Source organism: Dactylosporangium sp. CA-139066 (assembly GCF_050936175.1).
Classification (GTDB): domain Bacteria; phylum Actinomycetota; class Actinomycetes; order Mycobacteriales; family Micromonosporaceae; genus Dactylosporangium.
The window spans coordinates 2,954,591-3,010,630 of record NZ_JBNJNH010000001.1 but is presented as its reverse complement, the minus strand read 5'-3'; the positions used below and the strand labels follow the sequence as shown (position 1 = coordinate 3,010,630).

The 56,040-nt window shown below is 71.3% G+C and carries 52 protein-coding genes (2 of these 52 only partly in view); 21 read left to right on the top strand and 31 right to left on the bottom strand.

The window, feature by feature from the left end:
• The 5 genes from ACQEVU_RS13775 to ACQEVU_RS13755 form a co-directional block, all read left to right on the top strand.
• On the top strand, window positions 1-524 hold the 3' portion of the coding sequence (locus tag ACQEVU_RS13775; RefSeq protein ID WP_433323327.1) for a TetR/AcrR family transcriptional regulator. 19 nt of this gene lie to the left of the window's left edge; the window shows 524 of its 543 coding nt (coding positions 20-543); the start codon falls outside the window, past its left edge; the stop codon is at window positions 522-524.
• 10 nt (window positions 525-534) lie between these two features.
• Entirely contained in the window at window positions 535-912 is a 378-nt protein-coding gene (locus ACQEVU_RS13770; RefSeq protein WP_433323325.1) for a DUF427 domain-containing protein, read from the top strand.
• Between the two features lie 142 nt (window positions 913-1,054).
• Window positions 1,055-2,293: an Ig-like domain-containing protein gene (locus ACQEVU_RS13765; protein ID WP_433323323.1), complete on the top strand. Its 1,239-nt coding sequence runs from the start codon at window positions 1,055-1,057 to the stop codon at window positions 2,291-2,293.
• A gap of 34 nt (window positions 2,294-2,327) precedes the next feature.
• A complete protein-coding gene (locus ACQEVU_RS13760; RefSeq protein WP_433323321.1) occupies window positions 2,328-3,236 on the top strand; it encodes an ROK family protein in 909 nt (302 codons plus the stop codon).
• Window positions 3,237-3,239: 3 nt separating this feature from the next.
• Window positions 3,240-5,318 carry an alpha-galactosidase gene (locus ACQEVU_RS13755; RefSeq protein ID WP_433323319.1) on the top strand — a complete coding sequence of 693 codons (2,079 nt, stop codon included), beginning with the start codon at window positions 3,240-3,242 and terminating at the stop codon, window positions 5,316-5,318.
• Here the strand turns inward: ACQEVU_RS13755 and ACQEVU_RS13750 are convergent.
• From ACQEVU_RS13750 to ACQEVU_RS13740, 3 genes are all read right to left on the bottom strand, one after another.
• Complete coding sequence (locus ACQEVU_RS13750; protein ID WP_433323317.1) at window positions 5,315-6,709, bottom strand: cation:dicarboxylate symporter family transporter; 1,395 nt, start codon at window positions 6,707-6,709, stop codon at window positions 5,315-5,317. The genes ACQEVU_RS13755 and ACQEVU_RS13750 overlap by 4 nt on opposite strands.
• A gap of 97 nt (window positions 6,710-6,806) precedes the next feature.
• Window positions 6,807-8,186 carry an IS607 family element RNA-guided endonuclease TnpB gene (tnpB, locus tag ACQEVU_RS13745; RefSeq protein WP_433323315.1) on the bottom strand — a complete coding sequence of 460 codons (1,380 nt, stop codon included), beginning with the start codon at window positions 8,184-8,186 and terminating at the stop codon, window positions 6,807-6,809.
• Window positions 8,187-8,192: 6 nt separating this feature from the next.
• Window positions 8,193-8,762, bottom strand: coding sequence for an IS607 family transposase (locus ACQEVU_RS13740; RefSeq protein WP_433323313.1), 570 nt, complete (start codon window positions 8,760-8,762; stop codon window positions 8,193-8,195).
• 73 nt (window positions 8,763-8,835) lie between these two features.
• Between ACQEVU_RS13740 and ACQEVU_RS13735 the strand changes: the two genes are divergently transcribed.
• Window positions 8,836-9,006 carry a hypothetical protein gene (locus tag ACQEVU_RS13735; RefSeq protein WP_433323311.1) on the top strand — a complete coding sequence of 57 codons (171 nt, stop codon included), beginning with the start codon at window positions 8,836-8,838 and terminating at the stop codon, window positions 9,004-9,006.
• Window positions 9,007-9,060: 54 nt separating this feature from the next.
• Here the strand turns inward: ACQEVU_RS13735 and ACQEVU_RS13730 are convergent, their stop codons facing one another.
• From ACQEVU_RS13730 to ACQEVU_RS13705, 6 genes are read right to left on the bottom strand one after another with little or no spacing between them, the layout of a single operon-like run.
• A complete protein-coding gene (locus tag ACQEVU_RS13730; protein ID WP_433323309.1) occupies window positions 9,061-9,732 on the bottom strand; it encodes an alpha/beta hydrolase in 672 nt (223 codons plus the stop codon).
• Window positions 9,733-9,772: 40 nt separating this feature from the next.
• Window positions 9,773-10,612, bottom strand: a complete 840-nt coding sequence (locus tag ACQEVU_RS13725; protein ID WP_433323307.1) for a sugar phosphate isomerase/epimerase family protein — start codon at window positions 10,610-10,612, stop codon at window positions 9,773-9,775.
• A gap of 5 nt (window positions 10,613-10,617) precedes the next feature.
• Complete coding sequence (locus ACQEVU_RS13720; RefSeq protein ID WP_433323305.1) at window positions 10,618-11,730, bottom strand: Gfo/Idh/MocA family protein; 1,113 nt, start codon at window positions 11,728-11,730, stop codon at window positions 10,618-10,620.
• The gene (locus ACQEVU_RS13715; protein WP_433323303.1) at window positions 11,727-12,584 is read right to left on the bottom strand and encodes a carbohydrate ABC transporter permease; all 858 of its coding nucleotides are present in this window, start codon (window positions 12,582-12,584) and stop codon (window positions 11,727-11,729) included. Before ACQEVU_RS13715 ends, ACQEVU_RS13720 begins: the two co-directional genes overlap by 4 nt.
• Complete coding sequence (locus tag ACQEVU_RS13710; RefSeq protein WP_433323300.1) at window positions 12,574-13,458, bottom strand: carbohydrate ABC transporter permease; 885 nt, start codon at window positions 13,456-13,458, stop codon at window positions 12,574-12,576. Before ACQEVU_RS13710 ends, ACQEVU_RS13715 begins: the two co-directional genes overlap by 11 nt.
• Window positions 13,455-14,795 carry an ABC transporter substrate-binding protein gene (locus tag ACQEVU_RS13705; protein WP_433323298.1) on the bottom strand — a complete coding sequence of 447 codons (1,341 nt, stop codon included), beginning with the start codon at window positions 14,793-14,795 and terminating at the stop codon, window positions 13,455-13,457. The genes ACQEVU_RS13710 and ACQEVU_RS13705 overlap by 4 nt, the downstream gene beginning before the upstream one ends.
• 162 nt (window positions 14,796-14,957) lie before the next feature.
• Between ACQEVU_RS13705 and ACQEVU_RS13700 the strand changes: the two genes are divergently transcribed.
• A complete protein-coding gene (locus ACQEVU_RS13700) occupies window positions 14,958-15,980 on the top strand; it encodes a LacI family DNA-binding transcriptional regulator (protein ID WP_433323296.1) in 1,023 nt (340 codons plus the stop codon).
• A gap of 7 nt (window positions 15,981-15,987) precedes the next feature.
• Here ACQEVU_RS13700 and ACQEVU_RS13695 read toward each other — a convergent pair whose 3' ends face one another.
• Genes ACQEVU_RS13695 through ACQEVU_RS13675 form a run of 5 tightly spaced genes read right to left on the bottom strand, consistent with a single transcriptional unit; the run spans window position 15,988 to window position 21,049 of the window.
• Entirely contained in the window at window positions 15,988-16,800 is an 813-nt protein-coding gene (locus ACQEVU_RS13695; protein ID WP_433323294.1) for a glycosyltransferase family 8 protein, read from the bottom strand.
• A gap of 32 nt (window positions 16,801-16,832) precedes the next feature.
• The gene (locus tag ACQEVU_RS13690; RefSeq protein ID WP_433323292.1) at window positions 16,833-18,197 is read right to left on the bottom strand and encodes a GH1 family beta-glucosidase; all 1,365 of its coding nucleotides are present in this window, start codon (window positions 18,195-18,197) and stop codon (window positions 16,833-16,835) included.
• Window positions 18,194-18,922, bottom strand: coding sequence for a DUF6071 family protein (locus ACQEVU_RS13685; protein ID WP_433323290.1), 729 nt, complete (start codon window positions 18,920-18,922; stop codon window positions 18,194-18,196). The genes ACQEVU_RS13690 and ACQEVU_RS13685 overlap by 4 nt, the downstream gene beginning before the upstream one ends.
• A 1-nt stretch (window position 18,923) precedes the next feature.
• Window positions 18,924-19,640, bottom strand: a complete 717-nt coding sequence (locus tag ACQEVU_RS13680; RefSeq protein ID WP_433323288.1) for a DUF6071 family protein — start codon at window positions 19,638-19,640, stop codon at window positions 18,924-18,926.
• Window positions 19,641-19,645: 5 nt separating this feature from the next.
• On the bottom strand, window positions 19,646-21,049 hold the full coding sequence (locus tag ACQEVU_RS13675) for a carbamoyltransferase C-terminal domain-containing protein (RefSeq protein ID WP_433323286.1): 1,404 nt from the start codon (window positions 21,047-21,049) through the stop codon (window positions 19,646-19,648).
• A 422-nt stretch (window positions 21,050-21,471) separates the two neighbouring features.
• On the opposite strand from ACQEVU_RS13675, the gene ACQEVU_RS13670 reads away from it, so the two are divergent.
• The 4 genes from ACQEVU_RS13670 to ACQEVU_RS13655 are packed head-to-tail and all read left to right on the top strand — an operon-like array spanning window position 21,472 to window position 24,658.
• Complete coding sequence (locus ACQEVU_RS13670) at window positions 21,472-22,296, top strand: thioesterase II family protein (protein WP_433323284.1); 825 nt, start codon at window positions 21,472-21,474, stop codon at window positions 22,294-22,296.
• Entirely contained in the window at window positions 22,293-23,267 is a 975-nt protein-coding gene (locus ACQEVU_RS13665) for an aldo/keto reductase (RefSeq protein ID WP_433323282.1), read from the top strand. The genes ACQEVU_RS13670 and ACQEVU_RS13665 overlap by 4 nt, the downstream gene beginning before the upstream one ends.
• Before the next feature lie 43 nt (window positions 23,268-23,310).
• The gene (locus tag ACQEVU_RS13660; protein WP_433323280.1) at window positions 23,311-23,583 is read left to right on the top strand and encodes a phosphopantetheine-binding protein; all 273 of its coding nucleotides are present in this window, start codon (window positions 23,311-23,313) and stop codon (window positions 23,581-23,583) included.
• A gap of 28 nt (window positions 23,584-23,611) precedes the next feature.
• Window positions 23,612-24,658, top strand: a complete 1,047-nt coding sequence (locus ACQEVU_RS13655; protein ID WP_433323278.1) for a MupA/Atu3671 family FMN-dependent luciferase-like monooxygenase — start codon at window positions 23,612-23,614, stop codon at window positions 24,656-24,658.
• Window positions 24,659-24,678: 20 nt separating this feature from the next.
• Here the strand turns inward: ACQEVU_RS13655 and ACQEVU_RS13650 are convergent, their stop codons facing one another.
• The 5 genes from ACQEVU_RS13650 to ACQEVU_RS13630 are packed head-to-tail and all read right to left on the bottom strand — an operon-like array spanning window position 24,679 to window position 29,761.
• Window positions 24,679-26,448: a condensation domain-containing protein gene (locus ACQEVU_RS13650; RefSeq protein ID WP_433323276.1), complete on the bottom strand. Its 1,770-nt coding sequence runs from the start codon at window positions 26,446-26,448 to the stop codon at window positions 24,679-24,681.
• A gap of 5 nt (window positions 26,449-26,453) precedes the next feature.
• On the bottom strand, window positions 26,454-26,804 hold the full coding sequence (locus tag ACQEVU_RS13645; RefSeq protein WP_433323274.1) for an acyl carrier protein: 351 nt from the start codon (window positions 26,802-26,804) through the stop codon (window positions 26,454-26,456).
• A gap of 34 nt (window positions 26,805-26,838) precedes the next feature.
• Complete coding sequence (locus tag ACQEVU_RS13640) at window positions 26,839-27,555, bottom strand: SDR family oxidoreductase (protein WP_433323272.1); 717 nt, start codon at window positions 27,553-27,555, stop codon at window positions 26,839-26,841.
• An 8-nt stretch (window positions 27,556-27,563) separates the two neighbouring features.
• Complete coding sequence (locus ACQEVU_RS13635) at window positions 27,564-28,883, bottom strand: condensation domain-containing protein (RefSeq protein WP_433323270.1); 1,320 nt, start codon at window positions 28,881-28,883, stop codon at window positions 27,564-27,566.
• On the bottom strand, window positions 28,880-29,761 hold the full coding sequence (locus ACQEVU_RS13630) for a thioesterase II family protein (RefSeq protein WP_433323268.1): 882 nt from the start codon (window positions 29,759-29,761) through the stop codon (window positions 28,880-28,882). Before ACQEVU_RS13630 ends, ACQEVU_RS13635 begins: the two co-directional genes overlap by 4 nt.
• A 132-nt stretch (window positions 29,762-29,893) precedes the next feature.
• Here ACQEVU_RS13630 and ACQEVU_RS13625 point away from each other — a divergent pair, with 132 nt between their 5' ends.
• Genes ACQEVU_RS13625 through ACQEVU_RS13615 form a run of 3 tightly spaced genes read left to right on the top strand, consistent with a single transcriptional unit; the run spans window position 29,894 to window position 34,481 of the window.
• A complete protein-coding gene (locus ACQEVU_RS13625) occupies window positions 29,894-31,705 on the top strand; it encodes an ABC transporter ATP-binding protein (RefSeq protein ID WP_433323266.1) in 1,812 nt (603 codons plus the stop codon).
• The gene (locus tag ACQEVU_RS13620; RefSeq protein ID WP_433323264.1) at window positions 31,702-33,558 is read left to right on the top strand and encodes an ABC transporter ATP-binding protein; all 1,857 of its coding nucleotides are present in this window, start codon (window positions 31,702-31,704) and stop codon (window positions 33,556-33,558) included. The genes ACQEVU_RS13625 and ACQEVU_RS13620 overlap by 4 nt, the downstream gene beginning before the upstream one ends.
• On the top strand, window positions 33,555-34,481 hold the full coding sequence (locus ACQEVU_RS13615; RefSeq protein WP_433323262.1) for an aldo/keto reductase: 927 nt from the start codon (window positions 33,555-33,557) through the stop codon (window positions 34,479-34,481). The genes ACQEVU_RS13620 and ACQEVU_RS13615 overlap by 4 nt, the downstream gene beginning before the upstream one ends.
• Before the next feature lie 9 nt (window positions 34,482-34,490).
• On the opposite strand, the gene ACQEVU_RS13610 is transcribed toward ACQEVU_RS13615, so the two are convergent.
• From ACQEVU_RS13610 to ACQEVU_RS13600, 3 genes are all read right to left on the bottom strand, one after another.
• Window positions 34,491-35,543: a hypothetical protein gene (locus tag ACQEVU_RS13610; protein WP_433323260.1), complete on the bottom strand. Its 1,053-nt coding sequence runs from the start codon at window positions 35,541-35,543 to the stop codon at window positions 34,491-34,493.
• Between the two features lie 76 nt (window positions 35,544-35,619).
• A complete protein-coding gene (locus ACQEVU_RS13605; protein ID WP_433323258.1) occupies window positions 35,620-36,780 on the bottom strand; it encodes an acyl-CoA dehydrogenase family protein in 1,161 nt (386 codons plus the stop codon).
• Window positions 36,777-38,285, bottom strand: a complete 1,509-nt coding sequence (locus ACQEVU_RS13600; RefSeq protein ID WP_433323256.1) for a class I adenylate-forming enzyme family protein — start codon at window positions 38,283-38,285, stop codon at window positions 36,777-36,779. Before ACQEVU_RS13600 ends, ACQEVU_RS13605 begins: the two co-directional genes overlap by 4 nt.
• 331 nt (window positions 38,286-38,616) lie before the next feature.
• Here ACQEVU_RS13600 and ACQEVU_RS13595 point away from each other — a divergent pair, with 331 nt between their 5' ends.
• Together ACQEVU_RS13595 and ACQEVU_RS13590 are read left to right on the top strand one after the other, a co-directional pair.
• A complete protein-coding gene (locus tag ACQEVU_RS13595) occupies window positions 38,617-39,720 on the top strand; it encodes a DegT/DnrJ/EryC1/StrS family aminotransferase (RefSeq protein ID WP_433323254.1) in 1,104 nt (367 codons plus the stop codon).
• A 59-nt stretch (window positions 39,721-39,779) separates the two neighbouring features.
• On the top strand, window positions 39,780-40,676 hold the full coding sequence (locus tag ACQEVU_RS13590; protein WP_433323252.1) for a phytanoyl-CoA dioxygenase family protein: 897 nt from the start codon (window positions 39,780-39,782) through the stop codon (window positions 40,674-40,676).
• Here ACQEVU_RS13590 and ACQEVU_RS13585 read toward each other — a convergent pair.
• Both ACQEVU_RS13585 and ACQEVU_RS13580 read right to left on the bottom strand, forming a co-directional pair.
• On the bottom strand, window positions 40,662-41,618 hold the full coding sequence (locus ACQEVU_RS13585) for a phosphotransferase enzyme family protein (RefSeq protein WP_433323250.1): 957 nt from the start codon (window positions 41,616-41,618) through the stop codon (window positions 40,662-40,664). The two genes, ACQEVU_RS13590 and ACQEVU_RS13585, sit on opposite strands and share 15 nt — an antisense overlap.
• Before the next feature lie 15 nt (window positions 41,619-41,633).
• On the bottom strand, window positions 41,634-43,433 hold the full coding sequence (locus ACQEVU_RS13580) for a TylF/MycF/NovP-related O-methyltransferase (protein WP_433323248.1): 1,800 nt from the start codon (window positions 43,431-43,433) through the stop codon (window positions 41,634-41,636).
• Window positions 43,434-43,631: 198 nt separating this feature from the next.
• Here ACQEVU_RS13580 and ACQEVU_RS13575 point away from each other — a divergent pair, with 198 nt between their 5' ends.
• Window positions 43,632-43,955: a LuxR C-terminal-related transcriptional regulator gene (locus tag ACQEVU_RS13575; protein ID WP_433323246.1), complete on the top strand. Its 324-nt coding sequence runs from the start codon at window positions 43,632-43,634 to the stop codon at window positions 43,953-43,955.
• The gene (locus ACQEVU_RS13570; RefSeq protein ID WP_433323244.1) at window positions 43,952-44,941 is read left to right on the top strand and encodes a hypothetical protein; all 990 of its coding nucleotides are present in this window, start codon (window positions 43,952-43,954) and stop codon (window positions 44,939-44,941) included. Before ACQEVU_RS13575 ends, ACQEVU_RS13570 begins: the two co-directional genes overlap by 4 nt.
• A 2-nt stretch (window positions 44,942-44,943) precedes the next feature.
• Here ACQEVU_RS13570 and ACQEVU_RS13565 read toward each other — a convergent pair whose 3' ends face one another.
• The 7 genes from ACQEVU_RS13565 to ACQEVU_RS13535 are packed head-to-tail and all read right to left on the bottom strand — an operon-like array spanning window position 44,944 to window position 53,142.
• Window positions 44,944-46,095, bottom strand: coding sequence for a nucleotidyltransferase family protein (locus ACQEVU_RS13565; RefSeq protein ID WP_433323242.1), 1,152 nt, complete (start codon window positions 46,093-46,095; stop codon window positions 44,944-44,946).
• Window positions 46,095-47,714, bottom strand: a complete 1,620-nt coding sequence (locus tag ACQEVU_RS13560; protein WP_433323240.1) for a sulfatase-like hydrolase/transferase — start codon at window positions 47,712-47,714, stop codon at window positions 46,095-46,097. The genes ACQEVU_RS13565 and ACQEVU_RS13560 overlap by 1 nt, the downstream gene beginning before the upstream one ends.
• A gap of 5 nt (window positions 47,715-47,719) precedes the next feature.
• Entirely contained in the window at window positions 47,720-48,454 is a 735-nt protein-coding gene (locus ACQEVU_RS13555; protein WP_433323238.1) for an NTP transferase domain-containing protein, read from the bottom strand.
• On the bottom strand, window positions 48,451-49,065 hold the full coding sequence (locus tag ACQEVU_RS13550; protein ID WP_433323236.1) for a gamma-glutamyl-gamma-aminobutyrate hydrolase family protein: 615 nt from the start codon (window positions 49,063-49,065) through the stop codon (window positions 48,451-48,453). Before ACQEVU_RS13550 ends, ACQEVU_RS13555 begins: the two co-directional genes overlap by 4 nt.
• Window positions 49,062-51,407: a PEP-utilizing enzyme gene (locus ACQEVU_RS13545; RefSeq protein WP_433323234.1), complete on the bottom strand. Its 2,346-nt coding sequence runs from the start codon at window positions 51,405-51,407 to the stop codon at window positions 49,062-49,064. Before ACQEVU_RS13545 ends, ACQEVU_RS13550 begins: the two co-directional genes overlap by 4 nt.
• Complete coding sequence (locus ACQEVU_RS13540) at window positions 51,404-51,955, bottom strand: adenylyl-sulfate kinase (protein WP_433323232.1); 552 nt, start codon at window positions 51,953-51,955, stop codon at window positions 51,404-51,406. The genes ACQEVU_RS13545 and ACQEVU_RS13540 overlap by 4 nt, the downstream gene beginning before the upstream one ends.
• The gene (locus ACQEVU_RS13535; RefSeq protein WP_433323230.1) at window positions 51,952-53,142 is read right to left on the bottom strand and encodes a hypothetical protein; all 1,191 of its coding nucleotides are present in this window, start codon (window positions 53,140-53,142) and stop codon (window positions 51,952-51,954) included. The genes ACQEVU_RS13540 and ACQEVU_RS13535 overlap by 4 nt, the downstream gene beginning before the upstream one ends.
• Window positions 53,143-53,164: 22 nt before the next feature.
• Here ACQEVU_RS13535 and ACQEVU_RS13530 point away from each other — a divergent pair, with 22 nt between their 5' ends.
• The 3 genes in view from ACQEVU_RS13530 to ACQEVU_RS13520 are tightly spaced (each overlapping or abutting the next) and all read left to right on the top strand, a layout consistent with a single transcriptional unit that may run on beyond the window.
• Window positions 53,165-54,244, top strand: a complete 1,080-nt coding sequence (locus tag ACQEVU_RS13530; RefSeq protein WP_433323228.1) for a glycosyltransferase family 9 protein — start codon at window positions 53,165-53,167, stop codon at window positions 54,242-54,244.
• Complete coding sequence (locus ACQEVU_RS13525) at window positions 54,241-55,254, top strand: hypothetical protein (protein WP_433323226.1); 1,014 nt, start codon at window positions 54,241-54,243, stop codon at window positions 55,252-55,254. The genes ACQEVU_RS13530 and ACQEVU_RS13525 overlap by 4 nt, the downstream gene beginning before the upstream one ends.
• Window positions 55,251-56,040, top strand: partial view of a sugar phosphate nucleotidyltransferase gene (locus ACQEVU_RS13520; protein ID WP_433323224.1) — the 5' portion only. The gene runs 344 nt beyond the window's last position; only the first 790 of its 1,134 coding nucleotides appear in the window; the start codon lies at window positions 55,251-55,253; the stop codon falls past the right edge of the window. The genes ACQEVU_RS13525 and ACQEVU_RS13520 overlap by 4 nt, the downstream gene beginning before the upstream one ends.

Here is a 56,040-nt window from a genome sequence, read left to right as displayed (position 1 = left end):
GCACCGGCGGGCGCAGCGCCGCCGTGCTGTCGGCGATCCGTCACGCCGTGGAGGACCTCGTGCGCGAGCGCGGGGCGGAGAAGGTGACGATTCCGATGGTCGCCGAGCGGGCCGGGGTGAACCCGACGAGCGTCTACCGCCGCTGGGGCGACGCCTCGACGCTGCTCAACGACATCGCCACGTACCGGCTCGACCCGCAGCGGCCGCTGCCGCAGACCGGCGACCTGCGCGCCGACCTCATCACCTGGGCGACCGAGATCGTCGAGCACTACCGCAAGCCGCTCAACGCGGCGATCCTGCGCGGCGGGTCGGCGACCGCCGGCGAGCAGGAGACCGACTGCCTGCGCAACCGCCGCGCCGAGGCCCTGGACATCGTCGCGCGGTGCGGGCCGGACTCGCCGCTGAGCGCCGACGACATCATCGACGGGCTCATCGGGCCGATCATCTACCGGGTCATCTTCCTGCCGTGGACGCTCGGCGCGGATCTGCCGGTCCGCCTGGTCGACCGCCTGCTGCCGAAATAGCGTGGGGATCATGTCTCGCCCACAGCTGACCCCAGGCCCCGACCACCCGATCACCGTCGCGCCCGCGGACGTGCGGGTCGTGGTGCGCGCCGGCGAACGCGTCGTCGCCGACACCACTGACGCGCTCGCGCTGCAGGAGTCGACCTACCCGGTGGTGTACTACGTCCCGCTCGACGACGTCGACCAGAGCCTGCTGCGCCGCACCGAGCACAGCACGTACTGCCCGTACAAGGGCGACGCCTCCTACTACTCCGTCGTCACGCCGGAGGCCACGCTGGACAACGCGGTGTGGAGCTACGAGGAGCCCTACGCGGCCGTCTCCCCGATCGCCAAGCGCGTCGCGTTCTACACCGACCGCCTCGAGGTGACGGTCGTCTCCGGCTCCTGACGTGTAAACGCCCCGGGCCCGTCTGTACGTCTCAGTGATGTCAGGCGGGCCCACCCTCTTCGGACATACGCCGCAATACCGGCCGGGGGTTTTGCACATCGGCCCGGGGTGGGTACCGTTCGCGAACGGGGAGGGCACAGACATGTTGAGTCGTCGCAGAATGCTGGCCGCGGGCGCCGGAGTCGCCGCGGCGACCGCGCTCGCCGCGTGTGACAACGGCAACAAGGCCAAGGGCACCTGGAGCGGCGGCGGGGCGTCGGCCGGGCCCGGCGGCGGTGACGGGGGCGGCGCGGCAGCTCCGGCGAAGGTCACCATCACCCCGGCCGCCGACACCAAGGACGTCAAGCCGGGCAGCCCGGTCACCGTCGCGATCGAGAACGGCACCCTCAGTACCGTCACCGTCTCCGCCAACGGCAAGAACCTCGACGGCAAGCTCGACGACGCCAAGCACACGTGGACGTCGACCGGTTCCCTGTCATACGGGCTGACGTACACCGTCACCGTCGCCGGGCAGGACGCCGGCGGCAAGGACGTGAGCCAGAGCAGCAGCTTCACCACCCTGAAGCCGGCCTCGGTCGCGTCGATCACGTTCCAGGCCAACCCGATGCTGGCGCTGAAGAACGGCGCGACGTACGGCGTCGGCCAGCCCGTCATCGTGTTCTTCAACAAGGCCGTGAAGAACCAGGACGCGGCCGAGCAGGCGATGGAGGTCACCACCTCGCCGCAGGTCGAGGGCAAGTGGCACTGGGTGACCAACCAGAGCGCGCACTGGCGGCCGGAGAAGTACTGGGTGAAGGGCACGACCGTCAAGGTCAGCGTCAACCTCCTCGGCGTCGACCTCGGCGGCGGCGTCTACGGCGGCGGCAACTCCACCGCCAACTTCTCCATCGGCCCGTCCCGCATCGCCATCGCCGACGCCAACACCCACCAGATGGAGTGCTGGATCGACGGGCAGATGGTGAAGAAGATCCCGGTCAGCATGGGCAAGGGTGGTACCACGACGGGCTCCAAGGGCGAGGAGATCGACTTCTTCACCCGCTCCGGCGTGCACGTGCTCATGACCAAGGAGCCGGTCGTCACGATGGGCTCGGCCAGCTACGGCATCACCGACAAGAACAACCCGAACTACTACGAGGAGAAGGTCAAGCTGGCCTGCCGGATCTCACTCGCCGGCGAGTACGTGCACCTGGCCGACTGGAACATCCCCTCGCAGGGCAAGGCCAATACCTCCCATGGCTGCATCAACGTGGCCCCGGCCAACGCCCAGTGGTTCTACGACACGTTCGACACCGGTGACATCGTCGAGGTCCGCAACACGCCCAAGCAGCTGCCGCTGACCGACGGCATCGGCGACTGGAACGTCGCCTGGAACCAGTGGTGACCCGCCGCGGGTGATCGGATGACCGCGGGATCCGGTGCGATACCGTTACCGCGTGCAGGCCACCGTTTCCCCATCCAACCCCGTGCGGGTTCTCGAGATCGGTGGCAGTCACGTGACCGCCGGTAGCGTCGAGGTTGCAAGCCACCAGATCCTCGACCGGCAGCGGCATCCGCTGGACCCGTCGCGGGACGCGCACACCATCGTCGGGGTGCTCGCCGACGCGGCGAAGCGGCTGCTGCCCAACCCGGGCGACCGCTGGGCGGTGGCCATGCCCGGCCCGTTCGACTACACCGCCGGAGTGTCGCTGCACGAGGGCGTCGGCAAGTTCGATCAGCTGCGCGGCGTCGACCTGCGCGCGGCCCTCGCCGCCGCCATTCCCGCCGACCCGTCGGCGTTCACGTTCGTCAACGACGCCGACGCGTTCCTGCTCGGCGAGTGGGTCGCCGGCGCCGCCACCGGCACCAGCCGCAGCGTCGCCATCACCCTGGGCACCGGCATCGGCTCGTCCTGGCTGGCCGACGGCGCGGTCGTCTCCACCGGCCCCGACGTCCCGCCCGACGGCGAGATCCACTTCTGCGACGTCGACGGCGTCAACATCGAGGACCTGGTCTCCGACCGCGCGCTCGTGCGCGGCTACCTGGCCCGCACCGGCACCACCGTCGACGGCATGCGCGGCCTGGCCGACCTGGCCCGGGCCGGCGACGAGCCGGCCCGCGAGGTCGTCGCCGCCGCGTTCGGCATCCTCGGCCGCCTGCTCACCGAGTGGCTGGACCGCTTCGGCGCCGAGATGGTCGTCGTCGGCGGCTCGATGACCGGCGCCTGGGACCTCATCGAGCCCGCCCTCGGCCTGCCCGTCCCGGCCCGGCCGGTCAGCGACACGGAGCGCTCGGCCCTGCTCGGCGCCGCCTACGCCGGCGATCGCGTCCGCCTCGTCGCGGACTAAAGGATGACCCTCGTCAGCGAGCCGGCCCCCGGCGTCTGGGTCCTGCGCACCCCGCACAGCGCCTACGTGCTCACCGCCGGCGAGGACGGGCCGCTGTGCCGGCACTGGGGCGGCCCGGTCGACGACGAGTCCGCGCTCGCCCTGGCCGCGGTGCCGCTGGACGTGGCCCGCGGCAGCTGGGAGAGCCCGGTCGACGGCCGCGAGGAGTACCCCTCCGACGCCGGCCTGCGCTTCGCCGAGCCCGCCCTGGCGCTGCGCTTCCCCGACGGGACGAGGACCGTGCGCTGGGTCCTCGACGCCGCTGAGGTTTCCGAGGGGCATTTGCGGCTGCGGTACACCGAACAGACGCGCCCCCTGCGCCTCACCCTGCACTACCGGGTCACCGCCGGCCACGACCCGATCGAGCGCTGGGTCTCGTTGGACACCGACGTCCCCGTCGAGGTGCTGCGCGCCGACAGCGCCGTGTGGTGCCCGCCGCCGCTGGAGCGCTACCGGCTCAGCTCGCTGCACGGCCGGTGGGGCGCCGACAGCCGTCTCGAGCGGGCCGAGCTGCCCGCCGGCACGGTCCGCCTCGGCAGCCGCCGCACCACGACCAGCCCGATGCACAACCCGTGGATCGCCCTGGACGACGGCACCGCAACGGAAACGGCGGGCGAGGTGTGGACCGCCGCCCTGGCCTGGTCCGGCACGTGGCACATCGACGTGCAGCGCCTACCGGTGGGCCGGGTCGCGGTCAACGCCGGCGCCGCCCACGAGGAGCCAGTAGCGTCCCTGTCACCCGGCACGTCGTACGTCACCCCGGTCTCGTACGGCCTGTACAGCGCGGGCGGTTTCGGCGCCGCCAGCCGCGCCTGGCACGAGCACGTCCGCACCCGGGTTCTGCCGCACGGCGACGAGCTGCGCCCGGTGCTGTACAACTCGTGGGAGGCCACCGGTTTCCTGCTCGACGAGGCCAACCAGATGGCCCTGGCCGAGCGCGCCGCGGCGCTGGGCTGCGAGCTGTTCGTGATGGACGACGGCTGGTTCGGCGCCCGCGTCGCCGACAACGCCGGCCTGGGCGACTGGACGCCCAACCCGGCCCGCTTCCCCAACGGCCTCGGCCCGCTCATCGCGCGCGTCGGCGAGCTCGGCATGCGCTTCGGCATCTGGGTCGAGCCGGAGGCGGTCAACCCGGACAGCGACCTGTACCGCGCCCACCCCGACTGGGTGTACCACTCCCCCGGCTATCCCCGCCACGAGCTGCGCCATCAGCTGGCCCTGAACCTGGGCCGCCCGGAGGTCGCCGACTGGGTCCACGGCTGGCTCGACGCGCTGCTGACCGCCCACGACATCGCGTTCGTGAAGTGGGACATGAACCGCCCGGTCACCGACCCGGGCCCGCGCGGCGACCTGCTGTGGTCCACGGCCCATGCCCGCAACCTGTACGCGATCCTCGACCGCCTGCGCCGCGCCCATCCCACGGTCCGCTTCGAGTCGTGCGCCTCGGGCGGCGGCCGCGTCGACCTCGGCATCCTGGCCCGCACGGACCAGGTGTGGCCCAGCGACAACACCGACGCCGCCGACCGGCTGCTCATCCAGGAGGGTTTCGGCCAGCTGTACCCAGCCCGCGCCATGACGGCCTGGGTCACCGACGCCCCGAACTTCCTGACGGGCAACCGCCTGCCGCTGCGCTTCCGCTTCCACGTGGCGATGGCCGGCGTGCTCGGCATCGGCGGCGACCTGCCGGCCTGGTCGCTGTCCGACCAGGCCGAGGCGGCCGCGCTGATCGGGCAGTACAAGCGCATCCGCCCGATCGTCCAGCACGGCGCCCTGTACCGGCTGCGCTCGCCGGGCTCGTCCGCGGCCCCGGCGCTGGCCTACCTGTCGGCGGCCGGCGACGAGGCCGCGGTGTTCCAGTTCCTGTCCGGCCACCACTACGGCGAGCCGGCCCCGCCGGCCCGGCTGCCGTTCCTGCCGCCGGGCACGTGGGAGGACGCCGACACCGGCGCCCGCTACCCGCAGGCGTTCCTGGCCACGCACGGCCTGGACGCGGGCCTGTTCCGCAACCACGACAGCGCGGTCACCCACCTGCGCCGGGTCTAGCGCTGGGTCGGGGGTGCGGCGGCGGGCACCAGCCGGTCGTCGGCCGGGGGCTCGGACGGCGAACGGTCGGCGGGGGCGGCGTGGCCGTGGTCGAGCATCGTCTGTTCGTCGAACGGGGCGCGGCCCGACAGGACCTCGGCGCACCGCTCGCCGTCGAACTCGCCGGTCCACCGGCCGACCACGACCGTGGCGACCGCGTTGCCGGCGAAGTTCGTCAGGGCGCGGGCCTCGGACATGAACCGGTCGATGCCGACGATCAGGCCGACGCCGTCGACGAGTTCGGGGCGGTGCGCCTGCAGGCCGCCGGCGAGCGTGGACAGGCCGGCGCCGGTGACCCCGGCGGCGCCCTTCGAGGCGACGATCATGAAGAGCAGCAGCGAGATCTGCTGGGCCAGGCTCAGGGGGCTGCCCAGGGCGTCGGCGATGAACAGCGACGCCATCGTCAGGTAGATCGCGGTGCCGTCGAGGTTGAAGGAGTACCCGGCCGGGACCGTCAGGCCCACGACGGTGCGGGACACGCCGAGGTGCTCCATCTTCGCGACCAGGCGCGGCAACGCCGACTCCGACGACGAGGTGCCCAGGATCAGCAGGAACTCCCTGGCGAGGTACCGCAGCAGCAGGAAGATGTTGACCCCGGCCACGGTGCGCAGCACCGCACCGAGCACCACGAACACGAACACGGCGCAGGTGAGGTAGAAGCCGACCATGATCTGCAGCAGGCTCTCCAGGGCCTTCCAGCCGCCGGCGCCGACGACCGCGGCGATGGCGCCGAACGCGCCGATCGGGGCCAGCCACATGATCATCGCGAGGATGCGGAACACGAGGCGCTGCAGGTGTTCCACGCCCCGCAGGATCGCCTGGCCGGAGGGGCCGATGGCGTGCAGGGCAAACCCGACGAGCAGCGCGACCAGCAGCGTCTGCAGCACGGCGCCGGCCGTCAGCGACGAGAACAGGCTGGTCGGGATGATGCCGAGGAGGAAGTCGACGGTGGAGGCGGGCGCGCTCGCGGCCTGCTTGGCGCCGGCGGCCTTGGCGGCGTCGGTGAGGTGCAGGCCGGCGCCGGGGTGCAGGAGGTTGCCGATGACCAGGCCGATCACCAGCGCCACGGTGGACATGACCAGGAAGTAGCCGAGGGCGAGGCCGCCGACCTTGCCGACGCGGGCGGCCTTGCGCACCGAGCCGACGCCGAGCACGAGCGTGCAGAAGATGATCGGGCTGATCATCATCTTGATCAGGTTGACGAAGCCGGTGCCGAGCGGCTTGGCCTCCAGGGCGGCCTTGGGAGCGATCAGGCCGAAGGCCGCGCCGGCGACGACCGCCAGCACGACGGCGAGGTACAGGTAGGCGGTGCGATCGCGCCGCGGTGCGGGCGCGGTGGCGGCGGTTGACATGGACCGAGCATGGGAGTCGATGTGACCCCGGTCACGATTGCGTTCATTGCGTACACGTGACGACCCTGTCATCGACGTGTCAGCATCCCGTTACCTCTCAGTGCGCTTTTGCGGGCGCACGATCGGTAGTCCCGCCTTGCGGTGGGACGGTCCCGGGCTGACCCGCGGGGGCGGTGCCGGGTTCACGCTTCACGGCCACCTGCCCGCGTACGCGGGTCTTACAGTCAGCTCCACGTGCTGCCACCGGACCACTCCCGGCGGTTTCGAACTCGGCCGCGATGGCGGCGAGGTTGAGCGCGGCGTTGCGGTCGCGGTCGATGACCAGGCCACATGCCGCACAAGCGTAGGTGCGCTCGGACAGGGCTAGCTTGGTTTTCACCGCGCCGCAGCCCGAGCAGGTTTTCGATGACGGATACCAGCGGTCGGCGACGACCAGCCGACCACCGTTCCAACTGGTCTTGTACGCCAGTTGGCGGCGGATTTCGGCGAATCCGGCATCGGCGATATGCCGTGCCAGCCGACGGTTGCCGAGCATGCCGGCGACGTTGAGATCTTCCACGACAACCGTGCCGTGTTCGCGGGCCAGTCGGGTCGTGAGTTTGTGCAGGCCGTCACGACGCAGATTACCCACGCCGGCGTGGGCGCGGCCGAGCCGGGCAGCTGCGCGTTCCCACCGTTTCGACGGGCGGCGGCCGATATGCCGGTCCGGGCCGGTCTTACGCGACAGCGCCCGGCCCAGCGCACGCAGCCTGCCCCGCGCAGCGGCCAAGTGACGCGGGTTCGGTACGAGTTCGCCGGTGGACAGCACAGCGAGGCGTGTGATCCCGATGTCGACCCCCACCGTCGAGTCCGGCCGGGCCGCACGGCGCTCGCCTCGTTCGATCTCGACGGTGAACGCGACGTGCCACCGGCAGCCATCACGGCGCACCGTCGCCGACATTATCCGCGCCGTGCCCGCTTCCACTCGCCGTGCAAGTTTCCGTGCCGACTCATGCAGCTTCAACCGGCCCAGCCGGGGCAGCACCACATGCTTACGGTCCGGCTCCACCCGGATCGCGCCGGTGGTGAACCGAACGGATGGCGTCGACCGGCGGCGGGACTTGAACCGGGGGAACCCGACCGGACGGCCAGCCCGCATACCCGAGCGGGAGTCGCCCCAATTCTTCAACGCGCGGGCAAGCGCGTCCAGGCCGGTGTTGAACGCCTCCTTGGAACACTCGCGCCACCACGGGGCAACCTGCGACTTAGCGGCGTTCCACACCTTCCGTAGCGCGGGCAGCGACCACGAGACTGCCGGGGTGAGGTGTTCGTCCGGCACGCCGTAGGTGCGCTCAGCCGCCCGCTGGTCCATAACCGCCTTGACCCACGCCAGCGCCCAGTTATGTGCGACGCGGGCCGCCCCGGCGTGGGCGAGTAGCGCTCGCTGCTGCGCCGGGGTGAGGTCGAGGGCGAACCGGTACGCCTGAATCGTCTTCACACCGTGCTATCCCCGGTGGCGGGCAACTGCACGGCGGACACGGTTCACAGCGGCCCGACGGCCGTACAGGCGGACGCACGGCGACGTCAGGATCTCCGTCACGTCACGCACAAAGTCGTCGTCGACCTCGGCCGGATCGACCACCAGCAGCCTGCGGCTCTGCGCAGTTAACGCAGCCTCGACATACTCGGCCCCGAAGCGGACGAACCGGTCGCGGTGCTCGACTACGATCGTCGTCGCCGCCGGGTCGCGCAGCAGCGCGAGGAACTTCTTCCGGTGGCCGTCCAACGCCGATCCCACCTCGGTTACCACCCGGTCCACGGCCAGACGCTGTCCAGTGGCCCACACAGTGACCCGGGCGACCTGCCGGTCCAGGTCCGCCTTCTGGTCAACCGACGAGACGCGCGCGTACACCACGACCAGCCCAGCATCAGACCGCGCAGGCGTCAACGGTTCACCGACCACGATGAGCCGCCCAAGCCGATACGTCGGAACAGGCAGCGTCCCCGACTCGTACCGCCGCCGCGCGGTCGCATACGAGATACCGGTTGTCGCCGCCCACTCCTTCAACTTCACACTGCAATTACAGCCTGCTCCTGAGCGCTGTTGACTATCACACTGTGCCAACAGCTGCCAACCCCGCTTGCTGATGCCGCGGCACTGGAGCCTCGCCCGCCGGCTGCTCGCGCTGCAACTCACCATCATCACGGTGGTCGTGTCGGGCAGCCTGCTCGGCGCCTACGCGCAGGCCGACCGGGCGACGCTCAACGCCGCCTCGGTATCGCCGGCTATGGCGTGGCCCTCATCGCCATCACCGTGACCCGGTAGCACAACGCCAGCTCCGGGAAGCCGAAGGCGACGATCCGCCGGTTGCTCACCGGACATGCCTCCAGCCGTCGATGGCGACTGTCTCCGGCAGGAGCATGGCGACCAGGTCCCCGGTGGGCATCGGGTGCTCGCCGCCGAACAGCACGTCCGTGGGGCGGTTGGTGACGACGGAGGCGCCGCTCTGGGTCATGTCCGTCCACGGGGAGATCGGCACCAGGGCGGCGGCCTGGGGCACGGACTCGGCGCGGGCGCGCAGCATCAGCGACACCGCGAGGCCGCCGCCGGCCGAGTCGCCCACCACGGCGATGTGCCCGGGGCGGACGCCGTCGGCGAGCAGGGCCCGGTAGACGTCGGTGATCTCGTCGAGCTGGGTCGGGTACTGCCGCTCGGGGGTCAGCGAGTAGGCGGGCAGGACGGCGCGGGCGCCGGTGGCCTTGGCCAGGTGGGCGTAGAGCTTGCGGTGGGTGTAAACGGAGCCGCCGACGTACCCGCCGCCGTGCAGGCACAGCAGCACCCGGTCGCCGGCGGCTCCGGCCGGTGCGGCCCACAGCACCGGCACGCCGCCCAGTTCCCGTTCCAGGTAGTCGACGCCGCCGGGCTCGGCGGTGACGTCGCCCCAGTGGGCGTCGAGGTCGCGGCGCTGCTCCAGGGTGAGCTCGAGCCGGGACTGGGCGTTGGCGCGGCGGTAGTGGGCCTCGAGCGTGAAGATGTCGTCCATGCCCGTGTAGACCGGGCCGGGACGCGAAAGGAATCGGCGCTCAGGCCAGGTGGGACTTCACGTAGGCGAGGTTGTCGCGGGTGCGCTCCTCCAGCGGCAGCTTCGTCGAGAAGTCCTCGAGGGTGACCCAGCCGTCGTAGCCGTGCTCGCGCAGCGCGTGCAGGTAGGCGGCGACGTCGGCCTGGCCCTCGCGCAGCGTGGCCCAGTCGGGGCGCCAGGTCACGGTGCCGTCCGGCGCCGTCGACGACGGGTGCCAGGCGACGTTCTTGATGTGGACGTGCTGCAGGTACGGGCCGAGCAGCTGGAACGCCGCCCGGTGGTCCTCGTGGCCCTCGTAGATGAGGTTGCCGAGGTCGTGGATGACGCCGATCGTCGCCGGGTCCAGGCCGTCGATCAGGCGCAGGGCGGCCGACGCCGACGAGGTGATCGTCTCGTGGTGCAGCTCGACGAGGATCGACACGCCGAGGCGGGCGGCCTCGGCGGTGGCCCACTCGAGGTCCTTGCGGGCGCCGGCGAACAGGTCGCGGTAGTCGCCGGTCTTCAGCAGGGGCATCGTGACGCGGACGCGGCCGGCGCCGAGGGTGGCGGTGGCCGACAGCAGGCGGGCGACGTCGTCGCGTTCGAAGCTGCGGGCGTAGCCGCCGAGGCCGGAGTACGCCAGGCCGGCGCCGCGGGTGACGCGGTCGATCTCCGGGAGGCTGTCCTCGAGGCCGGTCAGCGGCCAGGTGGCGCGGTTGCCGGCCCAGAAGCCGGGCGGGTCGGCCGGGTCCTGGTCGGTGATGCGCCACTCGATGCCGTCCCAGCCCTGCGCGGCGAGGGTGGCCGCGGCCTCCTGCGGGGTCCAGTCGGGGGTCGAGGCGGTGAAGACGGAGAACTGCACGTGGCTCACTCCTGGGTGAAGACGGTGACGTTGTCGAATGCGCCGTCGAGGACCTGGCCGAAGTCGACCGGGCGGTGCAGCGACGCGGAGACGTAGACGGCGCGCACGAGCGCCAGGGCGAGCAGGCCGTCCTCGACGCGGACGCCGGGGCGGCGGCCGGTGTCGATCGCCTCGACGATGTCCTGGTACTGCCGCAGGTGCCCCAGCACGAACCCGTCGGGGGCCTTCGCCGAGCCGTACAGCTCCTCCTGCGGTACGACATCCGGGGCCTTGACCTCCGGCGTGGCCGCGCAGTGGAAGTATTCGAGCTGGTCGTCGTGCAGGACCGCGGAGCCCTCGGTGCCGTAGACGCCGAGGCGGACCGGCAGGCCGGGGCGGGCGCCGGTGGTGGCGTGCAGGACGGCGAGGGCGCCGCCGGCGAACCCGATGGTGGCCACGGCGAGGTCCTCGACCTCGATGCCCTCGTGGCAGACCAGGGCGGTGCGGGCGTAGACCTCCTCGGGCCGGCCGAGCAGCGCCAGCATCTGGTCGACGAGGTGGATGCCCTGGTTGGCCACGGCGCCGCCGCCGTCGAACGCCCACGTGCCGCGCCAGTCGGCGGAGTCGTAGTACGCCTGGTCGCGCCACCACGGCATCGACACCACGGCGGAGGTGATCCGCCCGAGGCGGCCCTCGCGGACGGCCGCCTGGACCGCGACCATCGCCGGGTCGAAGCGGTGCTGGGAGACGACGGCGCAGACCAGGCCGCGGGACTCGGCCTCGGCGGCGACCTTCGCGAACGCGCGGGCCTTCGCCAGGTCGGTGTCGAGAGGCTTCTCGACGAGCAGGTGCGCGCCGGCCCGCAGCGTCTGTTCGGCCGCCTCGACGTGCAGGCCACTCGGTGTACAGATGGCGACCAGGTCGATCTGGGCCCCGTCGATATGCCCTGCCGCGAGGGCCTCGCCCAGGGTGAGATGCACGGACGGATGCGGGTCGAGCTTCGCGGCGAGCGCCTCGGCGGCTTCGATCCGGGCGTCCACCAGCGCGGCCACGCGCAGCCGCGGGTGCCGGACGATCGCCTCGGCGTGGTTGGCGCCGATGATGCCGCTGCCGACGATCGCCACGTTGAGCTGGTTCATTTTACTCCTCCGGCCGTCAGGCCACCGACCAGGAACCGCTGGAATACGAGGTACAAGACCACCACCGGCAGCGCGCAGACCAGCGCGGAGGCCATCAGCTGCCCGTAGAGCGGGATGGCGCCGCCCTCCTGCGTCGCCCCGAACACCTGCAGCGCCACCGCGGCGGTGCGGGTGTCGGCGTTGGTGATGACGGAGGCGAACAGCACGTCGTTCCAGCCGAGCAGGAACGCGAAGATGCCGGAGACGATGAGGCCGGGCCAGCTGAGCGGGATCACGATCGAGCGCAGGATCCGCCACGACGACGCCCCGTCCAGCCGCGCCGCCTCGTCGAGCTCGTGCGGCAGGCCCCGCAGGTAGGTGACCATCACCCACGACGAGAACGGCAGCGCGAACGTCAGGTACGTGATGAACAGCGCCCACCGGGTGCCGATGACGTCGATGCCGAGCACCCGGGCCAGGTTGGCGAACAGCACGAACACCGGCAGCAGCATCAGGGTGCCGGGGATGCTCTGCAGCGCCAGCAGGGCCCGCAGGATCAGGCCGCGGCCGAAGAAGGAGAACCGGACCAGCACGTACGCCGTGGCCACCGACACCAGCGCCGAGACCACCGCGACGCTGCCGGCGACGACGACGCTGTTGAGCAGGCCGTCGCCGAGCTCCACGGTGTCCCAGATCCGCAGGTAGTTGCCGGGGTTGAAGCCGCTGGGGAAGAACTCGCCGCCGGCGACGCCGAGGTCGTCGTTGACGGACGCGAACAGCATGTACAGCACCGGGGTGAGCGCGAACACCAGCAGCACGGCGACGACCACGGCCTGCAGCCAGCGCGGCAGCAGCCGCTGCACGTCAGTCTTCATTGCGGTTCAGCCTCACCGCTCGCAGGTACACCGACAGCGGGATCGCGACCAGCACCAGCGACAGCACCGCCATCGCCGCGCTCAGCCCGAACTTGAAGTTCTGGAAACTCTCCACATACGTCAGCACCGGCAGCACCTCGACGTCGTGCGGGGCCGGGATGCCGAACAGCACGTACGGCAGGGTGAAGCTGTTGAGCGTGTGCAGGAACTCGATGATCATGCCCAGCCCGAGCGCGCCGCGCAGGTGCGGCAGGATGATGTGCCGCAGCTTCGACCACCAGCCCGCGCCGTCCAGCGCCGCGGCCTCGTGCACGTCGTCGGGGACGCCCTGCAGCCCGGACAGCGCCAGCAGGTACAGCAGCGGCCACGACGTCCACAGCTGCACCAGCACCAGGGCCCAGTAGCTGCGCGGCCCGTTGAGCCACAGGTACTGCTCGCCGAGCAGCCGGTTGGCGGGCCCGTCGACCTGCAGGATCGTGCGCCACACCGTCGCAACCACGAAGGCCGGCAGCACGTACGGCACCAGGAACACCGAGCGCACCAGCGCCCGGCCGGCGAAGCGCTGCTGGGTGGCCAGGGCGGCGGCCAGCCCCAGCGGCACCGCGGCGACCGTCACGATCACCGAGTAGCCGATGGTGACCCAGATCGCGTGCGGCAGCGCCGTCTCCTGCCACGCCTTCACGTAGTTGTCGAGGCCGACGTTCGGCGCGTCGGTCCACTGCCGCAGCGTGTACTGGTTGAGCTCCAGCGTCGAGACCAGCAGCGCGACGGCCAGCGGCAGGACGATGACGACGAGCAGCAGGACGCCACCCGGCGTCAGCATCCACAGTGGACGCTGACGCCGGCTGACGGTCCGGCGGGCCAGAGTTGTCACTTCGCCTCGTCGACGGCGGCCTGGGCGTCCTTCTGCGCCGCGGCCACCAGGGACTTGAGCTTGCCGTCGTCGACCTTGCCGGCCTTGAGGTCCGGCACCGACTGCACGACGACGTTGACCAGGGCCAGCTGCACCTTGCTCCAGCCGCCGTTGAACGGGGTGCCGGCCGAACGGCCCGCCGAGTCGACGATCGCCGCCAGCGCCGGGTCCGCCTGCAGCTCCTTGGCCGCGGCCGCGTTCGTCGGCAGGTCGCCGAACGTCTTGTAGTACGACTTCTGCTGCTCGGCGCTCGTGATGAGCTTGATGAACGCCAGGGCGAGGTCCTTGTTCTTGGTGTACTTCGCCACGACCAGGTTGTCGCCCGACAGGATGCTCGTCGCCGCGACGCCGCCCGAGGGCTTGCTGGTCTGCCCCGGCGGGATCGTCGGCATGACGGCGTACGCGTACTTGCCCGCCACCTGCGACTTGTCCAGCGTCACCTTGGAGGAGGCCGACACCATCGGCAGGAACGCCGCCTTGCCGGCGCCGAACTCCGCGATCGCCTGCGCGTTCTTCCAGCCCACCGCGGCCGGGTCGACGACCTTGTCGGACGCCAGCCAGCCAAGGTAGGTCTGGTAGGCCTTCAGCGTCACCGGGTCGTCCAGCGACGCCTTCTTGCCCGCCACGAGCGGGTTGCCGGCCTGCACGCTCATCGCCCAGATGAACTTCCACGGGTCGAACCCGTCGGCGTAGGCGACCGCCATGCCGTAGTTGCCGCCGGTGGTCAGCTTCTTCGCCTGCTCGCGCAGCCCGTCCCAGCTGTCCGCCGGCTTGTCGATCCCGGCCGCCTTGAGCAGCTCGGTGTTGTACGCCATGACGAACGGCCGGCTGGCGAACGGGATGCCGACCTGGTGCTGCGCGTCCGGGCCGGAGATGCCGAACGTCGCCGGCAGGAACTGGTCCTTGCCGCCGACCTTCTGCCAGTCCGCGTCCTGCAGCTCCACGAACGCGCCGGTCGCGTACGCGGTCGGGGTGAACGTGGTGCCCAGCGCGTAGATGTCCGGGCCCTGCCCCGACACGACCGACGTCTGGATCTTGGTGAGCTCGTCGTTGGCCGACGCGAACGTCTCGAACTTCACCTCGGCGCCGGTCTGCGCCTTGAACGCGTTGCTGATGTCGGTGAACCACTGCTTCTGCTGCTGCGGGTAGATCGTGTTCGCACCCATCAGCACGTTGAGCGTCTTGCCGGCGCCGTTGAGCCCGCCGCCGTCGCTGCTGCTGTCCTTCTTGTCGCCGCCGCAGCCGGCGAGCACGAGCGCCGCGGCCGCGCCGACGGCGATGATCTTCAATCGATTCATAGGGGTGTCCACTCCTCAGTGAGCGATGCGCCGCCCGGCTGTTTGGGGGTGTGGCGGGCGCATCGTTGCTGCTTGACCAGCGGATCGAGCGGACGCTATCAGCGCGGCAAAAGCCGTGGCAACCGTTTGCCATCTTTTGCCAAATCTGCTTGGCTGTCGACCATGCCCCGCGGTACCGCCGGAAAACGCCCGGTCACGATCAACGACATCGCCGCGGCCACCGGCGTCGCCGCCTCCACCGTCTCGCGCGCCCTCAACAACCCCGGGCGCGTCAACGCCGCCACCCGCGAACGCATCGAGGCCGCCGCTCGCGAGCTGCGCTACGTCCCCAGCAGCCCCGCCCGCGCCCTGTCCTCCGGCCGCACCCGCGCCATCGCCGTGCTCGTCTCCGACGTCACCAACCCGTTCTACTTCGGCGTCATCCGCGGCACCCAGATGCAGCTCAAGGCGGCCGGCTACGCCCAGCTGCTCATCGACACCGAAGACACCGGCGAGCTCGAGATCGAGATGCTGCACAAGATGCGCCGCTCCCTCGACGGCGCCATCCTCGCCGCCTCCCGCCTGCCCGACCGCGACCTCGCCGCCCTCGCCGGCGACATCCCGCTCGTCACCATCAACCGCAACGTCCGCGGCGTCCCCAGCGCCATCATCGACACCCCCGCCGGCATCGGCCAGGCCGCCGAGCACCTGCTCTCACTCGGCCACCGCAACATCGCCTACGTCTCCGGCCCCCAGCGCTCCTGGCCCAACGAGGCCCGCTGGCACGCCATGCGCGCCGTCGCCGCCCGCCACCGCCTCACGTTCACCCGCGTCGGCCCGTTCCCGTCCGGCCGCGGCTCCGGCCCCGCCGCCGCCGACGCCGTGCTCAACACCGGCGCCACCGCCTGCATCGTCTTCAACGACCTGCTCGCCATCGGCATCCTGCAACGGCTGCGCGAACGCCACATCCGCGTCCCCGAGGACATCAGCGTCGTCGGCTGCGACGACATCTTCGGCGCCGACTTCTGCCACCCGCCGCTGACCACGCTCACCGCGCCGATCGAGCAGGCCGGGCGGGTCGCCGTGTCCATGCTGCTGTCCCGCCTCGACCGCACCGCCGCGCCCGCCCCCACCACCCGCGAACAGGTGATGCTCCCGGTCCACCTCACCGTCCGCGGCTCGACCGGCCCGGTCCCGGCGCGCTGAACCGAGTTCAATCCGGGATGCGAGCGGCGAGCCGTCGATAGCGGCTCCGGTACGGTTCGTACGGGAAGTCGTCGTGCCACGGCTTACGAGGGCCGATGAAGTGGGTGATCCGGACGCGCTCCGGTTCCAGCAGCCGCTGCAGGGCCGGGTCTTGCCACCAGATGAAGGTGTCGTTCCAGATCGAGGGCAACGGTCGCCAGCGGCCGTACAGGACGAAGTTGAGCGCATCCTGGTCGGGATGGCGCAGGTGCTCGCGATGTTCGTGCACGTGCCCGAGGACCTGCCCGGTGACGTCCATGCCGCGCCAGACGGCCGGCTGCATAAGCAGGACACCGCTGTTGAAGTACGGCGCCCTCGCGTCCATCGCGGGCGTCAGGCCGGGGACGCCGCCCCGGTCACCGATCGAACGGGTGAACCCGTCGCGCACGGCCGCCACGGGGGCCGGCCCGAGGGGGACGGACCACAGTGGGGTGAGGTCGCCGTCGACCAGGACATCGCAGTCGAGATAGAGCACCCGCTCAAGCGCGTCCGGCAACAGGTGCGGCAGATACAGTCGCAGGTACATGCCTGCGCTCAGCCGGCCGCCGTCCCGCTCGGCCAGCGGCAGGGAGCGGAAGTCGTCGCCGCACGTGAGCAGTCGCAGCCCGGCTCGGTCGGCGACCTGCCGCCGCAGCGGCTCGGCGCGTCGCTGCGCCACCGTTGCCGTTGTCAAGATCCAGAAGGTCAGGTCGTCGCGGCCGGAGTGGCATCGTAGAACGGACTCCACGACTACCCGCGCGTGGGCGGCGTAACCGTCGTCGAACGCCAGCGCAATGTCCATGGTGTCCCCGATCGATGGTTCGGCCGCCGCGGCTAGACGGTCCGGCTCCGGATCACGGCCGCGTACCACGCCGCGCTCGCCTTCGGCACGCGGCGACGCCCATCGGCATGGTCGACGTAGACGAGCCCGAAGCGGCGCCGGTATCCCCACGCCCACTCGAAGTTGTCAAGAAACGACCAGGCGAAGTATCCCCGCAGCGGAATCTGTTCCCGGACCGCCGCTGAGCACGCTCGCAGGTGCGCCCGGAGGTAGGCGATGCGGTCCCGGTCCTGCACGGACCCGTCCGGCCCCGGCTCGTCGTTGAAGGCGGCGCCGTTCTCCGTGATGTACAACGGAACGTGCCCGTACTGCCCGACGAGCCGGCGCAACACCGTCAGCAGGCCGGACGGGTCGATCTCCCAGCCCATCGCCGTGCGCGGAAGTCCACGATCGGCGAAGCGCACGTGCTCACTTCCCGGCCACGGGCTACCGGGCCGGGTCACGGGCCGGCGCGGTCCCGCGTGCACGACGTGACCGGTGTAGTAGTTGACGCCGAGGAAGTCGACCGGGCCGGCGATGCGGGACAGGTCACTCGCGCGGACGAATCCGAAGTCTGTCGTGGCCCGCAGGTCTTCGATCACGTCGCCGGGGTACCGGCCCAGCAGCACGGGGTCGAGGAAGAGACGGTTGGCGAGGCCGTCGATCCGCCGGGCCGCATCGGCGTCGGCCGCCGATGCGGACAGCGCGTGCACGGGATGCAGATCGAGAGCCAGGCCCACCCGGGCACCACGCGCGCGCAGTGCCCCCGCCGCGAGCCCGTGCCCGAGCAGCAGATGGTGGGCGGCGGCCAGCGCCGAGGCCGGTTCGAGCCGGCCGGGCGCGTGCTCGCCGGCCGCGTAGCCGAGCATGGCGGCGCACCAGGGCTCGTTGACCGTGATCCACGAGCGGACCCGGTCCCCGAGCGCATCGTGGACCATCAGTGCATAGTCGGCAAATCGAGCAGCCGTGTCGCGGACCGGCCAGCCTCCGTGGTCCTCCAGCTCCTGGGGCAGGTCCCAGTGATACAGCGTCAGCCAGGGCTCGATGCCTCGTTCGAGCAGTGCGTCGACCAGCCGGTGATAGAAGCCGACGCCTTCCGGGCTGACCGGCCCGCGGCCGCCCGGCTGGACCCGGGACCAGCTGACCGATGTCCGGAACGCCCCGATGCCCAGTTCGGCCATCAGGGTCGCGTCCTGCCGGTACAGCTCATAGTGCTCGCAGGCGATCTCGGTCGTGTCCGCGCCCAGGATGTGGCCCGGCCGACGGCTGAACGTGTCCCAGATCGAGGCGGTGCGTCCGCCACGGTACAACGCGCCCTCGGTCTGGGCGGCGGACGAGGCGACACCCAGAACGAAGTCGCCGGGCAGCGGCTCGTTCATGTGTCGGCGCACCAGTCCGCCAAGAGACCCGCGAAGTGGGCGTGCGCGGGGGCCAAGGGGTGCCGTCCGGGCCCGAACGAGAATTCGCCGGCGCGGCTGATCGAATAGAACGACGTGTCGGAGCTGAGGACCTCCCGGCCGTACACCGCGGATCGGTCGACGAGATCGGCCAGCTCCCGCAGCGGCGGCGCGACCGGCCGCGGGAGGCTGTCGAGCACGTCCCAGCCGTAGACGTACCGGGCCGTCGCACCACGCGCGCGAAGGTATCCGTCGAGCAGGAGCCAGTCGAGAACGAAATTCATGGTGCCGCCCTCCTCCGACCACAGGTGCCGGTAGTACGCCTCGCTACCGGCGTCGGTCGCCAGCCGCCAGGTGGCGGTGCGGAACCACGATGCCTCGTACGGCAGCCGGGGTCGGACGTCGCGGCGATTGCCGGGATCTGAGTCGGCGGGCGACGTCCTGAGATATTCCGACCTGTCCAGCCCCGTCCACATGCCGACGAACAGGGCGTCTTCGGTCGCGACCCCGGCGTCGCGGCAGGCCCGCTCGAAGGTGGCCACGCTGGTGCGCACCACCCGTCGGTTCGACCCGCCGTCGCAACCCAGGTTCACGACCGTGATGCCGAGGCGATCGCCGAGGACGGCGGGCCACGCCTCCCGCTCGGGATGCGCGAGCTCGGCCCCGCGGGTCAGGCTGCAGCCGTTGGCGACCAGCAGCCGCGCCACCCTAGGCCACCGTCCCGGCCGGGCCCGCACGGAGCGGGCCGGCCAGCATTTCCGCCAGATGCCGGTGCGCCTGGCGCAGCGGATGGCCGCCCGGTCCGACCGCCCACCCGTTCGCCCGGCTGATCCCGACGAAGGAATCGCCGACGACGCCGGCCAACCCGTGCGAGTGCAGGAGGCTCGCCAGTTCGGCCGCCGGTCCGGCCTGCGCCGGCACGACGGGCGGCTCGTGGCCGCACACATACCGAGCGGTCACGCCGCGGGTGGCCAGGAAGCCATCCAGCCCCATCCAGTCGAGCAGCCAGTTCGTCACGGCGCCCGCCTCGCTGAACAGGTGCCGGTAGAAGGCGCCGGCCGCGGGCTCCGCCCCGGCGTGGCGCGGGTCCATCTGGAGCCAGGTCTCCTCATCCGGAGACTCCGAGGCCGATGGCCCGGCGTGCCGGGCCGTCCTTCGCCGGTAGCGTTCGGAGCGGTCCACCCGCGTCCACATGCACACCACGAGCGTCTCCTCCGGCGTGGCGCCGGCGTCGTGGCAGATCCGATCGAGGTTGGCCACGGTGGTGCGCACGATGCGCCGATTCGAACCGCCGTCGGCGGCGAGGTTCACCACCGGGGCGGCCAGCATCCGCCCCAGGACGGCCGGCCACGCCTCGCGCTGCGGGTCGGCGAGCTCGGCACCGCGGGTGAGACCGCAGCCGTTGGCAATCAGCAGACTGAACACGCCGGTCACAGCACCGTGACGGCTTCGCGGCGGCCGAACGTCAGGGCATCGTCCCAGGTGTTGACCAGCGGCTCGCCGCGCGAGTTGAGGCTGGTGTTGAGCAGCATCGGGCAGCCGGTCTCCGCCCGCCAGGCCCGGAGGATCTCGTACAGCACCGGATGCTGTTCTGCGGTGACCGTCTGGACCCGGCTGGTGCCGTCGACGTGCACGACGGCCGCGTGCCGCTCCGGTTCGCGGCACCTGGCCGTGAACTGCATGTAGGGAGAGGCCGGCACGGGCAGATCGAACTCCGCGTGGGCAAGCTCCAGCGGGATCACGGGCGCGAAGGGGCGGAACCGTTCCCGGCCCTTGATCCGGTTGACCCGGTCCTTCATGTCGGGCGGGCGCGGGTCGGCCAGAATCGATCGGTTGCCGAGTGCGCGCGGGCCGAACTCGGCGCGGCCGTTCGCCACCGCGACGATGCCTTCCGAGCGCAGCAGCCGCACCACCGCCGCCGGGTCGAGCGCTCGCTGGATGTCGGTGCCGAGGTAGGGCCCGGGCCAGCGCACCGGGCCGGCGACATGCGCAGCGGCGGCGCCCATGCTCGATCCGGCGTCGCCCGGATTCGGGAAGATCCAGATGTCGGCGAAGTCGCCGTCCGCGCTGATGGCCGAGTTTGCCACGCAGTTGAGCGCGACGCCCCCCATGAGCACGAGGTTCCGGCTGCCCGACGCCTGACGCGCCCATTGTGCGGCGTTGCGCTGCACCATCTCCGTCACCGCCTGGATGCTCGCAGCGAGATCGGCGGCGTCGGCATTGGGCAGCCAGTCGCCGATACCGCGGTGGACATTGCGGCGCAGCCGGAACCCGGGCGGCTCGATGGCGATCCAGTCGCGCTGGATCTCCTCGACGTATCGCGGCCGGCCGAAGGCCGCCATGCCCATGATGATGTATTCGTCCTCGTTCGGACGGAAGCCGCATCGTCGTGTGAAGGCGCTGTAGAGCAGGCCGAGGCTGTCCGGGTAGCGGCGGCGATAGAGCCGGCGCAGGCCGCTCTCGCGGCAGTATCGCCAGATGGTGAAGGTGTCGAACTCGCCGATCGCATCCGCGACGATCACCGCCGCATCGCTGAACCCGCTCGTTGCCGCGCCGGCCATGGCGTGCGACTCATGGTGGCCGACGAAGGAGACCGGCGGCAACGGGAACGGCAGGCCGAGCGTGCGCAGGTAGCGCTGCGGCACGTCGTCGAGGGCGACCGCGTGGCCCCATTGCCGAGCCCGCGCGTGCCGTACCTTCTTCAGGAACGGACGCTCGTACCAGGCGATCGCCTCTGGTCGACCGTACGTCAGCGCCTCGGCCAGCAGACCGGGGTGCAGGCGGGGGTCGTTCTTGACGCGGGAGTAACGCTCGGAGTGCGCGGCGAACACCACCTCGCCGCCGTCGAGTACCGCGAGCGACGCGTCGTGGGAAAGCGCGGAAATACCCCAGACCGGCATGCCCGCCGCCTACTTGTACAGGTACGGATCACGCCGGGTGAGCCGGCGCCGGCGCCAACGCCAGGCGACCGAGTCCCACAGCCGTCGAACGCCGCCGATCAACCATGCGAACACGTCGAACTCCGAGGTTCACTCTGGGGCCGCGTGTCGGCGCTGCCGAAGGCCCGGGCGGCGTTCACCGTACAAACGGAGCGGCAATCCGATGTAGCCCCGTAAAGGCGGGACGAGCCGGACCCGGGCGGCGCCGGTCGCGTCAATAGGGGACATGCCGGCCGAGCGGGCGAAAGCCGACCATGGCTCGGACGTATCGGGTGCGGCCTGACCCGAACCGGGCCATCGATCGGGCAGGTGAGGCGATGACACAGCCACCGGCGAGTACGTTCGCGGCGACGCGCGGTGTGGCGGCCGGCGACCCGGCCGGCCGGCCGGCAGCGGCCATGGAACCGGCGTGGTTCGTCCCGCTGGCGGACCCCACGCCGGCGGCAGCCCACGTGTACGCCATCCCGCAGGCCGGCGGCGGGTGCGCGACGTTCGCCCGGCTCGCCGACGAGCTCGCCCCGGACATCGCCGTCTGGGCGCTGAACCTGCCCGGACGGCAGGCTCGATTCGGCGAACCGCCTCGGACCGACCTCGGTCCGCTCCTCGACGAACTCGCCGCGAGCCTCGCCGGGCAGCAGCGGCCCATCCTGCTCGGCTACTGCTCCGGCGCTCTGCTCGCGATGATGCTCGCCAGGCGCCTGTGCGCCCGTGGCACCGCCCCGGCCGCGCTGATCGCCGTGTCGTACCCGGCGCCCCATCGCGCCATGCCGCCGCGTTCGCTGCACGACCTCGACGGCCCCGAGTTCTGGCAGGAGATCCTTTCGTACGGCGGCGTGCCCGCGCAGTTGGCCGAGCAGCCCGACTTCCGCGAGATCTTCGAGGTCGCGCTGCGTGCCGACTACGAGCTGCTGTCCGGATACGAGTACGACGACGAACCGCCGCTCGACGTTGCCATCACCATGATCCACGGCGAGGAGGACCCCGTGCTACGACCGGCCGATATCGAAGGATGGGCCCAGCACACGAGCGCCGGCTTCCAGAGTTGCTCGGTCTCCGGCGACCACTGGCTGATCGACGGCGATCTCGCCGGGATCGCCGGCGCGATCCGCCGTGCGGTGGCCGAAGAGGTCGACGGGCGATGACGAGAGCGCTCGGCATGACCGGCCTGCCGGTGTCGCGGATCACTCACGGCACGTGGGAGCTCAGTGGCCACTGGGGCGCCTTCGACGAGGACGAGGCGATCGCCGCGCTCCGCCACGCCCGCGAACTCGGCGTCAACACCTTCGACAGCGCGCACGCCTACGGCTGGGGCCGGGCCGAGCGCATCCTGGGCCGGGCCCTGCGCGACGACCTCACCCACCGCCGCGACGAGATCGTCCTCGTCACCAAGGGCGGCCTGCGGATCACCGACGACGGCCGGCTGCAGCCCGACTCGAGTCCGCAGTGGCTGCGCGAAGGAATCGAAAGCAGCCTCGGCGCGCTCGGCGTCGAGCACATCGACGTGTACCTCGTGCACGTCGCGGACCCCACCGTGCCGATCGCGGACGTCGCCGGCTTTCTGCAACGCTACGTCGAGGCCGGCACGATCCGCCATGTCGGCGTCTCGAACTTCAGCGCACAGCAGATCGGCGAGTTCGCCGCGGCGCTGCCGGCGGAAGTGCTGCAGTCGCCGTACAGCCTGTTCCGGCGGGAGATCGCCCAGGCCGAGCTGCCGTACGCCCGGGAGCACGACATCGGTGTGATGGGTTACTCGCCGCTGGCCAACGGCCTTCTCGGCGGCACCCTCACGGAGGACCACGTCTTCGCCGGTGACTGGCGCGGCGGGGTCCCCTTCTTCCAGGGCGAGCAGTATCGCCAGACGCTGCGGCTGGTGAGCAGGCTCGCCGACTTCGCCAGGACCCGGTACGACGTGACCGTGGCGCAGCTCGCGGTCGCCTGGGCGCTGGCCAACACCGCCGTGGACACCGTGGTCGTCGGCACTCGACAGGCCAAGCACATCCAGGATGCGGTGCGGGCGACCGAGGTCCGCCTTGATGCGAGCGACCTCGCAGAGATTGACCGGCAGCTTTCCGCGTCGGCCGGGCCGGACGCGGACCCGGCGCAACAGTCGTGACCGGCGCCGCCGCGAATGTTCACCGCCACTGAGGAGGCGCACGATGGATGTCCTGGATCCGGCTTTCGAAGACCTGCTCCGACCGCACCTCGTGCTGCTCGACGAGTCGGCCACGATCGTGCCCGACCTGGAGCTACGAGAGGTCGGCGTGGATTCGCTGGCCCTGATCGAACTTCTGGTGGCCGTCGAGGACGCCTACGACCTCGAGTTTCCCGACGACCTGCTCACCGCCGACACGTTCCGCACCCCGGCGTCGCTCTGGACGATCATCTCGGTGCTTCGGGAGCGCAGCGCGCAGCAACAGCCGGCCGGCTGAACCAATCCACCGGGTCCGAGGAGACGACATGGCAGCGGGCGGCCCGCGCGCGCCGAGACTCAGCGTGTTCTTCTTCGCCAGCGCCGACACGGGACCCGCCGCCCACCGGTACGAGTTCGTCCTGAGCGCCGCGGCGCTGGCCGATGACCTGGGGTACGAGGCGGTATGGGTGCCGGAGCGGCACTTCCACACATTCGGGGGGCTCTTTCCCAACCCCGCCGTGCTTGCGGCCGCGCTCGCGGTGCGCACGCGGCGCATCGGCCTGCGGGCCGGCAGCGTCGTTCTGCCGCTCCATCACGTGGCGCGGGTGGCCGAGGAGTGGGCGATGGTCGACGCGCTGTCCAACGGCCGGGCCGGAGTGTCCCTGGCCAGCGGGTGGAGCCGGGGCGACTTCGTCCTCGCGCAGGGCCCGTACGAGCAGCGCCGCGAACGGCTGTACGCCTCGGTGGAGCTGTTGCAGGCGCTCTGGCGGGGCGAGGAGATCGAGTTCGCCGCGCACGGCACCGCGGCACCCGTACGCACCTATCCGGCCCCGTCGCGCCGGGCGATACCGCTCTGGCTCACCGCCATGTCCGGCCCGGCGACCTTCCAGGAAGCAGGACGGCGCGGATGGAACGTCCTCACCGCGTACCTGCAGCAGGACCGCGCGCAGCTCGAGGCCAACATCGGCGAGTATCGCCGCGCGTTCAAGGGCGCCGCGGCGGGCGGCACACCGCACGTGACCCTGATGGTGCACGCTTGCGTCGCCGACGACGCCGCGGAGGCTCTGCAGCTGGTCGAGCGACCGCTGCTGGCGTACCAGAACGAGTTTCTCGACCTCGCCGACCGGACGATGAGCGCCGACGACGACGGCCCGCTGACCGAGGATGAGAAGCAGGAGCTGGCTCGGTACGCCGTGCACAAATACGCCCGGGAGCGCGGGCTGATCGGCGGCCCGGCCGAGGTGGCCGAGCGGCTCCGCTACTTCGTCGAGATCGGCGTGGACGAGGTGGCGTGCCTGGTGGACTACGGGTTGCCGGCGCCTCGGATGCTTCAGACACTGCGCCGGCTCGCCGAGGTGGCCGGCCGCGCCTGACCTTCCGGGCGCGTCGCGGCTCACATATCGTCCGCCGTCCCGCCCCGGCCGTCGCCGGCACGCCGGATGGTTGTCGGGTCCCGCCAGAAGGCATGCCCGGCGGGATCGTTCGCGCCCGTCTCACCGTCGAGGCGATGGACGACGTAGCGATCCGGTGCCCGCGTGTCCGGCGTGTGCCGCAGCCGGGCCAGACAGGCGCGGTGCAGCCGCTCCGGGTCGATGTCATCGCGATCGACCGCCACATGCCCGGTCACCCGGTACTCGCCGCCGGCCCGGTCCAGCTGGACCCGCGCCGCCACCACGAACGGCAGTTCGCACAGCAGCCGCTCCACGGCGGCCGGATCGACCCAGCAGCTGTCGATGAGCACGGCCTGTCCGCCTCGCGGGATCGGCTCGATGCCGGTCAGGGCGGGAACCTCGCTCAGGTCCGGATCCGCGGCGACGGCGTGTACCAGCAGCCGTTCGATGCCTCGGACGAACATCTCCACACCACCGGCGTCCAAAATGCTCGGATCGGCGCCGAGGCTCAGCGTCAGGGCGCCGGCGGGGGCGTTGAGCACGTCGAGCCGCAGGCGCTGGTGCCGGTCCCACAAGAGGTTGCGGCGGTACCGGCTCAGATCCACGGCACGCGCAACCTCATCGGCGGCAATGTCACGGGCCGTGCCCGACGGCTGCCCGGTGGCCACGGTGGCGTCCTGGAAGTGGCAGCTGAGATCGACGAAAACCCCCCGCCGCACACTGATCTCGTCCAGCACCTGCTGGACACGCGCCGGCGGGTACCGCGCGTGCCGGTACGCGGCGAGCGAGGCGGTCCATGATCGCTCGATCAGCTCGCCGAACGAATGGTCGGGCAGGTCGACGACGAAGAGGCCCATCTGCGCGCAGGTGCCCACCATCGCGCGCAGCGGCGGTGACGGGCGATTGGCCGCCACCACCTGCAGGGCAACCGTGCGCGTCCCGGCGCGGGTGCCGAGCAGCGCCGCCGTCGCCGCCAGGATCGTCGCCGAGCGGGACACACCGTGGCGGCCGGCGAGCGCGCCCGAGGCGAGCGCGAGCGCCCGCGACGTCAGTTCGCCCGCCGGCGACCACGGCACATCGGGCAGCGGGCGGGCGTCCGGGAACATGCTCTGCGGCACGGCGTCGAGCGAACGGCGCCAGTGCGCGACCGCCCGGTCCGCGGTCCGAGCCCCGGCCGCAGTCGCCTCGGCCCTCGCCTGGTCCAGCGGCTGCCGCCCGCCGCCGCCCGGCCCCGCGCGGCCTCGACCGTCCAGCAGCGCCACCAGCCGGCCGGTGGCCAGATCCGCCCCCCACCGGTCCACCGCCAGGTGCGAGATCATGAGCAGCACGTAGACGGGGACGTCCGCCGCCGTGATGATCGCGACCCGCACGGGCAGTTCTTCGTCGGCGAAGCAGTGGCCCTTGTACTCGTACGACAGCCGTTCGGCGGCCGCGTCGGCACGGTCGCCGACCTCGTGGACGGCGAGGCGCACCTCACCGCGGTCAGCGACGTGCTGACCCGGCCGGCCGTCGGCGCCCGGGCGCACCGTGGTCCGGAATGCCTCGCACTCCTCGAACAGCACGCGCAGCGCGTCGGCCACGTCGGCCGGCGCCCGGCCGGCCGGCACCCGCACCAACCGGCCGAAGTTGAAGTAGGGGCGACGGGGCCGCGACAGCTGCGACAGGTCCCAAATCGTCTGTTGCGCCCACGTCAGGTCCGCCGTGCCGGAGCGAGCTGCTGAAAACGCCACGATCAGATGCGCCGTGGGCTCAAGCGCGTCGTCTGCGCCCATGTCGCTCACCGTTCGGCGCCGGCCGCGCCGTCCGGCTCCTCCTCGGCCGACCAGTCGATGTTCTGCCACGGCTGCAGCCCCTCCCAGTCGGGCGCGGCGGCGATCGCCACGGCCATTTCACGCGGCGTGGGATGATCGAGCAGGTCGATCAGGTCCAGCTCCTTACCCAGCTCGGAGCGGACGCGGGAACGGATTCGCACAACCGAGATCGACGTGGCACCCACGTCGAGCAGGTGACTGTCAACATCGATCGGCACATCAGCGCCAATCACGCTCCGCCAGATCGTGAGGACCTGCTCGACAAGGTCGACGGCCGCGCCGGCGGTGCCCGGTGCGGAAGCCAGGGGTTCGGACATCCTCGGTGCCTCCTCATGCTGCGATGCGCTTCGCTCACCAGTCCGCCGGCGCCCGGTCGCGGAAGAAGCCGGCCGTCGGTCCGCCCGGCGGCAGTGTCGCCAGCCAGACCGGCGTGTCCGCGGCGACCTCCACGGGCACGGTGGCGGCCGGCCCGCCCATGTCCGTGCGCACCCGGCCGGGGCAGCATGCATTGACGAGAATGCCGTCGTCGCACACCTCGTCGGCAACGATGCGGGTCAACGCATTGAGTGCGGACTTCGACACTCGGTACGCGGGGACGCCCATCCGCATCGTCGTCAACCGGCCGACGCTGCTCGAAATGTTCACGATGCGTCCGTACCGCCGGGCACGCATCGCCGGCACCACCGCCTGGGTGAGCCGCCAGGCGCCGAGCAGGTTCGTCTCCAACGTGCGCCGGACCACGTCCAGATCGGCCAGCACCGCCTCGTGCTCGGCGTCCAACGCGACCGCGGCATTGTTGACGAGCACATCGCAGCGCCGATAGGTGTCGCGCAACCAGCCGGCGAACTCCGCAACGCTGGCATTGTCCGCCACGTCCAACGGATGCACCCGCACGGAGGCGGCGGCTTCGCCCAACCGCCCGGCCGCCTCCTCGCCGCGCGCGAGCGACCGGCTGGCGAGCACCACACGCAGTCCGCGCCCGGCGAGCTGCCGGACGATCTCCAGGCCGAGCCCTCGATTCGCGCCGGTCACGACGGCAACCCGGCGCTCGTCCGTCCCGGTGCTCATCCCGGTGCTCATCCCTGCGCCGCCATTCGGCAAAGCACCTCGCCCAGCCGACGCTCCAGATCGGCCAGCGGCGCCTCTGCGCCCGTGACGCCGGGCGAGGCGATCTCGGCCTGCAGCCCGTTGTCGTTCAGCGAGAACCAGATGCCGTAGCCGACCCGGTACGCAGGGGCCATGTACACGCGTTGCCAGGCCGCACCGGCCGACGACGGCGCGTCGCTACGATCGTCGGTGAACGAGACAAAGCAGCTCGGGTGCTCCCCAGCGGCGCCGTTGAGGTCCGCCGGCAGGGACTCGAGTATCCGCGGCAGCGGCAGGTCGTGGTGATCGAGCACCGCCATCAGGCCGCGCCGGACCTCCGACAGCGTCTCGGCGAACCCCGAGGAGTCGGCGGCCCGGAAGTACACCGGCAACATGTTGGCGTACCAGCCGACGCCGTCGGCGGCGCCGGTCGCGCCCCGGTTGTGCGTCGCGATGAGCACGCCGACATCGGCGTTGCCGCCGAGTTCGCGCAGTGCCGTTCCGAGTGCCGCGAGCGCACCCATGAAATACGTGGCCCGGCCGATGCGGCAACGCCGGGCGAATGCGTCGGCCTGCGACGGGTCCAGCAGGTGCAGCGTGACATAGCGACCGGAGGCGAGGTTCCACGAACCCGGTCGGACCGGCAGCGGCGGGTGGACCGGGCGTCCCCGCAACGTGCGCTGAAAGCCGGCGAGCCGATGGTGCAGGGCGGGCCCGTCGGCGAACTCGCGTCGCTGGGCGGCGCTGAAGTCCAGGTAGTCCCCCGCGGGCGGCAGCTGCACCGATCGCCCGTCGCGGGCCGCGTCGTACAGCGCCCGGATCTGGGTCATCGCCACGGACAGCGACCACGCGTCGGTGACCAGATGGTCCATCGACAGGTAGAACAGCGGTCGATCGGACCGCACGAGGCCCGCCCGCAGCAGCGGCCAGCCGACCACGTCGAAGGGCCGGTCCACCTGTTTGCGGATGTAATGTAGTTCCGCGCCGGGGCCGTCCGGCAGGTCGGCCGCGTCGGTCACCAGGCACCGCACGCCGCCGACGGCGCTCGCCGCGACGGGTCCGCGCAGCGACACGACACCGTCCTGGAACAGGAACCGCCATCGGAGCGCGGGGTGCCGCTCGATGAACGCCTGTACGGCTGCGTCCATCGCGGCGACGTCGACCGGCTCGGGTAGCCGGCACACCAGCGGAATGGTCTTCGCCAGGGCGGCCGCCCCCGGCGGCTGCCCGCCACACACGGCACGTACCCGCCGTTCCTGCGCGAACGACGGCACGGGCACGCGGCCCGGCGATGCGGCGCCCGGCGTCACTGCTGAACCCCTCCGTACGCCGGGCAGTCGTCGAGGTCCAGATCGGCGGCGATGCGGTCGAGCACGTCCTCGGCCTGGTCGCGGATGAACAGGTGACCACCGACGAACGGATAGATCTGGCATCCGGCACTGGAGTGCCGCCGCCAGGCCGTCATCTCATCGACCCGCACTTCCGGGTCGTCGACGGCGGCAAAGCAGGTCAATGGGATGCTCAGCGGCTCCTCGGCAACATGGGCGTAGGTCTCACACAGCTCGAAGTCGGCCCGGATCGTCGGGGCGAGCGCGCTCAGCAGTTCGGCGTTGACGGCGGCGACTCTCGACGGCCCGGCCATCTCGGTGAGCCGGGCCAGGAACTCCCGGTCGGGAAGCCGGCTCGCCGGCGGACGCCACGGCGGCAGATCCGGCGCCCGATGCGCCGACACGAGCAGGCGCACCGGCTCGGGCGCGCCCGAGCGCCGCAGGTAACGGCACAGCTCGAACGCCAGCAGTGCACCCATGCTGTGGCCGAAGAACGCGAACGGTCGATCGAGCAGCGGCCGGATCTCCAGCGCCAGCGCGACGATCGCCGGCTCGAGCCGGCGCAGGGGCTCCTCGCCGCGGCGAGCCTCGCGGCCCGGCGGTTGTACGGCCCAGATCTCGGCGTCGAGTTCGTCCGGCAGTCGCCACCGGTTGAACATCGACGCACCGCCGCCGGCATAGGGGAAGCAGATCAACCGGAGCGCGGGCGTCGCCACCCCGTTCCACCGCCGCAACCACCGGCTCGTCACGAAACATACCTCCGGTGCTCGGGACTGCCGACCTGATGGGCCTGCGATCGCGATCGAGGTGCCCAGTAACACGTCAGGGCCGAGCCTCGCGCGCTCGATGTCGCCGCGCATGTCGCGAGATCTGGCGACAGGAAAAGGCGCTTCGGCGGTCCGCGACGCCGGGCGCGCGGTGCTCGGCGGTGTAAGGTCAGGAAGCCTCGGGAGCTCGTCCGCAATGCTCGTTGCCTGTACGGGGGTCGGCGTATGCGAATGATGTTGGCCCGCGCGGGGGGACTCCTGGTGCGCTCGTCCCCGGGCGCGTTCACCGCAACGTTGCTGGCCGCGCTACTGCAGGGCATCGCTCCGAACGCGATCACGCTGGCCGCCGCCCGCCTCGTCGGCGCCGCTGCGGGGCTCGCCGATGAGGCGTCCGCGAGAGCGTCCGCGGCGTCCGCGCTGGGGCTGCTCGCCGTCGCCCTGGTGATCGAGCGGATTGCCGCCGCCGTGGCCCCCGTCTCGACGGCCTACCTCGGATACCGGTTCATCACCGCGCTCGACCGTGTTCGGATGACCGCGTGCCTGGCGCTGCCGGGACTCGCGCATTTCGAGTCGCCCACCCAGGCCGACCGTCTGGAGGCGGCCGACTGGAGCAAGACGGAGCCACCGGTTCTGCTGGAACGGCTTGTCGCCCTGGTGCGGCGCGGCACGATGCTCATCGGCAGCATGTTCATCCTGGCCGGTCTGGGCTGGTGGGCGCCGCTGGTGGTGTCCGCGGCCGCGGTCGGCGTGGGCATCAACGACTGGCGGCACGCGGGGCGCCGATCCGAGCTGCAACGCGACGCCGCGCAGCAGCTGCGCTACGCGGGCTACCACCGCACACTGGCGGTCAATCCGACGCAGGCGCGGGAGATGCGGCTCTTCGCAGTCGGCGACTGGCTCGCCGAACGGCAGCAGCGGCTGTGGGCCGAGGGGATGGCGCCGATCTTCCGGGACCTGCGACGCCAACTGCGGGAGAATGTGGCGATCAACGCGGTGCGGGCGGCCGCGATGCTCGTTCCGCTGCTGGTCGCGCTCATGGGGCTGCGCCACGGTTCGATCGGCGCCGAGCAGTTCACCGCGGTGGTCCTCGCGTTGCGCACGGCGGCCAACGGCATGCACACGCTGGAGGGCCTGCCGGGAGGCCTCCGTCAGGCGGTCGGGTTCCTGCCGGAGGTGTTCGCCATTCAGGACCTGCCCCGGGCGGACCCTCGCCTCGACACCGGCGGCCGGATCGTCCCCGGGCCGGTGGTCCGGGACGGTATCCGGTTCGAGGACGTGGCGTTCCGATACCCCGGCGAATCCGGACTCGTGCTCGACGGCCTGACCCTGCACCTGCCCGCCGGCGAGTCGCTGGCGCTGGTCGGCGTCAACGGAGCCGGAAAGTCGACGATCGTCAAGCTGATGTGTCGCTTCTACGATCCGACACACGGCCGGATCACTCTCGACGGCACCGACATCCGCGACCTCGACCTCGCCGAGCTGCGGCGCCGAATAGCAGTGGTGTTTCAGGAGCCGATGCGGCTGCCGATGCCCGCGATCGACAACCTGGCCATCGCCGGCGCCGACCCGGACCGGCCGGACCCCGGCCTGCTGGCCGCCGCGGCGGCGCAGGTCGGCGCCGGGGAGTTCATCAACCGGCTGCCGCACGGCTGGGACACCACGCTGAGCCGTGAGTTCGGCGGGGTCGATCTGTCCGGCGGCCAATGGCATCGGCTGGCTCTCGCGCGGATGCTCGCAGCGCAGCAGTCCCGCACCCCGCCGCTGCTCATCCTCGACGAACCTACCGCCGCCCTGGACGTCCACATCGAGACCGACCTGCACGAACGGTTCGAGGAGCTGCGGCGAGGCGCTACCACGCTGCTCATCTCGCACCGCTTCTCGACGGTCCGGATGGCGTCCCGGGTGGCCGTGCTCGACCGCGGCCGGATCATCGAGAGCGGCAGCCACGAGCAACTGATGGCGGCCGAGGGCCGATACGCCGAACTTTTCACTCTCCAGGCACAGCGCTTCACGCAGGCACCGGGAACGGCGCGATGAGCACCGCTGAGGAACGCGAGCTCCCACCGTTGGCGGCGTCGTGGGCGGCGGTCTTCGCCATCGCCTGGCGGGCATCGCCGGCGGCGGCCGTCGGCACCGTGCTTGGCTGGTTCGTCACGATGATCGTCGCCGGTCCGCTCCTCGGCATTGCCCTGCAACGTATCGTCGCCGACCGCGACCTCGCCTTCGATCCAGTCTGGGTCGTCGTGGCCGCGATCGGGATCCTGGCGCCCGAGGTCTTGTTGAGCATCACCGACAACGTTCGTGAAAGCATCCGCCGCCGCGGCGAACAGCTCATCTCGACCGAGATCGCCCGCGCCGCGCTGCGGCCCGCCGGCATCGAGCACCTGGAGAATCCGCGTTACGCCGACCGCGTCGCGTTCCTACGCTCGGAGGCCGGGCAGATCGCGATGGTTTTCGGCGCTGTCGGCGGGCAGATCGGTGTCGTCCTGTCGTTCATCGTCTCGGTCGCCGTGCTGGGCTCGGTGAGCTGGTGGCTGCTGCTCCCGGTCGCCGGATCGGTCGCCGTCGGCGCTGTCCAGATGCGGGCCGTACGGTGGGCGATGAACGTGCGGGAGGGCATGCTGACCGAGCAGCGTCTGGCCGACCACATCGTTACGCTGGCCACCGCCGCCGCGGCCGCGCCGGACATCAGGATGCTCGGCATCGGATCGTGGCTGCGTCGCCGCCACGACCGGGCCGTCACCGCCGTCGGCACCAGCCTGCTGCGCTCCGAGCGACGCAGCGTGCTGGCGGCGGCGCTGGGTGGTGCGGTCCAAGCGCTGATGCTGGTGGCCGGGCTGGGGCTGCTCATGTGGCTCGCGATTCGCGGGGACGCTTCGCCGGCCACCGTCGTGCTCGGCGTGGTACTGCTCCAGACCGTGCTGGAAAGCGCCAGGGGCCTGGCCACGTCGGGTTCCAAGGTCCTGCGGATCAGCTTCGCGGCCCGGCGCTATCTCTGGCTGATGCGGTACGCGACGCAGGTGCGCCCGCCGCAGCGGCCGGTTCCCGTTCCGGGCCGCCTGGACGACGGTATTCGGCTCGAGAACGTCAGCTTTCGGTACCCGTTCGCCGAACGGGACGTCCTGACCAATGTCTCGCTCACGCTACCGGCCGGCGCGACGGTGGCCATCGTGGGCGACAACGGGGCCGGCAAGAGCACCCTGGTCAAGCTGCTCTGCCGGTACTACGACACGACGCATGGGCGGATCTCGGTCGACGGCACGGATCTGCGCGAGTTCGACCCCGACGCATGGAGGTCCGGCATCACGGCGAGCTTCCAGGACTTCGCCAGGCTGGAATTCCGGGCCGTCGAGTCGATCGGCGTGAGCCGGCTGGACCTGCTGGACGAGCAGCGGACCCCGGCACCGCAGCGCCGGAAGGCCATTGCCGAGGCGGCCCGCGACGGCCAGGCCGCCTCGTTCCTGGAACCGCTCGAGGACGGCTACGACACGCAGCTCGGGCGGCAGTTCGGCGGCGCGCAGCTGTCCGGTGGGCAGTGGCAACGGGTTGCGATCGCGCGTACCTTCGCCCGGTCGACGCCGCTGTTGATGCTGCTCGACGAGCCGACGGCCGCGCTCGACGCACGGGCCGAACACGAACTGTTCGTGCAGTTCGCGGCGCGGACGGCCGCCGCGCGCGAACGCGGCAGCATCGCCGTGCTGGTGTCGCACAGGTTCTCCACGGTCCGCATGGCGGACGTCGTGGTCGTGCTGGCCGACGGAGCGGTCGCGGAGGTTGGCACGCACGAGCACCTGATGGCCGGGGACGGGCTCTACCGGCGCGCGTTCGAAGCCCAGGCGCGCCACTACCACGACGATCGCAACGGGACACGCGAAGGAGACGACGCTTGAAGTACGCATCGTTGGCCGAGGTCGACGCGCCAGTCTCGCGCTGCGTTCTCGGAACGTCCGGAATCCGGGACGAAACCGGTTACCCGTTGCTCGACGCCTTCGTCGCCGCCGGTGGCAGCTGCATCGACACCGCTCGGGTGTACGGCGGAGGGCGCTGCGAGGAGACGGTCGGCGGCTGGATCCGCCGGGCACGACCCGACGGGCTCGTCATCGTGGGCAAGGGCGCGCATCCGCCGCACTGCACCCCCGCGGCGGTCGAGCCGGAGCTGCTGCAGACGCTGGATCGCCTCGGCGTGCCGACGATCGACGTGTACCTGTTGCACCGGGACGATACCTCGATACCGGTAGGCGAGTTCGTCGATGCGTTGGAGCGGCAGGTGGCGGCTGGGCGGATTCGCGCATACGGCGGTTCGAACTGGAGCGAACAGCGCGTCCGCGAGACGAACGACTACGCACGGCGTCACGGCCTGCGCGGCATGACCGTGGTCAGCAACCACTTCTCGCTGGCCGAGCCGGTCGAGCCGCTGTATCCCGGCTGTGCCGGCGTGTCCCGCTCGTACTGCGACTACCTCGCCGAAGACGGCATCGCGCTGATGCCGTGGTCCTCCCAGGCGCGTGGCTTCTTCGCCGACGTGCCGCGGGGCGACCTCGACCCGAACGTCTGGCGGTGCTGGGGCACCCCCGACAACTACGCACGACGGGAACGCGCGCGGCAGCTGGCCGAGCGACTCGCCGTTCGGGCCGTCAACGTCGCCCTGGCATACGTACTGTGCCAGTCGTTCGCCACGCTGCCGATCATCGGGCCGCGCACCGTTGCGGAGCTCGAGATCGCCCTGGCCGGTACGGACGTCTCGCTCAGCGAGCAGGACATCGCATGGCTGGAGCACGGGGAATCGGGCGTGGATCGCCGCGAGACCGGCTGACCGGCCGGGTCAGGCCCGCAGGCGTTCCCGTGCTTCGGCGAGCGCATCGGCTATCCTGCGGGCCACCCTGGCCGGCAGGTACCGCTGGATCGCTTCCCGCTGCTGCACCGCGACCCGCCGCCGGGCGGCCGGATCGGCCGCATGCTCGAGCAGCACGGTGGCCAACCGCCTCTCGTCGTACAGCCCGGCCTCGCCGGTGATCTCCCGGTAGCAGCCGCGGGGCGGCAGCAGGCTGCAGCAGCCGGCGTAGATCGACTCGACGGTGCTGACGCCGAACGATTCGTGGAATGCGGTGGAAACCTGGATCTGCGAGCGCCACAGCCAGGCGAAGTAGTCGTCGGTCGGCATCGTGTCGCCGAGCACGATCCGGTCCGGATATCGCCGGCGAAGGTCGTACAGTTCCGGGCCACCGGGCGCAGACGGCGCGAAGCGACGGGTGACCAGGACCCTGGTGTCGGGGCGGGCGGCCAGCACCTCGCGGGCCGCGAGGAAAAACACGGCAGGCCTTTTCGCCGGGCTCGCCGAATGGTTGAACACGATGGTGACGCCGGCGTCTTCGGCCACCCTCGCCGCGTCCAACCGCTGGTTGTCGATCGTGCCTCCCACCACCCGCGCCTTCTGCAGGAACTCGGCGCGCACCCGCAGGCCCAGCTCCCGGCCGATCGTGTCGGCCATCGTGTCGGCCATGTACTGCGACACGAGGAACACGGTATCCATGGCCATGACATTGCCGAGGTCGGCGAAGCGCAGGAGCGGAAAGTTGGCGCGAATCTGGTCGCTGGGATCCCAGTGGCTGCCATGGGTGTAGCCGGCGAGCACAATGCCGGTGAGGCCGCGCTCGTACAGCATCCGCCGGATCTCCGCCGCGAACTGATGATGCGTGTTGTACATGAACAGGCAGTCGACGCCACGGAGATCTCGCTCGGCCAGATCCCGATACGTCGCGTGGATGTGCTCGTTCTTGGTCGCGCACGCACGTGTGGGCGTCACCAGCACCTCGTGGCCGGACGCGCGAAGCTCGCGGACGATCGCCCCGCCTGAGGTCTCGCCGTAGCCGACCACGCAGCTTCCGTCGGAAGGATCTCCCGCCGCCGTGAACGGAGCGACGTACAGAATACGCACCGTGTTCCCCCGGGCGCTACGCGAGCCGGACGCCGCGGTCGATCAGCGACAGGCTGCCGATCGCGGTCAGAAGGCGGTCATCGGAGTAGTTCAGGCTCGCCGACCGCAAGTCGCGGAAGAGTCGTTCCAGGGGGATCGGCGACGTGCGCAGATAGCCGGTCGACACACCGACCAGCTGCATGAGGCGGCTCACCGCGCGAAAGGTCAGCTCCGCGGCCGCGACCTTGACGACGTTGAGGTGGATCTGGGTGGCGGGTGTGTCGGTCGATGTGCCGGCGCCGCGATGGGCGGTTATCTCGGCGACGACCCGGTCCAGGTACGCCCCGACGAGCTCAAGGTCCATCCGGACCCGGGCGAGCCGCTCGAGCACGAGCTCCGAGCTCGGGTCTGTGCTGCGCGGCCGCTCGCGCGATCCGACGAGCCGCACGACCGCCCGGAGCGCGGCGTGCGCGCCGCCCAGCCAGCATGACGCCCAGCCGAGATGCCCGACCGGGATCATGCTGTCCACCGCGACCGCCCGGAACTGCCCGGCCTCGCCGACAACCTGGTGGCGCGGTATCGCCGCCGTGAGCCGCATCCCGACGCTGTGCGTGCCGCGCATGCCCAGCGGCTCCCATGTACCGGTCGTCTCGAACGAGACCTGCTCGCGGTCGACGTACACGAGGCTGACGCGTTGTGCCGCCGCGTCTTCGGATGCGCGCATCGTCACCAGGAACCCGTCCGCGTGCTGACCGCCGGTCACAATCGGCGCATCGCGGCGCAGCTCGAGGAGGTCGTCGGCGGCACGCAGGGCGGCGACCGCAGACAGCAGGTGTCCGCCCTTGGCCGGCTCTGTGGTGACCGACGCCAGGTACACCTGGCCCGCCGCGATACGCGGCAGCAGCTCCCCGCGCAACGGGTCGCTCGAGTGACGGACAAGGGCGTCCACTTGCTGGCAATGCATCGCCCAGATCATCGCGGTGGACAGGCAGCCCGACGCCAGGGTACGGGCGACCGCCACCAGGTCGGTGAGGTCGCCCCCGAGGCCGCCGTACTGCTGGGGCACCAGGAGGCCCATGAGCCCGCTCTTGCGCAGCGCGCTCACGCCGGCCTCGGGAAACTGCGCCGCGGCATCGACGGCGGCTGCGTGTTCGGCGAGCGTCGGCAGCACCTCTTCGGCGAGTCGAACCGGGGTCATCGCCGCACCGTCCGATCGATCAGGGCGGGCAGTCCCGCGCGGTCCAACTTGCCGGAGCCAAGCCGGGGCAGCCGGTCGACGACGAGGCATCGCGCCGGGACACGCGCGGCATCCAGTCGTTCACGCAGACACCGCAGCACCTCGGCAGCGCCGATGGAGGCGACCACGCACAGCACCGCGTCCGTGTCGCCGGCCGGGGGAACCACTGCGGCCTCCGCGACCCCAGGGATGTCCTGCGCCGCCGCCTCGATCTCCAGCGCGCTCGTACGGACACCGTGTCGCTTGAATATCTGGTCGCGGCGACCGTGGAAATACAGATAGCCGTCGGCGTCGAGATGACCGATGTCGCCGGTGTAGAGGCAGCGCTGACCGGTGACCGGGTCACGGCCGAATACCCGCGCGGTCAGCGCCTCGTCGCGCCAGTACCCGGCCATGACGTGCGGCCCGAATACGACGATCTCCCCCGCTGAGCCCGCAGGCAGCGCGGAGCCGGCCGGGCCGAGAATCTGCACCCAGGTATCGTCCAGCGGACGCCCGACCGCACCTCGCCGCTCGCGGTCGGCGTCGACCTCCATGACGCTCACCCGTTTGCATTCGGTGATGCCGAACATCAGTTGCACCCCGGCGCCGGGGAATCGTTGCCGCAGCGCGTCGATGCTCGCCGCGGGCAGTTCCTCGCCGGTGTTGGTGAACAGCCGCACCCGCGTCGGGCGCCGGTCTCGCCCGGCCAGCCGGATGAGCATCGAGGCGAGCGCCGGCACCACCGGCACCACGGTTGCACCGTGGCGGCGCACCTCGGCGAGGAGACGGGCGTCCGCGTCCGCACCGCACAGCACCAGTTCGGCGCCGGCAAGCGCAGCGAGAAACGCTTGGTAAAGCCCATAGTCGAAGGAGAGGGGCAGGCGGCAGAACACCACGTCGTCGGCGTCGTACCGCAGGCGCGCGGCGATCCGGCAGGCGGCGAACACCACTTGTGCGTGCGGGCAGATCACCGCCTTCGGCGCCGCGACGCTTCCGGAGGTGTAGATCAGCAGCGCGGCGGAGGTGGGCGGGACGGGAGGGCCGTCGTACCGCTCGCCGCTGAAGGCGGAGGCCTGGGCCCACGCCGTCGCCGTGTCCGTCACGCCGGGATTCGACTCGGCGAGTTCCGCGACATCGGTGACGATCAAGGCCGGCTCGCAATCCGCGACATAGTGCGTCCACTGCACAAGCGTGGCGCCGTCGCCGACCGGCACGAAGATCGCGCCGAGCCGTGAACACGCGAACAACACCGCCAGGACCCGCCGGTCGGGGCCGGCCTCGACCAGCACGCGGTCCCCGGCCGCCACACCCCGGCTGCGCAGCCACGCCGCGTATCCGTGGCTCTGCCGCGACAGCTCCGCATAGTCCCACCGGCCCTCGCGGTCCCGCACGGCCGTCGCACCCGGGCGGGCCTGGCACGCCGCATCCACCATGTCGTGCAACAGTCGCGGACCGTCGCCGCCGCCGACGTCACGGATTTCCAACGCCAGGCCCCCACTGCCGCAACCGAATGCCCGCCGGGCCGGACTCTCGCGGCGGACCGACCGTTCGTATCGCGGTCACCGACCCATTGTCGAGTCCCCGCTCGGCCCGGACAACGGCCTCGCTATCCCTAGAATTGACGACAGCAGTCTCCGTTGTGGCGGCGCCCCAGCCCTCGTACGTTCGGGACCTGACCGAGTCGCCGGGTCGCGCGTCCGATGCCGGGCATCGCGGCGACCATTACCGCCGGAGATGGCAGGCATGACGACGCAGCAATGGACCGCAGACCGCTCCGGCCCTTCCGGTGGACCCGCACCGGATCCCTTCGCCGACATGAACGCGCCGCAGCTCACCGACGCAGATGTGGCCGCCGCGGTCGAGGTCCTGAGCTCCGGGATCTTGGCCGGTCCGGACCATCCGGCGGTACAGCGCTTCGAGACGTCGTTGGCCGGACAGTCCCGCGTGCCGCACGCGGTCGCGGTGAACTCCGGCACCGCCGCGCTGCACTGCATCCTTCGCGCGTTGCGGATCGGGCCCGGCGATGAGGTCATCGTGCCGGCCCACACCTTCATCGCCACGGCGACGCCGGTGCTGATGGTCGGGGCCACGCCAGTCGTGGTCGACATCGACGCGAGCACCTACTGCATCGACCCCGCCGCCGTGGACACGGCGCGTTCCACACGAACGAAGGCGGTCGTCGCCGTCCACATCAACGGACATCCGGCCCCGGTCGACCAGCTCCCGGCCGACCTGCCGATCATCAGCGACGCCTGCCAGGCACATGGGGCGACATTGTTCGCCACGCCGGTCGGCGCTCTCGGTCGCGCCGCGGCGTTCAGCTTCTGGCAGGACAAGCTCATCACCGCGGCCGGCGAGGGCGGCGCCGTGCTCACCGCGGACGAGGAGATCGCCCGGCACGTGCGACTGCTGCGCTCGCATGCGCAGGAGCAGATCGACGGCGGGCCGGACGCACATCATGTGGCTCTCGGCTACAACTATCGGCTCACCGGCGTGCAGGCCGCGGTCGGCCGCTCGCAGCTCGCTCGCCTGCCATCGCTCGTGCGCCGGCGCCGTGCGATCGCGGAGCGGCTCACCCGGGGCCTCGCCGACACTGCGGGTCTCGCGGCGCCGGCCGTGCGCAGCGGCGCGGAGCACGCGTTCTGGAAGTACGTCGTCTCGATTTCGCCCGGGCAGATCGGCGGCGGGCGCGGCGAGTTGCGACGCTTGCTCGGGGCGGCCGGCGTCGCCACGGCCCCCCGCTATCCGATTCCGCTCACCCGGCAGCCGGTGCTGTCCGGGTCCGCCCGCATCATGCCGTGCCCGGTCGCGGAGTCGCTGGCGGACCGTCTGCTCACGCTGCCGATACCCGCCACCGAGCAACAGGCTGATCGGCTCTGCGAGGCGGTGCGCGGCGCCGTCCAGGCCGCCCGGCGGTAGCTCGCGGCAATGGACCGGCACCCGTCGTAGGCATCCACAACATCCCGCAGGAGTACGCCATGGCGCGCATCCACGATGGGCACCTGCAGCGGTACCGCGACGATGGTTTCGTCGTCGTCGATGGCTTCATGACCGAGGACGAGCTGCGGGCGGCCGCCGCCGATCTGGCGCGGCTGTTTCCCTCCTGGTCGGAGCTGACCGCCGAACCGGACCGCTGGCCGGACCTGCACAAGACGGGCGACGCGGTGGCCGAGCTGCCGTTCCCCGGCACGGCGCTCAACCACATGAGCACCCATCCCGAGCTCATCCGGTTCGCCGAACGCGTGCTCGCCGAGGAGCGCGTCTTCCTCACGCAGTCGATCTGCTGGGCGAAGTACGCCGGACGCTCCGACTTCGAACAGTCCCTCCACCTGGACTGGCATGACAACTCCCTGGCGATGCCGCGGGGCGACGGCGCCTATGGCCAGCTGCACATGATCCTTTACTACACCGATGTGGAGCCGGGGCTTGCCCCGACCGCACTCGTTCCGCGCGCCGGCGCCCAGGACCGCGCCCTCACGCCCTGGGCGCGGACGAAGCTGGTCGATCCGGCACTCTATGAACGCGAACAGCTCGTCCACGCCAAGGCGGGCACTCTCGTGTGCTTTTCCGGCCGGACCTTCCACCGGTGCACCGGTTTCAGCGCAGCGACCGGCCATCGGATCAGCCACCACCTGGCCTGGCGAGGCGCCGGGCACGAGTGGATGTCGTGGCGCGGCTGGGCACAGTACGCCGATCAGCTGCACATGCGGCGGTGGTTCGAGCGCACGAGCGCCGAGCAACGTTCGGTGCTCGGCTTCCCACCGCCCCGCCATCCGTACTGGAATGAGGAGAGTCTCGCCCTCGTCCAGGCCCGATACCCACGGATGGATCTCACGCCGTACCGGACGCCCAAACCCGGCTCACATTCGGGCTGAGTGCCCGAAGTCGGCAGTCGACTCCATCTCCTGCACGCACCAGTCGAGCTCCGCGAGGACGCGCCCGCTCAGTTCCGGCGCACGCAGCAGCTCGGTGGCGTAGTGCAACATGCAGGCCCGCCACAGTGGGGCCAGCAGCGCCACCTCGCGCTCATCGAGCGGGGTCCGCGAGTCGTAGCCGGAGACCACCGCGTCGAGGCCACGCCGGCGAGCGGCGGCCACGTCGGCGGCGCGCAGGTCCAGACGGATGTCGTCGAAGTCCAGCACCGCGGAGAGGCGCTTGCCCTCCCATCGCAGGTTCCAGGGCACGAAGTCGCCGTGCACCACCAGGCGCGGCAGGTCCGGCGGCACCTCGGCCAGCGCCTCATAGGTGGCGCAGCTGTGACGGACAATAGGATCACGCAGGCCGGGCCGTGCGTCCAGCCGCACTGCCGCGCGGTCCACAAGCTCCTCGACCTCGGCGCGCATCGCCTCGTCAGTGGCGCACCAGTTGCTGCGCTGGGCCGTCACCAGCCGGCCCAGGTCGGCGTGCAGCGCCGCGAGCAACACACCCGCTTCCCTGGCCCGCCGACGGTCCCGACGCCAGTCGTGCACCCGCCCCGGCAGCGCCGGGAACAACGCGAACATCCGTCCCTGCCACGTGCGGAGCTCGGCGATGGGGCAGGCCACCGGCCACCCGGCCTGCCGCATCGCGTCCAGCACCCGAAATTCGTACGCGATGGCCGCCCGGTTCCGGTCGAGCCGGTAGCAGCGCAGCACGAACCGACCCTCACGGGCAACCACCGACCAGTGCACGTTGCGTGTCCCGCCGAGGTGCCGGATGCGCACCGGTTGCAGCCCCCACGACCGCAACATGCCGCGCACCGGGACGGTCGCCGGCAGCGCGTCGCCGGCGGCAATCGGATGCAGCCGGCACATCGGCGCGACGGCGCTCAGGCTCACCGGGTGCCGCCCGGGTCAGCGGGGCTTACGCCAGTAGACCGCATCGGTGTCGATCCACCGCAGTGGCTCGCTGATGCCATGCTCGGCCCGGAACTGCTCGACCGCGTCGCGGCACGCGCTGACATCGCCGTAGTCGTCGACGATGCAGAAGCCTCCCGGAGACAGGCGCGGATACAGCGCGTCGAGCGCGGCCCAGGTGGAATCATAAAGATCACCGTCGATTCGCAGCAGCGACACCGCGTCCGTGGGCAGCGTGGGAAGTGTCTCGTGAAACCAGCCGGGCACGAACCGGACCTGCTCGTCGAGCAGACCGTAGCGCTCGAAGTTGCGCCGCACCGCCGCCACGTCGACGCTGATGAAGGGCAGCCAGTACGTCTCGGTGCCGGTGGCCGCCGCGGTCGCCGACAACGTGAAGTCGACGGGCGGAAAGCCTGCGAACGAGTCGGCGGCCCACACCGTGCGCTCCCGGTCGCCGAGCGCCTTCAGCGCGCCGCGCATCAGGATGCACGACCCGCCGCGCCAGACCCCGGCCTCGACCATGTCGCCCGGGATGCCCTCCTGCACGATCGTCGCGACGCACCATGCGAGATGGCGGAGGCGGTGCGGGCCGACCATCGTCTCGGCATCCGCCGGCCAGTCTCGGCCGATCTCGCGGGCCTGCCGGTCGATCGGCACGCGGCGGAAGTGCTCACCGCACTTCGTGGGGACGTATTCGTACTCGAACACGGACCGGGTCAACGTGTCGATCAGAAGCTGCAGATACGCCGCGGCGCTCTCGCCCACGACGTCGGTCAGCAAAGGCAGCGCATCGGCCGCCCGGCCCGGCGACGCCTGCACGGCGGACACCCCTGTCTTCGGCCCACCGGCCTCTTGCGGCCGCTGGGCCGAAAGCAGTCGGAGCCGCCCGTCGAACACCGGCAGCGGCAGCGCCACCGCCCCGGCGAACCGGGAAGCGACGGCCTGATTGTGCGCCACCGACACGCGCGGCACGAACGACAGATACACCTCCGTGACCGCCGACACGTCGTCGCCGATCGCCGCGGTCGCGAGCAACTCCTTGTACTGCGGCCGGGTTAGCACCAGCGAGGAGATCCCGTGCCCTGCGACGGCGGCCGTCAGATGCTCGAGGCCGGCGTCCTCGACGACATAGCCGATGCGGCCGCGCCAGGCCTGCCAGATCAGGGCACTGGAGTAGGACGCCGGGTCAAGGGTGTAGGCGATGTCCCGAATCATCGGCAGCAGCTTGGCCCAGCCGGGCGCCAGCATGCTGCGCAGGGTGCTTCCCGATCGCGGCCGGGCCTCGCCCGTGCGCTCGTCGTACAGTGCGTCTCCGGGGCCGAAGTCGCCCGCCGGCACGTCGGCGTCCCGGTCCTCGTCCCGGGCCGACGGGTCAGGGGACAGCCGCAGCAGGGGCGTCGGGCCATGCCCCGGCGGCCGCACGAGCAGCCGCTCGGCGACATACCCCCGGACCCGGAGGCCCTCGATGGACCGCACGGTCATCGGCCGTACCCCGGCGCGCTCGGCCGCCAGGAGCAGAATCGCATGACCGGTCAGCCCGTGCTCGGTCGGGATCGCCAGCAGCTCGTCCCGGCCGACGGCGAGTTCGGCGAGCTGGGGGCGGGCGGCGTCGGCCGCGTCGTCGAGCGCGCGGTACGTCAGGCTTTCGTCGCGGGCGACGTCTACCAGGAAGACATGGTCCGGCTGGGTTTCGCGACGCTGCGCGACGACAGCCCCGAAGGATGGGGCCGACGCCAAAGCGGCCTCGGCGGCGAGCGCTCGCGAAGCCAAATCCGCCAGGCCGGATCGGGTGGACATGGTCAAGGCTCCCCCTCTTTCCGAATCCGACGCATCGCTGCGCGTCTGGGCATCAACTAACCATGCAATCCGGCGCACGACGGTCCCCGTATTTCTGGGACAGGCCCCATGTATAGGGGACGGTCGGCGCGGGACCCGGTTGGGCAGGATGGGCTCGACCGCCCGAGTGCGGCCGAGAAACGAACACGAGGAGCTGCCTTGACCCTCGCGATCGCCACCCAACGGCCTCGTCACCTACGGTCGCCCGCTACGGCCGAGCCGTCGGTCCGGCCGGCGTCCGGACCCGCGCTCGCCCTCGACGGCCGGGAGTCGGCGCTGCTGTCGCTGCTCCTCGCCGGCCACACCGACGCCAGCGCCGCCCGCCGGCTGCAGATCAGCCCGCGTACGGTGACCAATATCCTGCGCGCGCTCATGGATCGCGCCGGCGTCAACAACCGCTTCCAGCTGGGGGTGGTGCTCGGCCGCAGTGTGTCGCTGCCCTCCGGTTCGCCGGCCCGGCCACGGCCTGCCGCACGGCCATGAGCCCGGCCCGCGACACCGAGACGACCGTCACCTACGCCATCAACGGGTTCCGGGCCCGCATCCGCATGCGCGACAACGCGCCGGTGCAGTACTTCGACGGATTTTTCGGGCGTGAATCGGTCGGCGAGGACCTCGTCGACCTTCCCCCGCTCGAACTGGAGCCGTTCGACCGGCCCGCTGCCGCCGACTGGAAGCTGAGCATCGATGGCGGCCTGGTGTCGGCATCGTGCGGCGAGGGCGGCATCGCGGTCTGGTCGGACTCCGCCAGCCGGTTCCAGGTCTGGACCGGCGCCCGTCGCCTGCTGCGCGATGTCTGGCTGGAGCGGCGCATCACGGGCCCGAACGTGAGCTTTGTGCACTCCTCGGCCGTCGACGACGGTCGTGACCTGGTCATCTTCGTCGGCGACAAGCGCGCCGGCAAGACCAGCCTGATGCTGGACGCGACCATCAACCACGGCTGGCGCATGGTGGCCAACGACTGCCTCGTGGTGGTCGACGACGCTCGCGGCCCGGCGGCCAGTGGGGTTCCGACGTACATGGGCATCCGCCAGGACGTCGCACGGCGCTTCGAGGACGACATCCGGGCGCGGATCGCGTCGGATCGCGCCAACCGGGAGAGCTACGGCCGATGGCTCAGTGCCGTGCCCGCCAACGCGGAGCACAAGCTCTACCTATCCCCGGGCGCCCTCGGCGGGCCGGTGTGCCCGACGATACCGCTGCGCCAGCGACGGGTCACGGTGGTTGCGGTCGGATTCGCGGCCCCCGAGGCCATGGCCGACGTGCGCCCGCCCGCCGTCGAACTTGCCCGGTTCCTGCCGGCGAACCAGAAGCCGATGGCGTACATGTTCCAGGAGTTGGGCCTGCGGCCGGCCGGCCCGCTGCCGGTCGATCCGTTGCTGCTGGCGCGACTTTGCCGGGGCGTACGTTTCGTCGCGTATCGGCATCACGGGCGGGCCGACCGGATCCTGCAGTACGTGCGCGGCTGAGGTCAGCCGCGGGCTGCCGCCGGCCGGGCCGCCGACCGTTCGGCCGGGTCGCCGTCCGGCCCGATCAGACCGGCGAGCCGGTTCGGGCTGAAGAACCGCTCGGGGAGAGTGAGCCGCCAACGATGGACCCGGCCCTGCGTGTCCAGAACCTCGTCGAGCCCGGCGCCCGAACCCACACGAAATGTGTCGGCCATCGCCTGGTTCACGCGCGCCGGGAACAGCTCGGCCACGAATGCCATGGCGTACGCGACCTCGGGGTACATCCCGAGCTCCCGGGCGCGCGCGGCGAGCGCCGGTGCATCCGGCGGGCACAGCGGACCGTCCAGCAATGCGACCAGGTCCACGAGCTTGCACAGCTGAAGGTCCTTGTGCTTCACCACGTCCGCGTAGTGTCGCGCCTCCCGCGCGAAGTGGGCACACATGAACACGAACATGTCCTGCGGATGCAGGGCCCACATCGGCGGCTCGCCCACCGCAACCCGGCGACCCAGCAGATCGATGACGGTCTCGTCGGTGTGATTGGAGGTCAGCAGATCGATTGAGAAATGGAGATCAATACGATGGCACTCGAGCACCCGCGCGCCCGGCGTGGCGCGCTTGTACGGATGTGTCTGGTGCGAGTTCAGCGGAAACAGCAGGACGTCGGAACGGCGGGCCGGCCGCACGACGCCCGCCGCGTAGTCCCAGCCGCCTTGCACGTACCCGAGGCGGCGCAGCACGTCACCCGCTTCGGCCAGCCGTGCGCGCGGCACCAGCAGATCGTTGTCCTGGAACACACGCATCCCGAGGCTCGGGTACGCCATGCGCGCCACCGCGCCACCCTTGAGTGTCGCTACCGGGACGCTGGACGCATCCAGGGCCGCAAGCAGCTCCAGAGTGTGCTCGATCTGTTCCTCGGCCAGCACCTGCTGTCCGTCGTACATCACCTTCATGGGCAGCAGGAAGTGGCTGATCGCGAGCGCCGACCGTTCGGCGATGAGATGCTCCAGCGTGTTGTGCCAGGCGATGCCGAGGGTCCGATGTGTCGTGAGAATTCCGAACACCCGTGCCCAGTCCAGGTCGGCGCGCAGCAGCTCGCCCAGCCGGCGGACTTCGCGCTCGCTCAGCCTCGGCGTCGACCAGAGCACGCTCAGCTCTATCTCGGGTGCGTCCATTACGTCCTCCTGTCCCGCATCCAGTGGCGGGACCGCTCGATGATCAGGTCGGTGTACCGCGTTTCCCATGGCAACCGGTCGAGGGCGCACTCCTCAGACCGCGGCCGATACGCCAGGAGCTCGGGCTCGCCGAGATCGAACATGCCGTCGTCGTCGATTCTGCCCGCGCTCGTCAGCAGGTACTTCCGGTCTCGTTCCGTAACGGCGGCACGGAACAGCCGGCCCGGGTATCGGCTCTCGGCGTAGGCATACTGCCGCGCCCGGCCGCCCAGCCAGGCCGGAAGCCGTCCGTCGGCGTGGTCGGTCGGCGCGGCCACGGCACTCACCGCGGTGAGGATGCGGCCGACGTCGACGAGTTCGACGAACTCGTCCGGGCGACCGGCCGCAACCGCGGGTCCGCGCACCATGAGCGGCACGCGCAGCCGTGCGTCGGCCAACTCCCATGTGTACTCGAACCGAGAGTTGAAGGACTGGCCGTGATCAGCGAACAGCACGACGGTGGATTCGGGGTGGCATTCGTTGAGGTAGTCGAAGAGCACCCCGAGCGTGCGGTCCAAACGCCGAACCTGGGCAAGATATGCCTCGATGTTCTCCTCGTCGTAACCGCCCTGGTAGATCGGTGTCAGGCCGATCTCCGGCGGCTCGCGCAGCTGGGTGGCGAGCGACTTGTCCAGCTGCACGCTGATGTCCGGCAGCACGTCCTCGCATTTCCAGTGAATGTCCATGAAGGACGCGTACGCGAAGACGGGCTGCTCGCCCAGCACGGCGAGCTGATCGATCAGATCCGCGATGACCTGGGCACCGGACATACCTTTCTGGTACACAGTCCGGTCGAAGCCCCGCGCGTAGCCGTACGCCGGCGTCGCGCGCCAGTTGGCCCCGATGCTGACGCACGTGTATCCGGCGGCCTTCATGTGTTCGCTCAGGATCGGCTGCGGCCCCAGGATCATCGGCCGCCGGGGATGAAACATGTTGTGGCCGGACGTGTAGCGGCCGGTGAACACCGACGCGACGTTCGTCAGGGTCCATTCGCCGGTCGCGTAGCAGTTCGTGAAGGTCAGGCCGGTGCTGAAGTACTCGCACACGCGCGGCATCAGCGATTGCGGGCCGGCCGCGGTGAGCATCGCCTGGCTCAGTCCGTCGATGAAGATGAGCAGCACGAGCGGCCGCGCGGCGGACCCGGGCGAAGGCCGCCTCGGGCCGATCGGCAGCGGATCGCCGACGACCACCGGGCCGCTGATCCGCGCGTGCCCGTCGAACCCGTCGTCAAACCGCAGGTGTCGCCACCGGCGCGGCGGCAATGGGACGGAGCCAAGCCCGGTATCGCCGGTTCGCATCGCCAGATCCGTGGCGGCCAGCGCCAGCACCGGCAGCGCACATCCGGCCGGAACCGTGATCGGGTGCTCCCCCGGCTCCAGCCGACGGCCCGCGATGGTCTCGGTCTTCAGTTGCGGCCCCAGGTGCGAAAGCGCCGCCTCAGGGTCGCAGACATGCCCGTACACCCCGCTGTAGCGCCCATACGGAGGCCGGGTTCCGCCCAGCTCGTGCGGCAGGCTGACGCCCAGGTAACTCTCGTCGGTCGTCCTCCACGGAAACATGTCGGGCAACAGCACATCCATCTCGCTCACCAGATTCCCGCATCGAGCTGCTCGACCACCGCACGCCCTCGCTCCAGGTCGGACGGCTGGTCGAACTCGTACCAACGACCGACCACCGGCACGGCGGCGACCGCCAGGCGGCCGGCCCGGATCACCCGCTGCAGCAGTCCGGTCATGTCGCGCGGCGGCGGCCCGTCCCCCGCGGCCCGGCGCAACTCCCGCCAGCCGGTTGTCGTCACCCGCAGCAGGCCGATGTACTGACCCTCGATGCTGTCGATGGTGTCCGGCCGCCCGCCGATGTCAGCGACGATTCCGCCGGGGTTCAGCGCAAAGGTCTCGGCGTCGTCCAACGGCCGCTCGAAGCGCTCGGCCCACAGCCCGTGCCAGTGCGGGTCGTAGGAGATGGCCACGTGGGCGTCGCGAGCGGCCAGCATGCGGGCCGTCGCGGCCGAGTACACGATGTCGCCGTAGCTGATCAGCGTCGTGCCTCGGGCCATCCACGCGGCCGCACACATGAGCGTGTCGACCATTGTCGTGCGGTCCCAGTCGGGATTGACGAAGAGCGGCAGGCCGAGCCCGGCGAACCGGTCGGCCCGCCAGCCCACCACCGCGGCGACGTCGGCCGCCCCCGCCGCCCGTAACGCGCCGACCTGACGATCAAGCAGGGTCCGACCGGCGACCTCGACCAGGCATTTCGGGCGATCGGCGGTTGCCGGGCCGAGCCGCGAGCCGCGGCCGGCGGCCAGGACGATGCCCCTCACCGGGCATTCCCGGCGAACAGGCGCGCGACCATCGCCACGTCGCGATCGCGGTGCGGGTCGGTGGCAGCCCGGCGCTCCGGGTGCCACATAACACCGTGGATCGGCTGATCCGGATGCCGCACCGCCTCGACGACCCGTCCGGCGAGCCCGGTGGCCACCAAGGGCGCGCCGACATCGCGGGCGGCCCAGCGGTGGTAACAGTTGATGCGGTGGGGCTCACCGTCGATCAGGGCCGGATGTTCCACCGCCACGTGGCCTTCGACCGGTACGAGCTCGGTGCCGTGCGCATCGAGGATCAGCTGCATCCCCCGGCAGACGCCGAGCACCGTCCGGCCGTGCGAACCGGCCCAGCGCAGCAGCGCGCGTTCCGTCTCGTCCCGCAGTGGGGAGCAGCCGCCGTACCGCGCCAGATCCTCGCCGCCGGTCAGCAGCACGCCGGCGAGGTTCAGCGACCGGGCCACGGCGACGGCCCGCTCCGGGATGTTCACCAGCGGGACGCCGATGACGCCGCACGCGGCGAGAAACTCGTGCCAGCGCGGGTCGAGCGCATCGTAGCGCTCGCCGAACCGGTTCGGCGGCATGATCCGCTGAGTAAGGCCGACCATGATCATGGCAACGCTCGCACGAGGCGGCCGGCGCAGTCGACGTCCAGGGCACCTGCCGCCGCCCACATCCGCAACCGCGCCTCCCCGACCCCGATGACGGCGGGGATGCCGAGCTCTTGAGCCCGGATCGCCATATGGGAGTTTGCGCCGCCGTACGCCGTGACCAGGCCGACAATGCCGTGCGTCAGCAGCCAGTCGTACCCTGGATCGGCGCTGGTCACGAGCGCGATGGCGCCCTCGGCCGAGTCGCCTCGATCCACATCCGCGACCCGCCCGAGCACCCGCCGGCGAGTCACGAAGTTCGGCACGGATTCCGGTACCTCGAAGGCGTACACCTCATCGGGCGTCCGGATGATCGGCGGCAGGAAGATCGCGCAAGCGGCATTGTGCTCGGCCAGACCGCGGTTGGCGGCGGCCCGCAGCGCCGCACGGTCGCGGTCCTGGTCACCGCCCAGCGCGAGCACGTCGGCGATCGGCACGTGCGACATCTCCTCCGCGCTCAGGCCGAGGTTCTCCCCCAGCCGCCGGATGCGGACCAGAGCCTCGCTGAGCACGCCGGTGAAGACGAACTTGGCCTCCTCTCTGCCCCTGACGGCCTCTGCGACGAACCCGAGCAGGCCGGCCGCGTCGACGGTGAATCCGCTCGCGTGCAGCAGCCGGTCGATCTCCCGCAGCTGCCGCGGATCCGGCCGGAACGAAACTGGCGTGCTCGGTCGCGGGCGCCGGCTCGACCATGCGAAGTAGCGCTCGGGCTCCTCGTCGTAGCGCGATGACAGGATGTCGTAGGTACCGGGCCGCAGATGCCCGTAGCGGCGCAGGAACTCGGCCCGGTCCAGCGCGGCGAAGTCGTGGCCGATCCGCGCCGCGACGGTGTTCAGCGAGGCGAGCAGCGCGGCACTGTCGGCGTCGCTCAGCACGCCGGCGGACACCAGCGCGTTGAGGAGCTCCATCGCGACGAAACCGGCGCGGGCCAGCCCCGCAAAGGGTCGCGCACCGAATATGACACATCGACGCAGGGCCGCCGCGAGCGCGCGCAAGTCGTCGTTCTCCGGCGGCCCGGGCGAGGGCGCCTGGTCCGCCAGTCGGGCGACCCGGAGCAGGTCCTCGCGCCAGGCCCGGCCGCCGACCAGCGCGTTGGTCAGCCGGGTGAGCGAATCGCGCAGTGCGGCACGCTCAGCGGCGGCGAACCCGGCGTCGCCGAGCTCGCGCAGCCGAGATGCAAGGCCGGGAGTGTTGCACGACAGGACGATCCGGAACTCCACCTTGTCGTGCAGATGCGGAGCCTCGGCCAGCCGGCGCAGGTAATGCGACACCAGCCGCGCAGCCAGGTCGTCGTCGAGGTCGGCCGGGATGAGCGAGGTGAAGCTGGCGCGGACGTCCACATAGGGCAGTCCGGCGAAGTCGACCATCAATGGGATGCCCGTGAGATCGCGGTAGCCGTAGCGGGCCCGGGCGCGCGCCCAGGACCGGTCGGTGATGAGCAACCGATAGAGCGACGCCGCCAGAGCGCGGGGCCGAACCCCGATGAGCTCGGCCGGGTTCCAGTCCGGCATCACCCCGAAGATCGCCGGCTCGCCCAGGATCCGCCGTTCGGCGCGGCGCGGCCCCTGGGCGCGACCGGTCGCCGCGGCGAGATCGGCGGCGACACGGCGCAGGAGTCTGCGGTGCTCGGCCGCATCGACGACGCTCTCCCCGACCACCAGCGGTCGGGCCTGGAAGAGGTACAGCAGGCCGTCGCGGCCGAAGCCGAATTCGATCTCGCATCGGTCGTGTCCGGTAAGTGCCACGACCTCTGCCAGCAGCGCGAGCACATCGCGCAGCCGGCCGTCGGAGGGACGCGTGTGGGCTTCGTATCCGACGCCGTACCAGGTGCGGATGCCGGCCGAGCCGTTCGTCACGGCCCGAGTGCTGCTCCCCTCGCTCCAGTTGATCACCCGGTACGGGGAGCCGGTGCTGGGCTCGCACGAACACGCGACGCCACTGGCGGTCACCTCGGTCAGCTCCGGCTGGATCAGCACCTGGTCCTCCGGCGACGGTTCGCCGTACGACGCCAGGACACGCTCCACCGCGGCCATCAAGGCCTCTCGGCCGTGCACCCCGAGTTCGGTGTGGAAACGGCCCGCCTGCGAACCCGCGAAAGAGTCCTCCAGGATCGCGCTGCTGCGCACGACCATCCGACCGCTGGCCCATGGCTGGGCCAAGACGCGCTCCACCTGATCCGCGCGGTCGGCGGACCACGCGTCAGCCCGGAAGTACACCATCGGTAGCACGCGGGAGCATCGCAGCAGCGGTGCGAGCCGGGCGAGGGTCTCGGCCTTGGTGCCGAAGATCGAGACGGAAGCGGTCACCGCGCCTCCCGGTGCGCGGCGCCGGTGCGCCGATGAATCGCCGCGTACACCTCATCGGCCGCGTCCGCGGCGGTCGTCTCCCCGCAGTTGTCGATGACGAGGTCCGGGCACAGGGGAAACTCGGCCGGGATGTCGAGCCCGACGACGGCCGCGGATCCGGCGTGATCGGCGCCGGCGGCGTGCAGCAGGCCGGCGCGGCGGCCGCGCAGCTCCGCCAGAGGTGCCCGCAGCCACACCTCGAGGTAGGCCGGAAAGTGGCTGCGGTTCCAGGAATGGATGCTGTGGAACAGCGAGATGGTGGAGCACAGCACCAGATGCCCCTGGCTGGAGAACTCGAGAGCCAGTCGCGCATAGCACTCCGCCAGGGTCCGGCGGGACGCCGGGTCGTATCCGCGGGCGTCGGGCAACGCGGCGCGCAGCCGGTCGCCGTCCAGCAGGACCGGCGGCACGCCTTGCGCGGCGATCCGATCGGCCGTCGCCCGGCTCACGGTCGTCTTGCCGACTCCGGAGAGGCCCGTGATCCAGACGACGAGGCCCGGCGCCGTCATCGCGCCATCGCGGCGTCCGGCCGCGGCGCGATCCCGGGCAGGCCCTCGAGCAACAGATCAACGCTGCCCGTGTGACGCAGGCGAAAGCAATGCGCCCCCCGCAAGAGATCATCCAGCAGCCGCCCTGTGGATCGGTCGGCGTCGGCTCGTCCGGTGCCGGCGTCCGTGCGCCACTTGGCGTGCCCGCCGAGCCAGGCTCGGCCCTCGGCGCCGCTCACCGGCCACCGCACCAGCTCCGGCCGGCCGTCCGTGAAGCCGACGTCGACGAGAACCAGCTGCCGCTGGGCCAGCCCGACGACCGGCTGGCGGGTCCGGCCGAAGCCGGCCGGCGGCAGCATGGCCTCGCCGTCGAACGGAAAGAGATCGGGATCGCGCCGGTACCGCCGCCACATCTGGGCGCCGTGCGTCGTCGCCGATGCCCGCGTCCGCAACATGGCCGCGAATCGCCGGGCCGGTTCGGCGCGCACCTTGATGTAGGTCGGCACTGTTGTGAGCATGGTGCCCTGCGGCGACCGGTAGACCACGAGATTGTCGTTGCTCAGCAGGTCGCCGCCGTGCCGCAGCAGGGTGTCCAGCAACAGCGTGGTCTTGCCTCGGTACCGGTCGCCGACGAAGGCGATCACCCGCTCGCCGTCGTCCACCGCCGCGGCGTGGAGGTTGATCGCCGACCGGCGACGGGTGAGCCGGCGCTGCCACAGGTCACGGATCAGCACGCGCACGTCACGGAACATCAGCTCGCGCGGTTGCACCTCGGCGTCGTAGCGGCAGGTCACCGCGCGTGCCACAGCCGGATCGGCATCGAACGCCGCGCCGGCCGCCTCCGCAAGAGGCGCCTGCGGGTCGGCGACCACCACGACCTCCGGTCCGACGCAGGCGGGGTCGTCGCCCTCCGCGTCCTCCGAGCGCCGGTCGTGAAACGCGTCGAGCAGCGCAAACAGCCCCGGATTCGGGCATCGCACCGTAATCGTCCAGTCCGGGAGCCGATACTGCACGGCCTCGGTCGGCGGCATCGCTCCCCCTTTCGGTCGTACACCGTTGTCGAGGTCGGTCCGCGTCCTGGGTGCGTGAGCGGCCGGACCCCTCCTGCGGCCAGTGTTGCCCAGCCCGTGCGCGGTCGGCGTGCTTCTTGCGGAAATGCGCAATGCCGTCGATTCCCCGGTGCCGATGTGGCTAGCGTTGGGCGGCATGGGCGACGCGGAAGGAGGCCGGATGCCCGGCACGGCTGACGCGCGGCGTTCTGTACTGCTGGTGCGCGTTCTCGCCTTCGGCGATGTGCTGCTGACGCTGCCGGTCATCGAGGCCCTCGCCAACAGCTCGCGGGTCTCCCATGTGGACCTGCTCACGAGCGTCGAGTACGCCGAGGAGGCGCGGCGCAGCCCGTACGTCCGCCGGGTCTACGGCTTCGATGCGGCAACCGGCATCGTCGAACCGTCGCTGGCCGGGGTGGAATACGGGCTGCTCGCCGACCTGCACACCCGTGGTGTACCGCTCGATCCGGCGCTGGAACAGCTGATGGACGAGGTGCCGGCGCGCGACCGGGTCGGCTTCGTCAGTCCGTACTCGCCCTCTCCGGCGCAGTATTCGCTTCCGGCCAGGCAGCGCGACGAGCACGCGGTGGAGTACTACGCGCGGGCTGTGGCACCATTGCTCGACGCCCCGCTCGGCGACGGCCGCATCGCCATCGCCGACGTCGACCGCGCGGCCGCGGACCTTCGTCTGCCGCCCGGCGCGGTGCTGCTCGCCCCGGGCGCCCGCTACCCGTGGAAACGATGGCCGGCCGACCGCTACGCGCAGCTCGCCGACCGCCTGCGCGTCGCCGGCTTCTCGCCGGTGCTGGTGGGACACCATTTCGACCGGCCGTACATCGAGGCGGTGCAATCCCGGTGCTCGGTCCCGGTCGAGTCGCTGGTGGACGACGCATACCCGGTGGCCGCCGCCATGGCCGCGAGCGGCCTGGTGGTGGCCAACAACAGCGGCCTGACCGCGCTGGCCAACGCGGCCGGGGCTTACGTGGTGTGCGTGCACAGCCACACGCTTCCGGTCATGTGGCGGCCGTGGGGCCCGCACCATGCCGACGTCGCCGCCGACGACCGGCAGGCGCCCTGCGGGTGTGCCGGTCCGGCGCCGCACGACCTGGCTACGCCGTGCGGCAAGAACATCCCGGTGGACGAGGTCTTCGATGCCGTGCTCCGGCTCGACGCCGTTCGCAGGATCACATTGGGCGCCGCCTCCGCCGAGGCCCGTGACGATCGGCCGGCGAGCCCCGATCCGGGTTGGGAACGGTCATGACACGACTGGCGCTGACGCGACCGACGCAGGTGGTGGCCCGCGCCCCGTTGCGGGTCAGCTTCGCCGGCGGCGGCACCGACGTCATGCCGTATTCGGGCGACCACGGCGGTTGCGTGTTGTCGACGACCATCGACCTCTACGTCCACGCCGTGCTGCAACCGGCACAGCCGCGGCCGGCGGCGATGGCGCCGCTCGGGCCTACGGGCGATCTGGCGGACCAGATTGACGTCGCCTGCCGGCTGCTGGGCTACGATCGCGACGGTTTCGAGTGCCGCACCCACCTCGGCGGCCTCGGCGGTTCGGGGCTCGGCTCCTCCTCGGCGGCATTGGTCGCGGCGCTGGCCGCCCTCGCGAGCGGGCACGGCGCGACCATGGCCCCCGACGCCCTGGCCCGCCTCGCGTACCGCATCGAACGCGAGGAGACTCAGCAGACTGGTGGCGCACAGGATCACTACGCCGCGGCGTTCGGCGGTTTGAACTTCATCGAATTCGGTGCCAACGGTGCCGGGGTCGTACGTCCGCTGCGGCTCGACGCGGTGACCACCGACGCGCTCGAGGCCTCATTGCTGCTGTGTGACACCGGCATTCGCCGCCGATCGAGTGACGTGCTGCGGCGTCAGGTCGGCGACATACAGGACGGCCGGCCGGAGTCGCTCGCGGCGTTGCATCGTATGAAGGCGTTGGCGGCCGAGATGCGGGACCGCCTGGTCGCCGGCGACCTCGCCACGTTTTCGGATCTGATGAGGCTGGCCTGGGAGGAGAAGCTGCGGCTGCTCGGCGGCATTGGTGACGAACGGATCGGGCGCCTGCTCGAGGCCGGCCTGACGGCGGGTGCTCTCACCGGCCGGCTGCTCGGTGCGGGCGGCGGTGGCTTCCTGCTGTTCCTCGTGCCCCCGGGCCGCCGACGTGCCGTGGCCGACCGGCTCGCCCGCGCGGGTGGCCGGCCGCGTCCGGTTGCTCTGTCTTCCGGCGGCGCCCAGGTGTGTCTTCCGCGAACGGTGCGCCGATGATCGAGGCGGACGGCGGCCAGGTGGCCGAAGCGGTGGTACTGGTCGGCGGGCAGGGTGAACGTCTGCGTCCGCTGACGTTGTCGACACCGAAGCCGCTGCTGCCCATGGCGGGTGCGCCGTTTCTCGTGCATCTGCTCGCCCGGCTCCGCGCGGCCGGCATCGAGCGCGTAGTTCTGGCGACCGGATACCGGGCCGCGTGCTTCGGCCCGTCGGTGACCGGTGCGGTTCCCGGCCTGAGCGTGGAGTGCATCGAGGAACCGGTGCCGCTGGGCACCGGCGGCGCGTTGCGCCATGCCGTCACCCGGCTGGGCAGCGAGCGCGTGCTCGTGCACAACGGCGACTCGCTGTCCGGCGCGGACATCCGCGCGCTGGTCGGTGCGCACGACCGGCGCCGGGCCGATCTCACGATCTGCCTCACCGACGTCGCCGACGTGCGGCCCTACGGTGCCGTGCAAACCGACGCCGCGGGATGGGTGACCGACTTCCGCGAGAAGGGCGCCGCGCGATGGCGGCCGCCCGGCGACCCGGCAACATCCGGGCAGGCCCGCCGGCCGACTCCGGGACGGATCAACGCCGGCTGCTACGTCGTGCGTCGGTCGCTGCTGGACGCGGTCCCGGCCGGCGAGACCGTCTCGCTGGAGCGGCGGATCCTGCCGGATCTGCTGCTCTCCGGCGCCCGGGTGCTCGGCCATCCCGACCCGGGCTACTTCCGGGACATCGGCACCGTGACCGAGTACATACAGGCGTGCCGGGACTTGGTGCTGAGACGCGCCCCCACACCGCTGC

Bases quoted from the DNA above. Each gene is read 5' to 3' on its own strand.
- ACQEVU_RS13620 (WP_433323264.1), top strand. From the start codon at position 31,702: ATGAGCACCGCTGAGGAACGCGAGCTCCCACCGTTGGCGGCGTCGTGG.
- ACQEVU_RS13755 (WP_433323319.1), top strand. From the start codon at position 3,240: ATGACCCTCGTCAGCGAGCCGGCCCCCGGCGTCTGGGTCCTGCGCACC.
- ACQEVU_RS13640 (WP_433323272.1), bottom strand. From the start codon at position 27,555: ATGAGCACCGGGACGGACGAGCGCCGGGTTGCCGTCGTGACCGGCGCG.
- ACQEVU_RS13535 (WP_433323230.1), bottom strand. From the start codon at position 53,142: ATGCCGCCCAACGCTAGCCACATCGGCACCGGGGAATCGACGGCATTG.
- ACQEVU_RS13735 (WP_433323311.1), top strand. From the start codon at position 8,836: ATGCCGCGGCACTGGAGCCTCGCCCGCCGGCTGCTCGCGCTGCAACTC.
- ACQEVU_RS13750 (WP_433323317.1), bottom strand. From the start codon at position 6,709: ATGTCAACCGCCGCCACCGCGCCCGCACCGCGGCGCGATCGCACCGCC.
- ACQEVU_RS13770 (WP_433323325.1), top strand. From the start codon at position 535: ATGTCTCGCCCACAGCTGACCCCAGGCCCCGACCACCCGATCACCGTC.
- ACQEVU_RS13705 (WP_433323298.1), bottom strand. From the start codon at position 14,795: ATGAATCGATTGAAGATCATCGCCGTCGGCGCGGCCGCGGCGCTCGTG.
- ACQEVU_RS13665 (WP_433323282.1), top strand. From the start codon at position 22,293: ATGACGAGAGCGCTCGGCATGACCGGCCTGCCGGTGTCGCGGATCACT.
- ACQEVU_RS13730 (WP_433323309.1), bottom strand. From the start codon at position 9,732: ATGGACGACATCTTCACGCTCGAGGCCCACTACCGCCGCGCCAACGCC.
- ACQEVU_RS13580 (WP_433323248.1), bottom strand. From the start codon at position 43,433: ATGTCCACCCGATCCGGCCTGGCGGATTTGGCTTCGCGAGCGCTCGCC.
- ACQEVU_RS13765 (WP_433323323.1), top strand. From the start codon at position 1,055: ATGTTGAGTCGTCGCAGAATGCTGGCCGCGGGCGCCGGAGTCGCCGCG.
- ACQEVU_RS13540 (WP_433323232.1), bottom strand. From the start codon at position 51,955: ATGACGGCGCCGGGCCTCGTCGTCTGGATCACGGGCCTCTCCGGAGTC.
- ACQEVU_RS13565 (WP_433323242.1), bottom strand. From the start codon at position 46,095: ATGGACGCACCCGAGATAGAGCTGAGCGTGCTCTGGTCGACGCCGAGG.
- ACQEVU_RS13650 (WP_433323276.1), bottom strand. From the start codon at position 26,448: ATGGGCGCAGACGACGCGCTTGAGCCCACGGCGCATCTGATCGTGGCG.
- ACQEVU_RS13660 (WP_433323280.1), top strand. From the start codon at position 23,311: ATGGATGTCCTGGATCCGGCTTTCGAAGACCTGCTCCGACCGCACCTC.
- ACQEVU_RS13715 (WP_433323303.1), bottom strand. From the start codon at position 12,584: ATGAAGACTGACGTGCAGCGGCTGCTGCCGCGCTGGCTGCAGGCCGTG.
- ACQEVU_RS13605 (WP_433323258.1), bottom strand. From the start codon at position 36,780: ATGACCCCGGTTCGACTCGCCGAAGAGGTGCTGCCGACGCTCGCCGAA.
- ACQEVU_RS13625 (WP_433323266.1), top strand. From the start codon at position 29,894: ATGCGAATGATGTTGGCCCGCGCGGGGGGACTCCTGGTGCGCTCGTCC.
- ACQEVU_RS13690 (WP_433323292.1), bottom strand. From the start codon at position 18,197: ATGAACGAGCCGCTGCCCGGCGACTTCGTTCTGGGTGTCGCCTCGTCC.
- ACQEVU_RS13655 (WP_433323278.1), top strand. From the start codon at position 23,612: ATGGCAGCGGGCGGCCCGCGCGCGCCGAGACTCAGCGTGTTCTTCTTC.
- ACQEVU_RS13595 (WP_433323254.1), top strand. From the start codon at position 38,617: ATGAACGCGCCGCAGCTCACCGACGCAGATGTGGCCGCCGCGGTCGAG.
- ACQEVU_RS13530 (WP_433323228.1), top strand. From the start codon at position 53,165: ATGCCCGGCACGGCTGACGCGCGGCGTTCTGTACTGCTGGTGCGCGTT.
- ACQEVU_RS13695 (WP_433323294.1), bottom strand. From the start codon at position 16,800: ATGGACATTGCGCTGGCGTTCGACGACGGTTACGCCGCCCACGCGCGG.
- ACQEVU_RS13550 (WP_433323236.1), bottom strand. From the start codon at position 49,065: ATGATCATGGTCGGCCTTACTCAGCGGATCATGCCGCCGAACCGGTTC.
- ACQEVU_RS13630 (WP_433323268.1), bottom strand. From the start codon at position 29,761: ATGCGCGGCGACATCGAGCGCGCGAGGCTCGGCCCTGACGTGTTACTG.
- ACQEVU_RS13720 (WP_433323305.1), bottom strand. From the start codon at position 11,730: ATGAACCAGCTCAACGTGGCGATCGTCGGCAGCGGCATCATCGGCGCC.
- ACQEVU_RS13645 (WP_433323274.1), bottom strand. From the start codon at position 26,804: ATGTCCGAACCCCTGGCTTCCGCACCGGGCACCGCCGGCGCGGCCGTC.
- ACQEVU_RS13670 (WP_433323284.1), top strand. From the start codon at position 21,472: ATGACACAGCCACCGGCGAGTACGTTCGCGGCGACGCGCGGTGTGGCG.
- ACQEVU_RS13570 (WP_433323244.1), top strand. From the start codon at position 43,952: ATGAGCCCGGCCCGCGACACCGAGACGACCGTCACCTACGCCATCAAC.
- ACQEVU_RS13560 (WP_433323240.1), bottom strand. From the start codon at position 47,714: ATGGATGTGCTGTTGCCCGACATGTTTCCGTGGAGGACGACCGACGAG.
- ACQEVU_RS13590 (WP_433323252.1), top strand. From the start codon at position 39,780: ATGGCGCGCATCCACGATGGGCACCTGCAGCGGTACCGCGACGATGGT.
- ACQEVU_RS13525 (WP_433323226.1), top strand. From the start codon at position 54,241: ATGACACGACTGGCGCTGACGCGACCGACGCAGGTGGTGGCCCGCGCC.
- ACQEVU_RS13700 (WP_433323296.1), top strand. From the start codon at position 14,958: ATGCCCCGCGGTACCGCCGGAAAACGCCCGGTCACGATCAACGACATC.